33 protein-coding genes and 3 pseudogenes are annotated in these 47,814 nt (G+C 71.2%); 18 read left to right on the top strand and 18 right to left on the bottom strand.

Annotated features, from left to right (window positions below; all coding sequences use genetic code 11):
• Positions 1-382: 382 nt before the first annotated feature.
• A pseudogene (locus IG54_RS0128640) lies at positions 383-736 on the bottom strand (transposase); the annotation flags it as partial.
• 144 nt (positions 737-880) lie between these two features.
• Here IG54_RS0128640 and IG54_RS0128635 point away from each other — a divergent pair.
• A complete protein-coding gene (locus tag IG54_RS0128635) occupies positions 881-1,627 on the top strand; it encodes a phosphotransferase family protein (RefSeq protein ID WP_030790755.1) in 747 nt (248 codons plus the stop codon).
• Positions 1,628-1,739: 112 nt separating this feature from the next.
• Here IG54_RS0128635 and IG54_RS0128630 read toward each other — a convergent pair whose 3' ends face one another.
• A complete protein-coding gene (locus tag IG54_RS0128630; protein ID WP_234336378.1) occupies positions 1,740-2,528 on the bottom strand; it encodes a GlxA family transcriptional regulator in 789 nt (262 codons plus the stop codon).
• Between IG54_RS0128630 and IG54_RS0128625 the strand changes: the two are divergent.
• The 5 genes and pseudogenes from IG54_RS0128625 to IG54_RS0128605 all read left to right on the top strand — a co-directional run.
• Positions 2,457-3,173, top strand: a pseudogene (locus tag IG54_RS0128625) (NADP-dependent oxidoreductase); the annotation flags it as partial. The gene IG54_RS0128630 and the pseudogene IG54_RS0128625 sit on opposite strands and share 72 nt — an antisense overlap.
• A 204-nt stretch (positions 3,174-3,377) precedes the next feature.
• Positions 3,378-4,328, top strand: a complete 951-nt coding sequence (locus IG54_RS0128620) for a MerR family transcriptional regulator (RefSeq protein WP_030790746.1) — start codon at positions 3,378-3,380, stop codon at positions 4,326-4,328.
• Entirely contained in the window at positions 4,325-5,578 is a 1,254-nt protein-coding gene (locus IG54_RS0128615) for an MFS transporter (protein ID WP_234336377.1), read from the top strand. The genes IG54_RS0128620 and IG54_RS0128615 overlap by 4 nt, the downstream gene beginning before the upstream one ends.
• Positions 5,579-5,866: 288 nt before the next feature.
• The gene (locus tag IG54_RS0128610) at positions 5,867-7,189 is read left to right on the top strand and encodes a S41 family peptidase (RefSeq protein ID WP_234336376.1); all 1,323 of its coding nucleotides are present in this window, start codon (positions 5,867-5,869) and stop codon (positions 7,187-7,189) included.
• 457 nt (positions 7,190-7,646) lie between these two features.
• Positions 7,647-8,312, top strand: coding sequence for an MSMEG_1061 family FMN-dependent PPOX-type flavoprotein (locus IG54_RS0128605; RefSeq protein WP_030790737.1), 666 nt, complete (start codon positions 7,647-7,649; stop codon positions 8,310-8,312).
• Positions 8,313-8,412: 100 nt separating this feature from the next.
• Here the strand turns inward: IG54_RS0128605 and IG54_RS0128600 are convergent, their stop codons facing one another.
• Together IG54_RS0128600 and IG54_RS0128595 are read right to left on the bottom strand one after the other, a co-directional pair.
• Positions 8,413-9,690 carry an MFS transporter gene (locus tag IG54_RS0128600; protein ID WP_078594609.1) on the bottom strand — a complete coding sequence of 426 codons (1,278 nt, stop codon included), beginning with the start codon at positions 9,688-9,690 and terminating at the stop codon, positions 8,413-8,415.
• Between the two features lie 46 nt (positions 9,691-9,736).
• Positions 9,737-11,587 (bottom strand): RiPP maturation radical SAM C-methyltransferase, encoded by a 1,851-nt coding sequence (locus tag IG54_RS0128595; protein ID WP_051820094.1) that lies wholly within the window; start codon positions 11,585-11,587, stop codon positions 9,737-9,739.
• Positions 11,588-11,889: 302 nt separating this feature from the next.
• On the opposite strand from IG54_RS0128595, the gene IG54_RS0128590 reads away from it, so the two are divergent.
• The 4 genes from IG54_RS0128590 to IG54_RS0128575 all read left to right on the top strand — a co-directional run bounded on the left by IG54_RS0128590 (position 11,890) and on the right by IG54_RS0128575 (position 21,032).
• A complete protein-coding gene (locus IG54_RS0128590) occupies positions 11,890-12,171 on the top strand; it encodes a phosphopantetheine-binding protein (RefSeq protein WP_158708938.1) in 282 nt (93 codons plus the stop codon).
• Between the two features lie 76 nt (positions 12,172-12,247).
• Positions 12,248-19,411, top strand: a complete 7,164-nt coding sequence (locus IG54_RS0128585; protein WP_051820092.1) for an amino acid adenylation domain-containing protein — start codon at positions 12,248-12,250, stop codon at positions 19,409-19,411.
• 56 nt (positions 19,412-19,467) lie between these two features.
• Positions 19,468-20,280 carry a thioesterase II family protein gene (locus IG54_RS0128580; protein WP_051820090.1) on the top strand — a complete coding sequence of 271 codons (813 nt, stop codon included), beginning with the start codon at positions 19,468-19,470 and terminating at the stop codon, positions 20,278-20,280.
• Positions 20,277-21,032 carry an SDR family NAD(P)-dependent oxidoreductase gene (locus tag IG54_RS0128575; protein ID WP_030790717.1) on the top strand — a complete coding sequence of 252 codons (756 nt, stop codon included), beginning with the start codon at positions 20,277-20,279 and terminating at the stop codon, positions 21,030-21,032. The genes IG54_RS0128580 and IG54_RS0128575 overlap by 4 nt, the downstream gene beginning before the upstream one ends.
• Here the strand turns inward: IG54_RS0128575 and IG54_RS0128570 are convergent.
• The gene (locus IG54_RS0128570) at positions 21,010-24,234 is read right to left on the bottom strand and encodes a non-ribosomal peptide synthetase (RefSeq protein WP_078594605.1); all 3,225 of its coding nucleotides are present in this window, start codon (positions 24,232-24,234) and stop codon (positions 21,010-21,012) included. The two genes, IG54_RS0128575 and IG54_RS0128570, sit on opposite strands and share 23 nt — an antisense overlap.
• 122 nt (positions 24,235-24,356) lie before the next feature.
• On the opposite strand from IG54_RS0128570, the gene IG54_RS0128565 reads away from it, so the two are divergent.
• Both IG54_RS0128565 and IG54_RS0128560 read left to right on the top strand, forming a co-directional pair.
• Positions 24,357-25,529 (top strand): acyl-CoA dehydrogenase family protein, encoded by a 1,173-nt coding sequence (locus IG54_RS0128565; RefSeq protein WP_051820088.1) that lies wholly within the window; start codon positions 24,357-24,359, stop codon positions 25,527-25,529.
• Position 25,530: 1 nt separating this feature from the next.
• Entirely contained in the window at positions 25,531-26,592 is a 1,062-nt protein-coding gene (locus IG54_RS0128560; RefSeq protein ID WP_030790707.1) for an acyl-CoA dehydrogenase family protein, read from the top strand.
• Here IG54_RS0128560 and IG54_RS0128555 read toward each other — a convergent pair.
• Genes IG54_RS0128555 through IG54_RS0128520 form a run of 8 tightly spaced genes read right to left on the bottom strand, consistent with a single transcriptional unit; the run spans position 26,584 to position 33,966 of the window.
• Positions 26,584-27,522, bottom strand: a complete 939-nt coding sequence (locus tag IG54_RS0128555) for a [LysW]-aminoadipate kinase (RefSeq protein WP_051820087.1) — start codon at positions 27,520-27,522, stop codon at positions 26,584-26,586. The two genes, IG54_RS0128560 and IG54_RS0128555, sit on opposite strands and share 9 nt — an antisense overlap.
• Positions 27,519-28,544: an N-acetyl-gamma-glutamyl-phosphate reductase gene (argC, locus tag IG54_RS0128550; RefSeq protein ID WP_030790701.1), complete on the bottom strand. Its 1,026-nt coding sequence runs from the start codon at positions 28,542-28,544 to the stop codon at positions 27,519-27,521. The genes IG54_RS0128555 and argC overlap by 4 nt, the downstream gene beginning before the upstream one ends.
• 10 nt (positions 28,545-28,554) lie before the next feature.
• Complete coding sequence (locus IG54_RS0128545) at positions 28,555-28,725, bottom strand: lysine biosynthesis protein LysW (RefSeq protein ID WP_030790698.1); 171 nt, start codon at positions 28,723-28,725, stop codon at positions 28,555-28,557.
• Between the two features lies 1 nt (position 28,726).
• A complete protein-coding gene (locus IG54_RS0128540) occupies positions 28,727-29,782 on the bottom strand; it encodes a transketolase family protein (RefSeq protein ID WP_063756274.1) in 1,056 nt (351 codons plus the stop codon).
• A complete protein-coding gene (locus tag IG54_RS0128535; protein ID WP_030790691.1) occupies positions 29,779-30,621 on the bottom strand; it encodes a transketolase in 843 nt (280 codons plus the stop codon). The genes IG54_RS0128540 and IG54_RS0128535 overlap by 4 nt, the downstream gene beginning before the upstream one ends.
• Positions 30,618-31,931, bottom strand: coding sequence for a DegT/DnrJ/EryC1/StrS family aminotransferase (locus IG54_RS0128530; protein ID WP_037897894.1), 1,314 nt, complete (start codon positions 31,929-31,931; stop codon positions 30,618-30,620). Before IG54_RS0128530 ends, IG54_RS0128535 begins: the two co-directional genes overlap by 4 nt.
• Complete coding sequence (locus IG54_RS0128525; RefSeq protein WP_234336375.1) at positions 31,931-32,860, bottom strand: RimK family alpha-L-glutamate ligase; 930 nt, start codon at positions 32,858-32,860, stop codon at positions 31,931-31,933. The genes IG54_RS0128530 and IG54_RS0128525 overlap by 1 nt, the downstream gene beginning before the upstream one ends.
• Entirely contained in the window at positions 32,857-33,966 is a 1,110-nt protein-coding gene (locus tag IG54_RS0128520; protein ID WP_051820086.1) for a M20/M25/M40 family metallo-hydrolase, read from the bottom strand. The genes IG54_RS0128525 and IG54_RS0128520 overlap by 4 nt, the downstream gene beginning before the upstream one ends.
• 293 nt (positions 33,967-34,259) lie before the next feature.
• Between IG54_RS0128520 and IG54_RS0128515 the strand changes: the two genes are divergently transcribed.
• Positions 34,260-34,889, top strand: a complete 630-nt coding sequence (locus tag IG54_RS0128515; protein ID WP_030790679.1) for a TIGR04222 domain-containing membrane protein — start codon at positions 34,260-34,262, stop codon at positions 34,887-34,889.
• 94 nt (positions 34,890-34,983) lie between these two features.
• Here the strand turns inward: IG54_RS0128515 and IG54_RS0128510 are convergent, their stop codons facing one another.
• From IG54_RS0128510 to IG54_RS0128495, 4 genes are all read right to left on the bottom strand, one after another.
• Positions 34,984-35,628, bottom strand: a complete 645-nt coding sequence (locus IG54_RS0128510; RefSeq protein WP_030790676.1) for a LysE family translocator — start codon at positions 35,626-35,628, stop codon at positions 34,984-34,986.
• A gap of 286 nt (positions 35,629-35,914) precedes the next feature.
• Entirely contained in the window at positions 35,915-36,718 is an 804-nt protein-coding gene (locus tag IG54_RS0128505) for a phosphatidate cytidylyltransferase (protein ID WP_030790673.1), read from the bottom strand.
• Positions 36,715-38,496 (bottom strand): pyridoxal phosphate-dependent aminotransferase, encoded by a 1,782-nt coding sequence (locus IG54_RS0128500; RefSeq protein WP_030790670.1) that lies wholly within the window; start codon positions 38,494-38,496, stop codon positions 36,715-36,717. The genes IG54_RS0128505 and IG54_RS0128500 overlap by 4 nt, the downstream gene beginning before the upstream one ends.
• Positions 38,497-38,693: 197 nt before the next feature.
• Positions 38,694-39,623: a LysR family transcriptional regulator gene (locus IG54_RS0128495; protein ID WP_030790667.1), complete on the bottom strand. Its 930-nt coding sequence runs from the start codon at positions 39,621-39,623 to the stop codon at positions 38,694-38,696.
• Positions 39,624-39,712: 89 nt separating this feature from the next.
• Between IG54_RS0128495 and IG54_RS0128490 the strand changes: the two genes are divergently transcribed.
• From IG54_RS0128490 to IG54_RS41515, 5 genes and pseudogenes are all read left to right on the top strand, one after another.
• Positions 39,713-40,633, top strand: a complete 921-nt coding sequence (locus IG54_RS0128490) for a zinc-binding dehydrogenase (protein WP_030790664.1) — start codon at positions 39,713-39,715, stop codon at positions 40,631-40,633.
• A complete protein-coding gene (locus IG54_RS0128485) occupies positions 40,630-41,622 on the top strand; it encodes an alpha/beta hydrolase family protein (protein WP_030790662.1) in 993 nt (330 codons plus the stop codon). The genes IG54_RS0128490 and IG54_RS0128485 overlap by 4 nt, the downstream gene beginning before the upstream one ends.
• A gap of 56 nt (positions 41,623-41,678) precedes the next feature.
• Positions 41,679-42,425, top strand: coding sequence for a glucose 1-dehydrogenase (locus IG54_RS0128480; RefSeq protein WP_030790660.1), 747 nt, complete (start codon positions 41,679-41,681; stop codon positions 42,423-42,425).
• Between the two features lie 227 nt (positions 42,426-42,652).
• Positions 42,653-42,997, top strand: coding sequence for a hypothetical protein (locus IG54_RS0128475; protein WP_030790658.1), 345 nt, complete (start codon positions 42,653-42,655; stop codon positions 42,995-42,997).
• Between the two features lie 58 nt (positions 42,998-43,055).
• A pseudogene (locus tag IG54_RS41515) lies at positions 43,056-43,163 on the top strand (IS5/IS1182 family transposase); the annotation flags it as partial.
• 15 nt (positions 43,164-43,178) lie between these two features.
• Here the strand turns inward: IG54_RS41515 and IG54_RS0128470 are convergent.
• Entirely contained in the window at positions 43,179-47,054 is a 3,876-nt protein-coding gene (locus IG54_RS0128470; protein WP_030790656.1) for a hypothetical protein, read from the bottom strand.
• Positions 47,055-47,814: the final 760 nt, after the last annotated feature.

Genomic DNA, 47,814 nt, shown 5'->3' with positions numbered 1-47,814 from the left:
GGTCCTTGACGACTACCACTCACCGCGCGCGCGGCAGCACCACCGCACACCAGCTACGCGGCACACACCCGCCCCCCGACACGCGGGACCACACACACCGAAACGGGGACATAGAAAACCCAACCACCGGGGGCCGCTCACAACACTCCAGCCCTCCCGAGCGGCGGATCACAACTACGGGCAGGCTGTCAGATCGTCAAGTCGGCCGTACATAGGACTTAAGACCCATCGACGGCGGTCGCCATGCCTCCACGGCTGCCGACAACCCATAAGACGTCATTTCATTTGGCGAGCGTGCGGTGGCATATGTGGGTGGTGGCGAAAGGAGAGCCAGCGCCGCAGGTGGGAGCGGTCGTAGCCCAGTCGGTCCCCGTCAACCGTCCCCCTTGAGGGCGCGGATACAGACCGACTCGATCGCGCACCGCGACCACTCGTCCAGTTCGCCGCGCCGGCCGGGCTCGTCGAGCACCAGGCGGTGGAGCTCGGCCCACACCCTGGCCTCGGTCCACTCGGTGAACCGGCGGAAGGCGGTCACCCCCGAGAGGCCGAAGCCCGGCGGCAGTTGATTCCACGTGCACCCCGAGGTGGCGACGAAGATGATGGCGGCCAGCACCTGCCGGTCCCCGTGCCGTCGCCGACCGCCGCCTTGCGGGCGCCCCGGTGCCGGCGGGACCACCCGCTCGAACACCCCCCACAGGTCATCCGGCGCCATCCGCTTCACAAGCGAAGAAGTCACCGGTCCAGACTGCCGCAAGATCACACCAAACGAAATGGCGACGGGTTGCGAGCCACGGGCAGCCGACCGCTCGCAGGAAATATTCCCGGCGATGTCGACGATCGTCCGGGATGCTGGTCGCCATGGATGAGGATGCCGGTCGTCATGGATGAGGTCGAGGTGGTCGTCGCCCATCGCGAGCGCGTGACCCTGCGCGTAGGCGACGTGTTCCTGAAGGTGGACGCCGACCAGGCGCGCATCGACGTCGAGGTCGAGGCGATGGCCCTGGCGCCGGTCCCGACCCCGGAGATCCTGTGGCGCAAGCCGCCCGTGCTCGCGATCGCCGCTGTGCCGGGGACGGCGCTCGGCCGCCTCGGCGAGTCGTCGACCGCCTCGCCTGCGGCGTGGGCCGCGGCGGGCGCCGCCATCCGACAGTTGCATGACGCCCCGTCGCCGCCCCGCCCCGGCAGGGCCGGCCGGAGCGTCGACGCGTTGACGGCGGAACTCGACGGTGAGTGCGAGTGGCTCGTGACGCACGGCGTCCTGCCGGCCGACCTGGTCACCCGCAACCGCCAGGTCGCCGAGGCCGCGCTCCGGCCGTTCCCTTCGGTGTTCACGCACGGCGACCTACAGATCGCTCACGTATTCGCGGTCGGCGACGAGATCACGGGCATCATCGACTGGTCCGAGGCGGGCCGGGGCGATGCCCTGTACGACCTCGCCACCTTGACGCTCGGACACCCAGAGCACCTCGGAGACGTCGTCGTCGGCTATGGCACCGACGTCGACCTAGACGTGATGCGCGCGTGGTGGTCGTTGCGCAGCCTCCTGGGGGTCCGCTGGCTGATCGAGCACGGCTTCGACCCGTCCGCACCGGGCTGCGAGGTCGACGTACTGAAATCACAGATGTAAGGCCAGACCAGTGCGGCAGCGCGCTCGCTTCTTCTCCCCGCCCGGCGGGCGGCGCTGCGGCCGCCCGGGATCTTGAGCGCATGGGCTCAGCGGGCCGTCAGCCCGGGGGAGTTCAGCGGTCGCCCGCGCTCTGGAAGGTGCGGCGGTAGGCCTGGGGGGAGACGCCGATCGCGGTGCGCAGGTGCTGGCGCAGGGACGCGGACGTGGCGAATCCGACCCGGGCGGCGATCTGCTCGACGGACAGATCGCTGGTCTCCAGCAACTCCCGCGCCCGGGCGACCCGCTGCTGGGTCAGCCACCGTCCCGGGCTCGTCCCCACCTCGTCCCCGAACCGTCGGATGAACGTCCGCAGACTCATCCGGGCCTGGTCGGCGAGGTCGGCCAGCGTCAGCGGCTCCTCCAGCCGCCTCAGGGCCCACTCCCGCGTCGCCGCCGTGCCGGCCACGGACGGCTCGGGCACCGGCTGTTCGATGTACTGGGCCTGACCGCCCTCCCGCCACGGCGGCACCACGCACCGGCGCGCGACGCGGTTCGCCACCTCGCTGCCGTGGTCCTTGCGGACGAGGTGCAGGCACATGTCCACGCCGGAGGCGGCACCGGCCGAGGTGAGGATGTTGCCGTCGTCGACGAACAGTACGTCCGCGTCCAGGGCCACCGTGGGGAACAACTCCCGGAACCGGTCCGCCAGTTTCCAATGCGTCGTGGCCACACGCCCCTCCAGCAGTCCGGCCGCGGCGAGCGTGAAGGCGCCGGTGCAGATGGACACGATGCGCGCATCGGCGGGGATCAGGGCGAGCGCGTCCGCTACCGCAGCCGGGAGCCGCGCCGAGGCCTCGCCCTCTTCGCTCCGGGCGACGAGGTCTTCGGCATGCTGCCGTACCCGTACGGGGCGGGCACGCACGCCGAATACGTCACCGGTCCCGCCCGCGCCTTCGCCCCGAAACCGGCCGCCATCGACCACGTGCAGGCCGGCGCCCTGCCGCTCGCCGCCCTCACCGCCTGGCAGGCCCTGGTCGACACCGCCCGCCTCGAAGCCGGCCAGCGGGTACTGATCCACGCGGCGGCGGGCGGCGTCGGTCACCTCGCCGTACAGATCGCCAAGGCCCGACAAGCACACGTGATCGGAACCGCGAGCGCCCCGAAGCACGACTTCGTACGCGCCTTGGGGGCCGACGAGGTCCTCGACTACCGCACCACGGACATCACCGAGGCCGTCCGTGACGCCGACGTCGTCCTGGACTCCCAAGGCAGCGACCACGCCATCCGCTCCCTGCGCAGCCTGCGTCCCGGCGGCATCCTGGTCTCCCTCCGACTCGACGACGGCAACCCCGCGCTCATCCAGCAGGCGGCCCGGCTCGGTGTCCGGGCGCAGGTCATGCTGGTGGAGGACGACCACGCCGGGATGCAGGCGATCGCCCACCTCGCGGCCGACGGCAGACTGCGCGCCGAGATCGCCGGTACGTTCGAACTGGCGGACGCGGCGAAGGCGCACGAACGTGGCGGCACGGGCCGCACCGCGGGAAAGCTGGTGCTGACCGTGCGGTGAAGGGCAGCCGGTCAGAGGGGCGTCGCGCCCGCGGTGCCCCCTGTCACACTGCGGGCAGAACCTTCTTCGAGCCCCCTCATGAGATTGCCGTACCAGGCGGCTCGCTCTTATCGCCTCTGAGCCCGTTCACGGCTTTGCTGGGTAGGGCACCGTGGTGGTCGTGAGGCTTGAGTCTCCCGTAGGGGGAGACCTGAGGGTGGGGGCATGAACGGTGAGACGCTCTACTCGATCGGTGATCTGGCTCGGCGGACGGGTTTGACGGTGAAGGCCATCCGGTTCTACGCAGACACCGGGATCGTGCCGCCGACCGACCGCACCCCTGCCGGGTACCGCCGGTACGGTGCCGATGCCATCGCGCGCATCGAACTCGTACGCACCCGGCGCGAGTTGGGACTCGATCTGGCCACGATCCGCAAGGTCATGGACCGGGAGGCCTCGCTGACAGACGTCGCGGCGACGCATGCCGAGGCCCTGGATGTGCAGATCCGCGTCCTGCGGCAGCGCCGCGCCGTGCTGACGGCGGTGGCCCGGCGCGGCTCGACTCCCCAGGAACTGGGCCTCATGCACAAGCTGGCGTGTCTCTCGGAAGCCGAACGGCAGTGTCTGGTCGACGACTTCCTCGGCGCCGTGTTCGACGGCCTGCATGATCACCCCGCGTTCGCGGCGGTCACCCGCTCGCTGACACCCGAACTGCCCGACGACCCCCAACCCGAGCAGATCGAGGCGTGGGTGGAGCTGGCCGAGCTGTCCCAGAACGAAGAATTCCGCTCCACGTTGCACGGCATGGCCCAGGATCTGGCGGCCGACCGGGCCACGGACGACGTCACGGGCCTGCCCCGGATCCTCGCCGAAGCTGTCCGGGCTCAGGTGACACCGGCCCTGGAGGCCGGTGTCGAACCGCACTCGGCCGAGGCGGAGCCGATCGTGACCGCACTCGTGGCCCACTACGCACGCATCCTTGGCAGCCCGGCCTCGCACGACCCCCACGCGATCTACCGGCGCCTTGCCGCCCGGCTGGAGCAGATGAACGACCCGCGCCGGGACCGGTACCTGTGCTTGCTCGCCGTCATCAACAACTGGCCCGCCCCCGGGAGTCTGGAGCCCGCGCTCACCTGGACCGCCCAGGCACTCCGTACCCGGATACCGCAGCGGTGAGCCGACGACACACCACGCCCACCGCCACAAGACCGGGCCACCCGGCTCCGCATCGGTTCTTCGCCGAATACCGGACCTTGATGCGCGTGCCCGGCTTCTGGCGGCTGGCCACCATCGGCACGACATCGAAGCTGGCCGCGAGCATGACCAGCCTGAGCCTGCTGCTCCTGGCCAGCAGCGCCTATTCATACGGGGTCGCCGGACTGGCGGTGAGCTGCTCCACCCTCGGCCAGGGTCTGACCGCGCCGTTACGCGGACGGCTCATCGACCGCTGTCCGGTCCGCCCGGTCCTGCGCGGCTGCCTTGCCGCCCATCTCACCGCCACCGTCGCCGTGATCCTGACGGTGCGCAGCGGCGGTAACGCCACGTTGATGTGCCTACTGGCCGCAGCCGTCGGCGCGACTGCTCCACCCGTCGCCGTCATGATGCGTTCCGCCTGGCGCAGCGTCACCACCAGCACAACCCTGAACACGGCCATGGCGCTCGACGCTTCCATGATGGGGGCCGCGCTGATCATCGGTCCGGTGTTCGCCGCCTGGCTCAGCTTGTCGCTCTCGCCGCTCCTGCCGTATGCGGTCATCACGGCGATGACGGTCACCACCGTCGCACTGGTGGTGATCAAGTCCCCTGCGGCTCTCGCGCCTTCGACCACGGCCGGCCATTGGCTGGGCCCTTTGACGTCGTCGCCGTTACGGCGATTGCTGGCTGCCGATGCGCTCTTCGTCATGGCGGTGACGGCCGTGGACGTGGTGCTTGCGGTCTACGCGCGCCAGGAGCACGCGGCCGAACTGACTGGCTGGTATCTGGGCAGTCTTGCGGTCGGCAGCGTTGTGGGGAGCTTTGCTCTGGGCACGGCCACGAAGTGGCTTCCGCGCAGGCTCCTACTTCCGGCCCTGCTTGGCCTGTTCGCCCTCGGATGTGCCGCTCTGGCTGTGGCCGCACGGCTCTCGCCGATGGCGGTCCTCATGGTGTGCCCGGTCGCCGGCCTCGTCATCGGGTCTCTCTTTGCCGTCCTGCGCACCACGGGAGGCGATCTGGCCCCGGCTGGACAGGTCACCGAGACCATGTCCTGGCTCAGTACCCTCGACATGGTGGGCGGTGCGGCAGGGGCAGCCTTGTTCGCCTACCTCGCCGATACGCAAGGAAGCCCGACGGCGCTTGTGCTCGTCCCCGTGCTGATCGTGACGGCTGCTGCGGCCAGCTGGCGGATTCAGGCCCGTGTTCCGGCGGGTTGCGCCAAGCCCACCTGATCGCATGCTTGTCAGGAAACCTCGCCGCCGTAGTGGCGCCGCTCCTGCTGGTGGCCGTCACAGCCCGGGCGTTCCAGCAGAGAGGCAGGTGGGATGGACATGCCGTCCTACCGTTCGCCGCAGTGCCGGCCCCTTGCCGACATGGGGATATCCCCCCTCTTGATCAACCAGCCCGCCGGATGGTTCGAGGGCGGTCGGTCCGGGATCGTCGGTCCTCTGACGCAAGTCGCGTACAGAGAGAGGAAGACGGTGCGACACAGGAGCTCGAAGGCCGCGACGGTAGCCGTGGTGTTGGCCCTTTCGGGAGGCGCGATCGCGCCCGCCGCAGCGACTCAAGGGACTCGCGGGGCCGAGCAGCCGACGTCCGTCGACGGCGTATGGCGTGTGGAGGGCTACGGCACCGTCCTTTCCATCGCGGACGGCCGCTTGCAGGAGTACCAGACGACCGATATCAGCTGTCTGAAGGGCGACTCCGCGCAGCAGACGGCACCGGGCGAGTACCGCGCTGCGGATGGGACTGTCCTGACCGTCCTGCCAACGGGTTCCCTGCATGTGGCCGGTTCGGCGGGTGACCGGGAGCTGCGGCGCGTCGCGGAACTTCCCGAAACCTGCCGCCGCGACCGCCCGATGCCCAAGGATCCGGTGACGGCATTCGATGTCTTCTGGCAGTCCTTCGAGGAGAACTACCCCTTCTTCGCCGCCAAGGGAATCGACTGGCACGCCGTACGGGACACGTACCGGCCCAAGGTGCACGCCGACACGTCGAGGGACGAACTCTTCGCCCTCTTCAGCAAGATGGTGAAGCCGCTGTACGACGCGCATGTCGCCGTCATTGACGGCGAGCGCAGGTTCTACCAGATCCGCCCTGGGACGACCGTGCCCAGTAAGGAGCTGGACACCAAAGTCAAGAACCACATCGTCCGGCGCGACCTCAAGGGCAAGAAGCCGCAGGAATTCGCCAACGATCGCATCAGTTATGCGGATCTGCCGGGCAGGCAGGGCTATCTGCGCATCTCCGGGTTCGCCGCCTACAACACGAAGGACCGTTCGTACGCCGCTCAGCTCGCCGAACTCGACAACGCCCTGGACACCGTCCTCACCCCTGAGCGCACGGCCTCCCTCAAGGGGCTGATCATCGACCTGCGGATCAACGGCGGCGGTTCCGACGCCCTCGGCCTGCACATCGCCGAGCGCCTGACCGGCTCTCCGTACCTCGCCTACCGCAAGCGCACCCAGTACACCCGCCCGCAGCCCATCACCGTACGGCCCGCCAAGGGCACCCCCCGCTACACCGGCCCGGTCGCCGTGCTGACGGGCGGCACGACGGTGAGCGCGGGCGAGACGTTCACCCAGGCCCTGATGGACCGGCCGGGCAGGACGATCCGCATAGGGGAGCCCACTCAGGGCGTCTTCTCGGACGTACTCGACCGCAAACTCCCCAACGGTATGGCGTTCCGGCTCCCGAACGAGGAATTCCTGACCCGCTCGGGCCGGACCTTTGACGGCGCCGGGATACCGCCGCACCTGCGTACGCCGGTCTTCACCAAGGAGGAGTTCGCGAAGAACCGCGACTCGGCCTTCGACAAGGCGGTGGCGGTGCTCCGGGACTAGGCGGGTTCGAGCACAGCTGGGGGCGCCACCCTGCCTGCCCAGGCCGACGCGGACCGGCATGGCCTAGGGCATCTCGGGGGGACTCCACACTTGTGCGCGCTCACCAGCACGCGGCCGGGGCCCACACCAAAGGCCCCGGTCTGCGAGCCGGCTGACTATGCCATCGGGCGCAGCCGCGGCGGACTGACGACGGTACGCAGACTCATCTCGCGGCCGAAGGCCAGTGCCGGCCGGTCACTGGCGTTCCCCCAGGGCTCCCGCTCACGGCGACCGCTGACAGTTCCCCACGCTCGGCGTAGTAGCCGACGGGCCATGCCAGGAAGGAACGGGAATGACCTTCTCCGCGCCGCCTGTCGAATCGCCCGGAAGGGCCAGCGCGTGAGGCTCGTCCCGGTTCACGCGGGCGGGATCACCCATTGACCCCCGCACTGCTCGGCAAGCTTCTAGGGTCATCCACATGATGATCGACACTGGGGTATCCGGCTCGCTCTTCGAATCCCTCCAGGCGGACGCCCTCACCAGACCCGACCAGCTGCGCGAGTTCTACCCGCAGCCGAACCCGCACGCGCTCCGCAAGGAGATCGACCACCTGACCGAGGAGGCCCGGGCTCTGATCGGCTGTTCCTCGCTGATGTTCATCGGTAGTGCGGACGCCGAGGGGCGGGCGGACGTGACGCCGCGTGGCGGCCCGGCCGGGTTCGTCTCGGTGCTCGACGAGCGGACCTTGGCCATACCCGACGCGACCGGGAACAAGCGGCTCGACACCCTGCACAACGTGTTGCAGACCGGACGCGTCGGACTGCTCTTCCTCATTCCCGGCCGCCCGACCACGTTGCGTGTCAATGGCCGCGCCTGCGTCTCGGCGCGCCCGGAGCTGCTCGACCAACTCACGGCCGTCGGAAAGCCGCCGGTCACGGCGATTGTGGTGCATGTCGAGGAGGTCTACCCCCACTGCCCCAAGTCGCTGATGCGCGGCAACGCCTGGCAACCGGAGCGGTGGGTGCCTGCTGAGGCCCAGCCGTCCAGCGCCGAGGTGACGCTGGCCCAACTAAACCTGCCCGGCCTCACCGTCGACCAGATCGAGGAAGCCGAACGGGAGTCACTTCGCCTGCGTTACGAGTGAAGTCGGCAGACCCGTCGGATTGAGCCCTCTCAAGGCCCTCAAGTCCCTCGAGACCCTCAAGGCCAGGGCCCCTGGGTGGCCGCACACCGCCGGTCCCGGCTCACCGGACGGCTTGCGCGGCGCCCAGCCGCAGTAGGGGCCTCGCGCTGATCGCGGTCAGCGCGAGGATTCCGACGCCGGAGACCAGCATCGGAACGTTGATCTCCGTGAACTGGGCGACGACACCCGCGGTGATCGCGCCGAACGGCGACACGCACACCGACAGGAGGCGGAACACGCCGTTCACGCGCCCCAGAATGTCCTGCGGAATGGTCGCCTGGCGGAACGCCGTGATCAGCGTCTGCCAGGTCGCGATGCCGAAGCCGACCGCCCCGAAGGAGATCGCGGCGACCGCCGGTGTTCGGGTTCCGCCGAGCAGCAGACAGGCGACGCCCATGACGGCGAGTGCCGTCAGGGCCCCGGGCAGTACGCCGATCCTGCGCCGCACCCAGTCGCTGCTGAGCCCGCCGACCACACCGCCGAGCGCGTTCGCGGCGAGGAAGAAGCCGTACGCGCTCTCCGGGAGGTCCAGCCACTGGACGACGTAGAGGACCATCAGCACACCGAGGCTCATGGTGAAGAAGTTCAGCGTGCCGAGGATCACCGCCAGCCGGATCAGCAGCCTGTCCTCCCGCAGGTAGCGCATGCCCTCGCGGATCATCTGCCACCAGCTGGTCCGCGGCCCGGCCGGATCGGTCCGCGCCGTGCGCAGCACCGGGAACAGCAGCAGCAGGACGCCGAGCAGGAACGAGACGCCGTCGAGGATGAAGGGCGCCGCCGCGGCGAACGCGAACAGCACACCGCCCAGCGGCTGGCCGACGCTGTCCCGGAGCACCACCTGCACCGCGTGCAGTCGGCCGTTGGACGTGGTCAGCCGGTCAGGGGTGACGACCTTGGGCAGAAAGGCCTGGGCGGTGACGAGGAAGACGGACTCGCCCATGCCGAGCACCGCCGCGGCGATGTAGACGAAGAGCAGGTTGAGCGAGTCGGTCACCACACCGACGGCGATCAGCGCGACGACGACGAACCGCGCCAGGTCGATGGCGATCAGCAGGACCCGCCGGTCGAAGATGTCGGCCCACACCCCGCCGATCGGCGCCATCATCATCCCCAACGCGGTGACGATGGTGGTCAGGGACAGCAGCACCGGGTTGTCGGTGAAGGAGAGGGCGAGCAGGGGAAGCGCGGTGTTGCGTACGCCGTCGCCGAGAGCGGATACGGCGCTCGCCAGCCAGAGGCGGCCGAAGTGCGGCCAGGCCACGCCCGGTGCCGAGGCGGAGGGTGCCGGGGCCTCCTTCTGCGGGGTTCGTTCCGGCCCGCCCGTGCTGCTCGCTTCCATCACCCTCGCCTCGTCGCCGCGTCACGCCTGTGGTCCACCGGCTCCTCTAGTCGATGGCGTCGACGCCCGTGACCAGGCTGAGCAGGCGTCCCTCCTCCTCGAACAGGATGCGGTGGTCGTGGAACAGCTCCAGCGTCCGGGTGAGGTCGGCCTCACTCATGCCCTCCGGAGCGCTCAACTGGTCCCGGCGCCGGGGCGAGTTGAGCGTACGGAGCAGACGCGGCGTACGCGCGTCGACCGGGATCCTCCGCGGCTCGCCGAACCGGGTGTCCTCGATGTGGTACGCCTCGCCGTCCCGGATCAGCTCCAGGCGGGGTCGCTCGGCACCGTCCTTCCATTGGGTCTGCCATGCGGCCACCACCCTCTGAAGGGTGGGGTACCACTTCAGCGCGGGCAGGGCGTACGGCGCCGCCCCATGGTCGGTGAAGAAGTAGGCCAGCTGGTCAAGCTGCTGCGGTTCGAAGGGGAAGACCAGCGGATAGAAGTCCATCGGGCGCAGGTCGAGGCCGTACTTGACCCGTTCGTTGAAGTAGGGGCTGAACCGGTCGAAGCGGATGAAGAAGGCGCCGGTCGGAGGGGTGAGATGGGCCAGGAGCGGAAAGTCACGCTCGTACTTGGCGTACATCTCCTCGGGCTCGCGGGGGGCGCCGACCAGGAGGTTCCACTCCGGGTGGATGCCGTACTGGAGGCAGAGCTTCATGAACTGAAGGCTCTGGAAGGCCGTGGTGCCCTTGCCGAGCAGCTTGAGCATCTCGCTGTTGACGGCCTCGATCCCGGCCTGGACGCGGTTGACCCGGGCCTTGGCGAGCGCCTGCACGTGGGGCACGCTCAGCGGGAGTTTGATCTCGTAGAAGATGGACGCGTCGTCGGGGGCGTCCACCCTCGGGAACACCTCCGCCGGGTAGTTCCTCGGGAGGATGTAGTCGGTGCACATGTAGTTCTTGAACTGCGGGTGGAAGCCGAAGAGCCACTCGAACTGCCGGACCGCCAGGTCGGGGTCCATCTGCCGGAACCCGATGGTCTCGTCGTTGAGCCCGCAGAACGAGCAGTGGCTGCGCGCCCCCCACCAGCAACCGCGCGAGGTCTCGAAGAACAGGGTCGGTTCGAGCTTGCCCTCCGCGATGGTCTCCTCGGCGTCGCGCATGGCGGTGGCGAAGCCGTCGTAGTCGAGCGGCACGTAGTCGTTGATGTCCCGGTCCCGGCCCACGCTCAGCCGGACCTGCGGAGACATGCAGTTGTCGCGGCTGATGACGCCCCGGATACCGGAGATCTCGTCTCTCGTGCCGGCCAGCATGTGATCGAGGAAGGCCGCGAAGCTGACCAGGCTCGGCCCGGAGAACACGTAGTCCAGATAGGGCACTTCGGAGGCGAGGACGGCCCCCATCGAGGTCTCGCAGTTCGACCCGCCGAGGAGGATCACGGCTTCGGGGTTGCGGTCCTTGACCATCTTGGCGAGGGCGAGGGCCGGCACCGTCTGCGCGAACATCGAGGTGAGTCCGACGACGTCCGCGGACGCGAGGTCGTAGCGGTCGATGAGATCGGCCAGAAACTCCTCGACGCCGTCGCGGTAACGCAACAGGTCCTCTCTGAACGCCTCTTGCGCCGGCTCGCGGTAGTAGCGGCTGAAGTACGTGTCGGCGTTGTCCGGTTCATCGGGGAAGGCGATGTGCCGGAAGAGCCATTCCCCCACCCCGCTGTAGAGGTGGGTCATGTCGCCCGAGATCTCCTCGTACGTGGCGACACCGAAGTACTTCGTGAAGTCGACGTTGGGGTAGTGGACCTCGGCGGTGACCCGGTCCGCGTACTCCTGGCCGACCAGGCCCGCGAGTTGGCTGAGGGCGAACGACGGGCGATTCCAGTCGGCGAAAGGCATGTTGACCAGGGCAACGCGAAGCACAGGGAAACCTCTCGGAAGGGGGCGGCTCTCGAGGGACGCTCCACGTGAGGCGCCGAAGGGTGCGACGCCGGCCGGTGCCGACAGTTGACCCTGATATCCCCCCGTGCAGCCGAGTCGGCTGCTTGAGGCTATGCACGGCGCATCCAGCGGGTCAAGGTTCTTATGGACAGGGAAAGTTGAGCTGCCAAGGTTCTCTGAATGATCTCCACGTCGTACGGCTTCGTGACGTACGATGCCTCCGGTACCCGGATGGCGCCGCAGGGCCGCCGGGCCGGACTGGCCAACTCATGGGGGAGAGCTTCGTGTTGAACGCCGAGAGCGATGAGCCGACACCGACCGAAGCGCGTGTGACGGCCATCTGGGCCGAGGTGCTGCAACACGACGCGTTCGGCCCCGACGACAACTTCTTCGCCGTCGGCGGGCACTCCATGACCGCCACACTGGTGACGTATCAGCTGCGGGACGAATGGGGCGTCGAGTTCCCCCTCACGCTCATCTTCGAGCACTCCACGGTCCGGGAACTCGCGTCGATGATCGACCGCGCCAAGGCCGAGGCCGTCGACTCCGACGCCGTGACCGGCTGACCCCTGGAAGGCGCCTCGTCGGGTTCGTGCCGTCGGCGCGGACCCGCGCTGATCCCTGCGCGAAGGAAGTGGCCCGATGCACCCGGAGCTGACCCTCGAACACCGGCGCGCGCGATTCCTGGAACGGATCCGTCTCGCCGCCGCCGGGTCGGGCCGGCCCGCGGAGCCGCCCCGGCCGGCCCCCGCGCCGCAGGCTCTTCCCACGGCGTTGCCCCGGGCCGTAGCCACCGGACCGGCCGCCCCGCCCGACCGCCGCACCATCGTCCGCCCCCTCGGCGAGGCAGCCGTCAAAGCCCTGCACGACTGCGCCGCGCAGGGCCGCGTGGCCACCGAATCCGTCCTGTCGGCCGCGTTGCTCGCCTCCGTGGCGCTGTACTGCGCGGAGTCGGACCTGCTCGTCGCCGTCGACGACGGCGAGAGGGGCCCGCGACAACTTGCCCTGCCCGTCGACGCGGCCGGACCACTGTCCCGCCTCGCCCTCAGCACTGATCGCGCGCTCGGCGCGGCGCTGGCCACCGGCGCGCGGCCACCGGCCGGTACGGTGCCGCCTCTGATGCTGCGCATCCTGCGCGGCGGCCACCCCGGTAACGGCGACGGGCCGGGCGGCGGCACCGGCTCCAGGCCCGACTCCTCCAGCGCCGCGACCGGCACCGGCACCGGCTCCAGCGTGGGAGACGTCCACCTGACGCTCGCCACCACCGGTACCCTGACCGCCACATACGACCCCGACCGCCATGAGACGGAGCTGATCGAGGGGGTCCTGCGGAGTACGGAGATCATCCTCGAAGCCTCCCTCAGCGCCCCGGACGCCCCGCTGTCCGCGCTGCGCCCCCTGTCCGACGACGAACTGCGCAAGGTCACCGAGGAGCCCAACCGCACCGCGCGCCCACGCCGCCCCGGTACCCTCACCGACGCCTTCGACGACGCTCGGCGGCAGTTCGCCGACCGGACCGCGCTGGTGGACGCGGCGGGCACCCTCACCTACCGCAGGGCCGCCGAGGAGGCCGCGCGGATCGGACACCGGCTGCGCGCCGCCGGGGCAGGGCCCGAGGACCTCGTCGCCGTCCTGGTCTCCCGCGACGACAAGCGCTGGGTCCTGGCCTGCCTCGGCGCGCTGCACGCGGGCGCCGCCTGGCTGCCGATCGACCCGGCCGTGCCGCCCGCCCGGCTAAAGACGCTGCTGCGCGGCGCCGGCGTCACGGCGGTCGTCACCGACGCCACACTGCGCCGACGGGTGCCCTCCGGCGCGTGGGCCCTGATCGACCTGGACGACGAGGATCGTGACGGCGTCCCCGCCGACGAGGCGATGTGGGCCCCCGCACCCACGGACCCGCGCCGACTCGCGTACGCGATGTACACCTCGGGCAGTACCGGTACGCCCCGCGCGGTGCTCGTGGAGCACGACAGCACGCTCAACTTCGTCGCGTCCCTACAGCGGCTCTTCGAACTGACCCCGGACGACCGTATGTTGCAGTACGCCTCGCCCGGATTCGACGTATCGGTCTTCGAGATCTTCTGCGCGCTGCTCAGCGGCTCCTCGCTGCACATGATCGGCGACGACGACCGGCGTTCGGTCGAGGGGCTGACCCGCGCGCTCACCGAGGGCGGCATCACGGTGGCCGAACTACCTCCCGCGCTCCTGGAGTTGATGGATCCGGAACGCGTTCCGCGGCTGCGGCTCGTCTCGGTGGGCGGTGAACCCTTCTCCGGTGGACTCACCACCCGCTGGTCCAAGGGCCGCCGGTTCGTCAACGGCTACGGGACGACCGAGACCACCATCGGCGTCATCTACAAGGAATGCACCGGCCAGTGGCGGTCCGCGCCGCCCATCGGCGTCCCCGTCGACAACCACCAGGCCTACATCCTCGACGACGAGCTGCGGCCCGTACCCCCGTGCGCGGTGGGCGAGTTGTTCGTCGGCGGCGCCGGTGTGGCCCGCGGATACCTGGGCCAGGCCGCGCGTACCGCGGAACGTTTCCTGCCCGACCCGTTCCGGCCCGGCGGCCGCCTCTACCGCACCGGCGATCTCGCCCGCTGGTCGGCGGACGGCGACATCGTCTTCCTCGGCCGCCGGGACCGGCAGGTCAAGGTCCGCGGACAGCGCGTCGAACTGGGGGAGATCGAGGCCGCGCTCACCGGGCTGCCCGAAGTCTCCGCCGCCGTGGTCGCCGACCTCGACGCCACGCTCGTGGGCTTCGTCGTCCCCGCTCCCGGCCGGCGCCCCGACCTCGACGAGATCCGCCGACACCTCGCGGGCACGCTGCCCTCGTACATGGTTCCGGCGCTGCTGACCACCGTGGCGCAGATACCGATCACCGCTTCCGGCAAGGTCGACCTGGCCGCGCTGGCGGCACTGCGCCCCGCCTCCCCGGCCCGGGCCGACGACCCTGCGCCAGCAGGCGGACGCGACGGTTCCGGCGAGGGCGAGGGCGAGGGCGAGGACGGGGGCGCGGCGGAGTCACCGCGGGCCCGCCTCGTACGACGTATCGCCGAGGAGGGCTGCGCCACCCTGCTGCCCGGCGCGCGCGTCACCGCCGACACCAACTTCTTCGCCACCGGCGGCGACAGCATCCGCGCGATCCGGCTGCTGTCCTGGGTGCGCGAGGTCTTCGGGGCGGAGATACCGATGAGCCGGTTCTTCCGGAACCCCACCCCCGGCGCCCTCGCGGAGGCGATCGAGCGACACCGGGCCGACCCCGGCGGCACGGCCACGGGCTCCTCCCGGGCGCCTGCCCCCGTCGTGGCCGCTGGCGACGAGGGGGAGGCCCCGCTGTCCTCCTCGCAGCAACGGCTGTGGTTCCTCGACCAGTTGCGGCCCGGCGACCCCTCGTACAACGTCCTCGAAGTGTTCCTGCTGCGCGGGGAACTGGACGACGGCGCGCTGGACAGCGCCCTGCACGAACTGTCCGTCCGCCACGAGATGCTGCGCACCCGCTATGTGGCGACCGGCGGCGTGCCCCATCAGGTGGTCGACCCGGAGCCGACGGCGCGGCTCGCCCGCGTGGATCTGTGCGGGGCGCCCGCGGCGGACCTCGACGCGCTGCTCGCCGCGGAGGCCGCGCAGCCGTTCGACCTGGCCGCCGGTCCCCTCGTCCGGGTCACGCTCGTGCGCCGGGGCCCGCGCGAACACGTCCTCGCCTGGGTCATCCACCACATGGTCGCCGACGGGCGCTCGACCGAGGTGCTCTTCGGCGAACTCAGCTCGCTGTACGGCTCGTTCCGCCGCGGTCTGTCACCCGACCTGCCTCCGGTGACGCTGACCTTCCGGGACTACGCGCGGCGGCAGCGTGCCTCGCTGGGGGGCGACACCCATCGCGAGGGCCTCGCCTACTGGCGTCGGCAGCTCGCCGGAGCGCCCGCCCAGGTGGAGCTGCCCACCGACCGATCGCGCCCGGCTGAGCCCACCACCAAGGGAGGCACCCTCTACTTCGACATGCCGCCCGGGACGGGGGACCGGCTCGCCGCCTTCGCGGGCCGTGCGGGCGTCACACCGTTCATGACGCTCCTCACGGCCTTCTTCGCGCAGCTCTCCCGGTACGGGCGCGACAAGGACCTCGTCGTCGGCACGCCGTTCGCCAACCGCAACCGGCGCGATGTCGAGGACCTGGTCGGTTTCCTGGTCAACACCGTGCCGCTGCGCGCCGACTGCTCGGGCGACCCGTCCTTCACGGCCCTGCTCCAGCAGGTGACCGGGATGACGCTGGCCGCGGGCGACCACTCCGAGGTGCCGTTCGAGGATCTGGTGAGCGGCCTCGGCGTGCGGCGCGACCTCGGCGTCAATCCGCTGGTCCAGGTGATGTTCCAGGTGATCGACGCCCCGGAGGACCAGCTGTGCCTGGACGGCGTCGAGACCAGCAAGATCCCTGTCGAGGAGCGGGCCGCCGCCTTCGACCTCGTCCTGGAGCTGCGGACCGGGCGGGACGGACGCCTCACCGGACGCCTCAACTACAGCACCGACCTCTTCGACCGCGAGACGGCGGCCCGCATGGCCGGGCACTACCGGCAGATCCTTGGCTCGGCGCTCGCCGACCCGCGGCGGCGCCTGTCCCGGCTCGACCTCCTCGACCCCGAGGAGCGGCGCCGACTGCTCGGCACCTTCGAGGAGGCCGTCACAACGCCGGTGGACACCATCACCGCGCTCGTCGAACGGCAGGCCGCGCGGCGCGGGGACGCCGTGGCCGTGACGGAAGGCGATGGGCAGCTCAGTTACCGGGAGCTGAACACCGCCGCCAACCGGCTCGCCCACCATCTGAAGGGCCTCGGCGTCGGCCCCGACGTCCTCGTCGCGCTCTGTCTGCCGCCGAGCGCCGACCTGATCACCGCCATGCTCGGGGTGCTGAAAGCCGGCGGGGCATACCTCCCGATCGACCCCGGCCACCCCGCCGAACGCGTCCGTCTGCTGCTCGCCGACTGCGGCGTCGGCGTCGCGGTGAGCCGCGGGGACGTACGGGACAGACTGCCGGAGGGCCTGGCCCACCGCGTCGATCTGGACGACGACCGCGCCCGCCTCGACACCTGCCCGACCGAGAACCCGCCGGGACCCGATCCGCGCGACCTCGCGTACGTCATCCACACCTCGGGCTCGACCGGCCGGCCCAAGGGCGTCGCCGTCCCTCATCAGGCGCTCGCCCGGCTCGTGCTGGGCTGCGACCAGTCCCCGGTCGGTCCGGACGACACCTTCCTCATGGTGCATCCGCCGAGCTTCGACGCGTCGAACCTGGAGATCTGGCTGCCCCTGGCGCACGGCGCGTCCACCGTCGTTCCGCCCGAGCGGCTGGTCGACCCGGTGGAGCTGGGGGACGTCATCCGCCGCCACGGTGTGACCGTGCTGTGGCTGTCCGCCCCGCTGGCGCAGATGACCGTCGACACGGACGCCCGACTCCTCGGGGGCGTACGGCAGTTGGGCATCGGTGGGCAGGCGCCGTCCGTACCGCATGTGCGCCGGCTCATGCGCGAGCTGCCCGGGCTGCGGGTCCTGAACTGCTACGGCCCCACCGAGTCCGCGACCAACACCACCCTGCACCACCTCGCCCACGAACCGGCCGAGGACGTCACCTCCATACCGATGGGCCGCCCGATCGGCGACACCCGGGTGTACGTGGTGGGCGTGCACGGGGAGCCGGTGCCCGTCGGCGTGCCGGGCGAACTGTGGATCGGCGGGCGCGGTCTGGCCCGCGGCTACCTCGGCGCGCCCGCCCTGACCGCCGAGCGTTTCGTCCCGGACCCCTTCGGGCCCGTCGGTCAGCGCGTCTACCGCACGGGCGACATCGTCCGGCGGCTGCCGGACGGCACCCTGGACTTCCTCGGCCGCGACGACGACCAGGTGAAGATCCGCGGGCACCGCATCGAGCTGGGCGAGGTCGCCACGGTCGTCCGCGGGCACGCCGGCGTACGGGACGCGCATGTGCGGCGCCACGGTACGGCCGGAGCGGCGGAACTGGCCGCGTACGTCGTCCCCGACACGCCCGGCCTCGACACCGAGGACCTCTTCCGCCATCTGCGGCAGCGCCTGCCCGACTACATGGTCCCCGCGACCGTCACCGAGCTGGCCGAGCTTCCGGTGTCGTCCAACGGCAAGGTGGATCCGGCACGGCTGCCCGAGCCACGGCGTCCACGGCAGGGAGCCGACGGCGGCCGGGCGCCGCGCGGCGGCGTCGAGAAGGCCGTCCACGCGGTGTGGGCGGACGTTCTCGGCCGCGACTCCTTCGGCGTCGACGACGACTTCTTCGTGATCGGCGGCAATTCCTACCAGGCGGCTCAGGTCGTCGCACGGCTGCGCGCGGAGCTGGGCGCCCACCTCTCGCTCCGTACGCTCTTCGAGCACCGGCGCGTCGCGGAGCTGGCGGCCGCCGTGGCAGCGGCGGCTCCCGGCCCGGCCGACACCGGCACCCCGGTGCGCCGGGGGCCGGACGATGCCCCCGCTCCGCTCTCCGTCGAGCAGCAGCGCCTGTGGTTCCTCGACCAGCTGCACCCGGGCGGCGCCGACTACAACGTGCCCGTGAACCTGTGGCTGCGGGGCGAACTCGACACCGCCGCCCTGCGCGCGGCACTGCGCGAGGTGGTGGCGCGGCACGAGGTGCTGCGCTCCCGGTTCACGCTGGGCACGGACCGCCTGCCCGTGCAGACGGTGCGGCCCGCCGACGTCTTCGACCTGACCGTGACCGATCTGTCGCGGCAGCCCGTCCCGCAGGCGCGGTCCGCGGCCGAGAGGGCGGCGGCCGAGGCGGCACGGCTGCCGTTCCGGCTCGACCAGGGGCCGCTGATCCGCGCCCAGGTGCTGCGCGTCACGGCCGACGAGCACCTGCTGTCGCTCGTGGCACACCACGCGGCCGTCGACGCCGAGTCGTTCCGGCTGCTGCTCGCCGAGACGGGGCGCCTGTACGGGGCGTACGTGGACGGCCGGGCGGAGCGTCTGGACGCGCTGCCCGTTCAGTACGCCGACTACGCGCGCCGACAGCGGCAGCGGATGCCCGAGGTCGAGGACGCCGACCTCGGATACTGGCGGGACCAGCTGCGGGACCTGCCCGCCCTGGAACTGCCCACCGACAGGCCCCGGCCGCGGATACGCGGCACGGCGGGCGGCAGGCACCGGGCCGGTCTCCTCGGCCCCGCGGACACGGCGCGCCTCGGCGAGGTGGCACGGGCGCACGGCGCCACCGACTTCATGGTGCTCCTCGCCGCGGCGCAAACCACGCTCGGCCGGCTCAGCGGGCAGCGGGACTTCGGCATCGGCACGCCGGTGTCGCAGCGCTCGCGGCCCGAACTGGCCCCGCTGGTCGGATTCTTCGTCAATACGCTGGTCCTGCGGGCCGATCTGTCGGGTGACCCCTCCTTCACCGAGCTGCTCGCCCGGACGCGCGAGACCGCCCTGGCCGGATACATCCACCAGGAGCTGCCGTTCGACCGGATCGTGGAGGAACTCCTGCCGTCCCGCACGCTCGGCCGCACCCCGCTCTTCGACGTGGTCTTCCATGTGGACGACACGACGAGCGCGCTGCCGGACATCCCGGGGCTCGTGACAGAAGTGATTGACGTCGACACCGGAACGGCCAAGTTCGACCTGGACATCGCGGTCACCCGGCAGGGCGACGCGCTGGCCTGCACGGTCGAGTTCAACACGGACCTCTTCACCGCTTCGTCCGCGGGACGCCTGGTGGACGCCTTCCGGCAGACACTGCGGGCGACCCTGGCCGACCCACGGCGCCGCCTGTCGGAACTGGGCGACGGCGGCCCGCCCTGACGCGGCGGACTCGTACCGAACACGGAAGTGCAGGGATGGATCACGGAGGTAGTGGAATGAGAGCCGACGTCGAACCGGACGTCTCCTTCGGCGACGTGGAACGCTGGTTCCTGGGCGGCCTCGAACGGCCCTGGCGCGACACGCAGTTGCTGTGCCTGCCGCACAGCGGCGGCAACGCGTCGAGCTACCGGGCGTGGCTCGCGGCGCTCGACGCGGCCGGTGTCGATGTGGTCCCCGTGCAGCTGCCGGGCCGGGAGACCCGTTTGACGGAGCCGCCGTACACCGACCACGCGATGCTGGTCGGCGATCTCGCCCGGGTGGTCGAGAGGGCGGGTCTCCCGCGCGTCGCCCTCTTCGGGCACAGCATGGGCGCGGTGCTCTCGGTCAACCTCTGCCGCGCGCTGGAGGAGATCGGCGTACCGGTGGCCCATGTGTTCGTCTCCGGGCACGGCGGGCCTTCCCAGCGGCCGACGTCCACGTTCCCCACGGACGCGTCCGACGAGACCATCCTGGACGCGCTCGGCGCGACCGGCGCGCCCAACTACGAGGGGCTGTTGCGCTACCCGGAGCTGCGGGACATGGTGCTGCGGGTGATCAGGGCGGACCTCGGGGTGGTCCTGACCGGCATGGTCGCCGGGCCGCCGGTCCAGGCACCGATCACCGTGCTGAACGGCGAGGACGACCCCACGCCCGCGGGTTCGGAGGATCTCGCCGAATGGGCCGAGGTCACCAAGGGCGCCTGGTCCTCCCACCGGCTGCCCGGGGGCCACTTCTACCTGGTCGAGCAGGGCGAGGCGGTGGCCGGCATCATCCGCGCGGCCCTGGCCGCCGAGCCCGCGCACCGCCGGACGGAGTCGAGGAACGCATGACGACACCCCACACAGCGGTGGTCACCGGCGCCGGTCGTGGCATCGGCGCCGCCACCGCGCTGCGCCTGGCCGCCGACGGAGCGGCGGTCGGCGTCCTCGACATCGACGGCGAGGCCGCCGCTCGGACCGTGGAGCGGATCCGCGCGGCCGGGGGCACCGCGCACGCCGTCGTCGCCGATGTCGGCGACCCGGACCAGGCCAAGGGGTCGCTGGCGGCCGTCGCGGCCGAGCTGGGGCCGCCCGACATCCTGGTCAACAACGCGGGCGTCATCAGGGACCGGCCGATGCAGGACCTGTCGCTCGACGACTGGGACAGCGTCGTGGACGTGAACCTGCGCGGCCCGTTCCTGATGTGCCAGGCCGTCCGCCCCTACCTGCTGGAGCACGGCTGGGGGCGCATCGTCAACTTCTCCAGCTCCTCGGCGCTCGGCAACCGCGACCAGGCCAACTACGCGGCGGCCAAGGCCGGGATCGACGGCCTCACGCGCACCCTCGCGATCGAGCTGGGCCCGTACGGGGTGACCGTGAACGCGGTGGCCCCGGGCTACATCGCCACCGACATGACGGCAGGGACCGCCAAGCGGATGGGCATGGACTTCGGCAAGCTCCAGCAGATGGTGGCGGCACAGACGCCGGTGCGGCGGGTGGGGCAGCCCGAGGACGTGGCGCACGCCGTGGCGTTCCTCGTCGGCGAGGGCGCCGGTTTCGTCTCGGGACACCTGCTGTACGTCACCGGCGGTCCGATGCGCTGACGTCGGCCGAGGCCAGCGCGTCGGCCAGTTCGGCCACGGTCCGCAGCCGCAGCAGTGTCGGCAGTGGCACGGTGGTGCCGTGGCGCTCCGCGAACTCGGCGGCCACCCGCAGCAGATCGAGGGATGTGCCGCCGAGTGCGAAGAAGTCCTCGCCGACGTGGGCGGGCGCCCGGCCGAGGACGGTGGTCCAGATGCCGCCGATGGTCTTCTCCCACGGCGATTCCAGGGCTCGGCCGCCCGGGGCGCGCCGCGGGGGCAGTGGGTCGGGCAGCGCGCGGCGGTCCACCTTGCCGTTGGCGGTCAGCGGCAGTTCGCCGAGCGGTACGAACCGCGCGGGGATCAGTGGTTCGGGCAGCCGCAGGCGCAGATACGCCCGCAGCGCGGCGGGGTCCGCGTCTCCCATGCCCTCGCCGCACTCGGCCACCACGTACGCGACCAACTGGGCCGCGAGGCCGCTGCCGCTCACGGTGACGAAGGCATCGCGCACGGCCGGGTGGGCCGCCAGCGCCGCCCGGACCTCGCCCGGTTCGATGCGGAAGCCGCGCAGCTTGACCTGGTCGTCGATGCGGCCCGCGAACTCTATGACGCCGTCGCCGCGCCGGCGGGCCAGGTCTCCGGTGCGGTACAGCCTGCCTCCGGGCGGTCCGAACGGGTCGGGCACGAACCGTTCGGCGGTCAGGGCGGGGCGCCCCAGATAGCCCCTGGCGACGCCGTCACCCCCGACCAGCAGTTCCCCGTGGACGCCCACCGGCACGGGCTGGCCGGTGTCGTCGACGATGTAGCAGCGGGTGCCGCCGAGGGGGCGGCCGATCGGTACGCCGGTGGCCTCGTCGAGCCGGTCGGCGGCCACCGGGTGGGTCGTGGCGAACGTGGTGGTCTCGGTCGGGCCGTAGCCGTTGACGATGCGCAGGCCGGGGGCGGCGCGCAGCAAGGTGCGCAGGTGCGGCACCGACAGCGCCTCACCACCGACGACGAGGGTGCGCAGGGAGACCAGCGCCGTAGGGGACGCGTCCGCCACCAGGTTCGCGAGCTGCGCGGTGAGCCACAGCACCGTCACCTTCAACCGGCGGAGTTCCGCGCCCAGTTCGCGCGGTCCGACGGGCCCGGGGGGATGGATGGCGAGGCGCGCTCCCTTGCACAGCGCTCCCCACACCTCGAATGTCGACGCGTCGAAGGCGGTGGGCGCGAGCATCAGCAGCGTGTCTGAAGGGCGTACGTCGACGGTGTCGAGGCCGCACACCAGGCGTACGACGCAGCGATGTGTGACCGCCACTCCCTTCGGTACTCCGGTGGAACCGGACGTGTAGATGATGTAGGCGAGGTTGTCCGGGGACACCGCGACGCCGGGCCGGGGAAGGTGGCCAGCCGGCCCGGGTGGCGGCTCGGACAGCGGCTCGGGCGGCGGTTCGTCGACGTAGAGCCGCTCGATGCCCTCGGGGGCGGTTGTGGAGAGCCCGCGGGTGGTCAGCAGCAGCCGTGCCCCGCTGTCGCGCAGGACGAACTCGATCCGCTCCCGAGGGTGAGCGGAGTCCAGCGGGACGTACGCGCCGCCCGCCTTGAGGACGGCGAGCATCGCGATCACCTGCTCCGGGCCGCGCGGCAGCAGGAGCGCGACCCGGTCGTCCAGCCGGATGCCGAACTCGACTAGGCGGTCGGCCAACACCTGGGCCACCGTGTCGAGTTCGGCGTAGGTGTGCTGCCGGGGCGGGCTCCACAGCGCGGTGTGCGCGCCGACGGTCGCGACTTGGCGGTCGAACAGGTCGAGCACCGTCGCCACAGGGGTGGGGGCGGTTCGGTTGGGCGTGACGACGGTGGCGTCGTACTCCTCCCGGCCGAGCAGATCGAGGCGGGACAGCGGCCGGTCGGGGTGTGCGAGCCCGTCGGTGAGGAGGCGCCGGAAGTGCCCGGCCATGCGGTCCGCCGCGTCGGCGCCGAACAGGCCCGCATTGCAGCTGAATGCGATGGTGTACGTGTACGGGTACGCGTCCCCGGACCCGGATCTGGACCCGGACCCGGTGACGGCCACGGTGACGGCCACGTCGAACGGGGACCGTGACGGTGCGACGAGCCGGGGCCTCAGGTCCCCCGCCGGACGGGCTCCGCCGTCCGACCGGGAGTGTGCCAGGGTTTCCCCCTCGGGTAGCACCGGCCGTGCCTCCAGGGCCACTTGGGCCAGCGGGTGGCGGCTCGCCCCACGTTCCGGGGCCAGCTCCGCGACCAGCGCCTGGAAGGGGACGTGCGCCTGCTCGCTCGCGCTCCTCGCGGCCTCGCCCACCCGGCCGATGAGGTCACGCAGCGACGGGTCGTCGGAGGCGTCGACGCGCAGGGGCAGCAGCGGCGACAGGCAGCCCACGACGCCACGGTCCTCCGGCGCTCTCGCGGCGGGTGTCTCCGTGGCGAACACGATGTCGCGCGAACGGGAGTACCGGGCGAGCAGGGCGGTAAGGGCGGCGCCGAACACGGCGAACACCGCCTCCTGCACGCCCCCTTGGCCGACCAGCCGACGCACGGCGTCACCGGGTACGTCCACGAAGACGGTCCGGCATCGCTGGGTATGGACGGGCGGCCGCGGCAGATCGACCGGCAGCTCGGCGCCCGACGGCAAGTCGGCCAACCTGGCACGCCAGTAGGCGAGTCCGGCATCCGCACGCCCGCGTCGTGGCGCCGCTCCAGTCGTGGAACGGGGCGGGGCCTGCGGGCTCGGCAGCGGCTCATCGGCGAGCACCGCCCGGTACAGGGCGGGGAGTTCGGCCGACAGGAGTCCGGCGGAGTGGTGGTCGCAGACGATGCGAGGCACAGCCACCGACAACTCCGTGTCGTCGCCCTGCCCGCAGACGACGACCCGCACGAGCGGACCACGCACCAGGTCGAAGGGCCGCGCCGTCGCCGCTGCGACGGCTTCCTCCGGTTCCGTGCACGGCAGTTGAGGGAGGACCGTCAGCTCGAAGTCCGTGGCGTCGGACACGGACTGCGTGGGTATGGCCTCGTGCGCGCTCATGCGAGTGCGCAGGGCCGGATACCGTGCGACAAGTGCGGCCACCGCCGCGCGCAGTGCCGTCAGGTCCAGGGGGCCGTCCACATGCCAGCCGAGCACCACGTGGTCCGGAGGGTCGAGGAGAGTCCGGTCGGCCACCAACTGCCGCTGCTGGGCGCTCGAAAGAGGCATCGCGCCGCCGTGGACCGTGCTGTCAGGTCTCGACATCGGGTCACCGTACCACCGTGATCGAACCGAGCGACGGGAGCCGATCACGTGCACTAGGCTCTGCGGCGCGGCGCATGCCACGGCTCCAACGCACCCCGCGCGGTGCGCATACGGGGGGACACATGGACTTTGGTCACACCGCCGACGAGACGCGCTTTCGCGACCGGGTCCGGGCGGAACTCCAATCGCCGGACGTCGTGGCCGCGTTGCGGGAGCTGCACGCCGCCGAGGAGCGTGAGCCCGACGAGCGCGGCCTGTACCGGCAGCTCGGCGAGCACGGTCTGCTAGGCGTCGACTGGCCCCGCCGCTACGGCGGGCAGGGCCGCACCGCCGCCCACGCGGCCGTCGCCGTGGAGGAGATGATGCGGGCGGGCGTCCCGGACACCCTGTTCGTCAACGGCGTCCAGACCGTCGGGAAGCTTCTGCTCCTCGCCGGCAGCGAGGAGCAGAAGCGGCGGGTGCTGCCGGGCCTGGCAGCCGGCCGGTGCTTCGCGAGCGTGCTGTACACCGAGCCCGGGGTCGGCTCCGATCTGAGCGCCCTGACGACCCGTGCCGTCGCGGTGGAGGGCGGTCACCGCATCGACGGCGTGAAGGTGTTCAACCTCAAGAGCGGCATCACGGACATCGGCCTGTGCGCGGCCCGCACCTCGTCCGAGGGCTCGCGGTACGAGGGCCTCACGCTGTTCCTCGTCGACATGCGCGTCCCGGGCGTACGCGTACAGCGCCTGGACACGATGGCCGACGAGCAGTTCCACCGGGTCGGCCTCGAAGGCGTTCTCGTCACCGACGCCGATGTCGTCGGCACCGTCGGGGACGGCTGGGCGCTGCTCGCCGAGGCCCTGCCACTGGAACGCACGGGTTTCGACTTCGCGCTGCGCGCCGAGCGGTGGTACGAGGCGGGCTGCGCCGGACTCACCTCGGCGGACGGCGGCCCGGACGGTCCGGCGGCCGCACCCTGGCTGGCCGACGTGGGCCGGCACGGCGCGGCCACCGCGGCGGCCCGCCTGCTGGCCTGGCGCTGCGTCGGCTCGGCCGGCGCCGAAGGGCTCGACGAACTGCGGACGTCCACCGCCAAGTGGTACGCGAGCGAGCAGGCCGCCGCCGTGGCCCGCTGGGCCGCCACCCGCCACGGCCCGGACGCCCCACCGGAACTGGCCGCGCTGCTGGACAGCGCCTACCGGGAGGCCCCGGGCCTGACGCTCTCCGGCGGCACGTCGGAGATGATGCTCCAGACGATGTCCGGCTTCCTGCTCGCCGCCGAGTCGGCGGACCCGAACGCCGCGGAGGTGGAGTGACATGCGGCTCGAAAGCGACGACGTACAGCGCGACCTGGCGTCGGCCGTACGCGCGGGCCTGGCCCCCGCGGCAGGCCCGGACGGCGCGCTCGATCCGGCCGAGGTCCACGCCTGCCTCACCGACCTGGACCTGTACGCGCTCGAACTGCCCGACTCGGCAGCGGGATTGGCCTATGGGCTGAGCCACGCGGTGCCGGTGTGCGAGGAGTTGGGCCGCTGGGCCGCCCCCGACTCCTACCGCGCCGCCACCCTGCTCGCCGACCTGATCCAGTCGGCCGACCCGACCGGCGACGGTCATCCGACGCCCGGCGACGCGGAGTTGCTTACCGGCATCGCGGCGGGCAAGGTCACGGTGGGGCTGGCGTCCGGGGACCGGGTCACGGCCACAGGAGGCCCCGGCGGCCTGCGGATCAGCGGTGACTGCACCCTGCCGCAACCACCGCCCGACGCCTCCTTCCACGTCGTACCGGCACGCCACGCCCAGGGGACCGTGTTCGCCGCGGTGGCCGTCGACTCTCCCGGCGTAACGTGCGCGGCCACCCGGCGCGAAGGGATCCTGCGGCTGAGCCTGAAGGACGTCGCACCCCTCGCGCTCTCCGCGCCCGCGCACGACACCGGCGGTGTCCCCTCACCGCTGCTCGTACGCGCCCGCGTCCGGCAGGCGGCCCATCTGCTCGGCCTTGCGGCGGGCGCGCACCGGCTCGCCGTCGGGCGGGCCGCCCGACGGCGGCAGTTCGGCCGCAGCATCGGCGAGAACCAGGCCGTCGCGTTCCCCCTGGCCGAGCAGTTCGCCCATCTGGAAGCTGGGCGCCTCCTGATCGGCGAGGCCGCCTGGGACGCCGACGGGGGGCGCCCGGCGGCCGTCGGCGCCACTCAGTCGCTCGCCTACGCGGCGGAACTGGCGCTGCGGGTCACCGCGTACGCGGTGCACGTCCACGGCGCGGCCGGGATCACGGGGGAGTACGCGGTCCAGCGCTACTACCGGGCCGCCGCCGTGGAGGCGACCCGGTGGGGCGCCCCGACCGCGCTGTGGCAGGAGGCGGGAAGGCTGCGCCTACCGTGAGGGCCGTTGCGCCTCCGGTGTCGGCCGCTCTGCCTCCGGTGTCGGCCCCTGCGCCTCCGGGGCCGGCCGCTCCGACCGCGGTCCTGGCAGGGTGACCCTGGTGCCCGGCCCCTCGCCGGTCACCGCCTTCAACGGGTGCGCCGCCCCTCCATCGGAGATCCATACGCTGGGCACCCCGGCGAGCAGGGCCTCGCGGGCCGCGACCAGCTTGATGGTCATGCCGCCTCGCACCCAGGAAGGGGCCGGTTCACCCGGCTGCGGCAGCTGATAGGCGGCCAGCGCGCTGGCCGGGTCAGTGGGGTCGGTGAGCACCCCGGGGGCCCCGGTGAGGAAGAGCAGGCTGTCGGCCCGCAGCGCCGCCGCGACAGCCGCCGCGGCACGGTCGGCGTTGACGTTGACCGGCTCGCCGTCCTCGGCCAGCGCCGGGGGCGACACCACCGGCACCACGCCCGCGGCGAGCAAGTCGTGCAGCAGGCCGGCGTCGACGCCGACGATCCGGCCACTACGGTCGTCCCGTACGACAGTGACGCGCCCTTCCACGACCGCTCGTACGGCCTTCTTGCGGCGGGCCCGCAGCAGACCGGAGTCGAGACCGGTCAGCCCCACGGCGCGGACGCCGTGCCGGTCGAGGGCGCGGAGCAGCGTGGGCTTGACGCGGCCGGCCAGGGCCAGGGTGAGGACGTCGAGGGTGGCCGCGTCGGTGTAGCGGGTGACGACGCCGTCGGGCGCGGTCAGATACCGCAGTTCCACGCCGAGCTGCTCCGCGAGGCGGCTCATCTCGGCGGAACCGCCGTGGACGAGGACCACCCGCCGCCCGGCCGCCCTCAGTACGGCGACGTCCTCGCAGAGCCGGTCGACGTCGAGGGCTCCGCTGCCGCCGCACTTGACGACCACCGTCTCCGGAGGGCCGTCGACCCGGTCCCCGCTCACAGCGGGTGCAGCCCGGGGAATTCGAGCCCCAGGCGCTCCGGCCAACCGTGCCTGATATTGACGCACTGCACGGCGTTGCCCGCCGCCCCCTTCACCAGGTTGTCGAGCGCCGCGACGGCGACGACCTGGCCGCGGTCCGCGTCGAGGGCGAAGCCCACGTCGCAGAAGTTGGACCCGCTGAGGATCTTCGGCTCGGGCAGCCGGTACAGGCCGCGCCGCTGCGCCACCACGCGGACGAACGGCTCGGCGCCGTAGCAGTCGCGGTAGACCCGGCGCAGTTCCGGCTCGCGCAGCTCGGCCGTGAGGGTGGCCCGGCACAGCACCTGGGCTCCCCGTACGGCCTCGACGCCGGTGGCGCTCATGCTGACGGTCAGCCCGGTGGCCTGCGCCACCTCCGCCTCGTGCCGGTGGCCCGTCGGCGCGAACACCCGCATGGCGCCGCTGCGTTCGGCGTGCAGGTTCATCGGCCCGGCCCCCGACCCCGAGCCGCTGGACCCGATCCGGCCGTCCACCGATACCCCGTCCTCGACCAGACCGGCGGCGGCCAGCGGGTACAGGGCCAGGATGGCGGCGGTCGCCATGCAGCCGGGCACGCTGATCCGGTCGGCGCCCGTCAGGTCCTTGCGGTACCGCTCGGGCCAGCCGGTGACGAACTCCGGCAGCAGCTCCGGGGCCGTGTGCGCGGTGCCGTAGTACCGCTCGTACACCTCGGGGTCAGTCAGCCGGAAATCGGCGCTGAGGTCGACCAGGCAACCGGCGCGGCCGGCCCATCGCGGGACCATCGCCATGGTCTCGCGGTGCGGTGTGGCCAGGAACAGCACGTCGCAGTCGGGCGCGTCGTCCGGTCCGACGAAGGCGAGGTCGGTCAGGGCCCGGAGGTTGGGGTGCACCCCGTCGAGGCGTCTGCCCGCCATGCCGCGCGAGACCGGCGCGACCAGCTCCAGGCGGGGGTGGCCGAGCAGGATGCGGCACAGCTCCCCGCCGATGTAACCGCTCGCCCCGACGATGCCCGCCCGTATCACCCCCCGGGTCTCACTCACCCCAGTCCTCTTCGACCTCGGGCGCGAGCGCCAGCAGAACGGGGTCGAGCCCGAGGATCTCCAGTTCGCTGAGGCACCCCGGACACTCGACGATCTCGTTCTGCCGGGGCGTGGCGTCGAGCTTGACATCGCTCTCGCAGCTCGGGCACACGGCTGTAGACATGTCACCTTCTCCTTGTGTTGTGCTGGTCCGTGCGTGGTTCGTACGCGCCGGGCCGCGCGCTGTACGCGTCGGTCGGCGTGGGTTTGAGCAGGGTCAGCGCCTCCGTCACGACGCGGTCCACCGTCACGCCGCCGTCCTCCAGCAGATCGCGTTCGTCCCCGACGGTGTCGAGGTAGCGGTCCGCGACGCCCACCCGCCGTACCCGGCAGGGGTGTTCGGAGGTCACCACCTCGCTCACGGCACCGCCGAGCCCGCCCACCACGAGGTGGTCCTCGACGGTGACGATGCCCGCCGTCTCCCGCGCCGCGCGCAGCAGCGGGGCGTGGTCGAGCGGCTTGATGGTGTGCATGTTCACGACCCGCGCCGACACCCCCCGCTCGGCGAGCACGTCGCGCGCGGTGAGCGCGTAGTGGACCGGCAGCGCCCCGGTCGCGACCACCAACAAGTCGTCCCCGTCGGCGAGTTCGACGCTGGCGCCGATGGTGAAGTCGTACGGCTCCTGGTAGACGCGGGGCGTCGCGTTGCGGCCGAGACGGATGTACACCGGGCCGGGGTGGCGGGCGGCGGCCCGTACCGCGAGGGCCGTCTCACCGGCGTCGGCCGGCACCAGGACGGTCAGATGCGGCAGGGTCCGGACGATGGCCAGGTCCTGGAGGGCGTGGTGCGAGGGGCCGTAGTGGCCCGCTGAGAGACCGCCGTGGGTGGCGACCACCTTGACCGGCAGGTTGTTCCCGGCCACGTCCAGCTTGAGCTGCTCACAGGCGCGCGTGGTGGCGAACGTACTCATCGTGTGGGCGAACGGGATGAGCCCCGAGGCCGCGAGCCCGGCGGACATGCCGAACAGGTTGGCCTCCGCGATCCCGACGTTCGCGTACTGGGCCGGGAGTTCGGCCGCGAACCCGTCCTCGAAGCCGCCCGTGTCGGAGTCGACGCAGAAGATCCGGTCGTCGGCCCTGGCCAGCTCAAGGAGCGTACGCCGGTGGGCGTCCCTGGCCGAGCCCGTGTACAGCGCCGCCCAGTCGTTCCCGCCGGGGACGCTCTCTTGCGTCGCCGTCATGTCTGGTTCCTCCGCCGTGCGCGCAGGCCGGCCGTCGCCCGCTCGTGCAGGCGGGGCGTGAGCCGGACGTAGTGGCTCTTCTTGCGGTCCTCGAAGAGGGGCACGCCCCGGCCTTTCACGGTCTTGGCGATGACGACGGTGGGGCGGCCCGGCGTGCGGGGCAGCGCGCCGAACAGCTCCCGCAGTGCCGCCAGGTCGTGGCCGTCGACTTCGGCCACCGACCAGCCGAAGCTGCGCCAGCGGTCGGTGAGCGGCTCCAGGCCCACGGATTCCTCCGTGCGGCCGCTGATCTGCCAGCCGTTGCGGTCGACCACGGCGGTCAGGTTGCCGAGGCCGAGGTGGGCCGCCGACATGATCGCCTCCCAGTTGGAGCCCTCCTGTAGTTCACCGTCGCCGAGCAGGACGAACGCCCGGTTGTCGCGGCCGGTGCGGGACGCGGCCAGCGCCACACCACCGGCGAGGGACAGCCCGTGCCCGAGGGAACCGGTCGGGAACTCCACGCCGGGCAGACGGCGCAGCGGGTGCCCGGCCAGCCGACTGTGCCGCTGCCCATAGGTGCGGCACTCCTGTGGCGGGAAGTAGCCGTGCTCGGCGAGGACGGCGTAGAGCGCCGCGGCGGCGTGCCCCTTGCTGAGCACGAACCAGTCGCGGCCCGGCCACCGCGGTTCGTCGGGCCGCACGCGCAGTACGGATCCGTAGAGCACGGTGAGGATGTCGACGGCGGACAGGCTGCCGCCGACGTGGGTGCCGTGCTCGGTGGCGCCCATCGCGAGGATGTGCTCGCGGGCCCGGTACGCGCGCTCGGCCAGCTCTTCGATGCTGACGTCCTCGCGCGTCATGCGGGTGCCGCCGTCGTGCCGGCCTCGTGCCACTTCGGCCGGTACGTCATCGACCGGGCGGCGGGCACCAGCGTGTCCAGCTGCTCCCACACCTTCTCGAAGGCGTCCGCGCAGCGCGCAAGGACCGGGCCCGCGGCGGGGTTGAGGTGCCAGCGCTGCATCGTCAGGGAGTCCTCGATCACGGCGAGGGTGGTGGGGTGGTCCTGCGGGCGGTAGGGCTGGTCGGGGAAGGCGTCGCGCAGCGCGGGCTGGGCGGGCAGCGGCAGCGACTGGTAGGGCCGGACCGGCACGCCCTCGGCGCGCAGCGCCCGCTGGAGCACGGTGCGCAGGGCACCGGGGGTGACCTCCGGGCAACCGGCCTCGCGGGGGTCGAAGCGCAGACGTAGCTGGAACCAGGCGTGGGTGCGGTCCTCGGGGCAGTGCGGCGTCACGATCCCGTCGAGTGCCGCGAGTCGCCCGAGGAAGCGGCGTACATTCCGGTCGCGCTGCTCGTGCCGCTCGGCGAGCCGGGCGAGCTGGCAGCGGGTGAAGGCGGCCTGGACGCTGCTGAGCTTGGCGTTGCCCGCGATCACCTGCGAGAGGTAGCCGCGCTCGCCGCGCCCGGTCAGGTCCTCGCCGAACTGCCTGCGCAGTACGACGCGTTCGTGGATCGCCGGGTCGTCGGTGGTGAGGAGCCCGCCCTCGCCACTCGTGGGCAGGTTCTTGGAGGCGTTGAGGCTGAACGCCGCCACGTCACCGAGCGCGCCCGCTTGCCGGCCGCGGTAGGTCGCGCCGTGCGCCTGCGCCGCGTCCTCGACGAGTACGAGGCCGTGGCGATCGGCGAGGGTACGCAGCGCGTCCATGTCGCACGGCAGGCCGTGCAGGTGAACGGCGAGGATTGCCTGCGTGCGCGGGGTGATCGCGGCAGCGGCGGCAGCCGGGTCGATGGTGTAGGTGAGCGGGTCGATGTCCACGAACACCGGGACGAGCCCGCGCATGACGGGCGCCGACGCGGTGGCGATGAAGGAGAGGGCGGGTACGAGGATTTCGGCGCCCGGTTCCAGTCCGGTCGCGGCCAGCGCCAACTCGATGGCCGCGGTCCCCGAGGAGAGGGCCGCGCAGTGGCCTACCCCGGTGTAGCGCGCCCATTCCTCTTCCAGGAGTTGCACCTCGCCGCGCTCCACGGAGGTGAAGCGGCCGCTGTCGAGGACGGCGAGCACCGCCTCGCGCTCGGCGTCCGTGACGATCGGCCAGGCGGTGGCGGGAGAGGTGCCCGCGTCGGCGTCCACCGTGCGGGCGCCGCCGAACATGGCCAGCCGTGATATGCCCATCAGTTCCTCACCAGTTGCTGTGCCAGATAGTCCACGTAGCGGCCGGGCAGATCCACGTCTAGCGCTTCCGAGGCGCCGCGGAACTGGGGCGTGTGATTGACCTCGTTGACCAGGAGCCGCCCCTCGGCGTCCTCCAGGAGGTCGATTCCATAGACACCGGGGCCGATCGCGGCGGCCGTGGCCGTCAGGAGGCCCTCCAGCTCCGCGGTGAGCGGGCAGGGCAGGGTGCGTGCGTCACGTGCGGTGTTGGTGCGCCAGGACGTGGAGGTGCGGTACACCGCGCCCACCACTTCGGTGCCGAACACCAGCCCTCTGATGTCCCGCCCGGGTTTGTCGACGTACTCCTGGATGTAGGTGACGCGCTGCTGCGGGTCGGGCAGGGCCGCACGCAGTTCGAGGACGGCCTCGGCCGCGTCCCGGTCGGCGAGCCGGGCGACCTGGCGCCCCCAGGAGCCGGTCAGGGGCTTGACGACCGCCGGGTATCCGAAGCCGTCCAGGGCGTCGAGTGCCGCCGCGGGTGTCGGTGTGACCATGCAGCGCGGTACGGGCAGTCCGGCCGCCCGCAGCGCCAGCGTGGTGAGCAGTTTGTCGCCGCACAGCGCGATCGCCGCGGCGCTGTTGACCACGGTCACACCAGCGTGTTCGAGGACGCGTGCCGTGGTCAGGTTCCTGTGGTGGGACACCTCGCGGGCGACCGCCGTGGACCAGGGCGCCGTCAGGTCATCGAGCCGGAAGACCGCGCTCCGCGGATCGAGTACGTGGTACGGGATCCGGCGGTGGTCCAGCTCGTCCAGGATGCGCTTCTCCTCGTAGGCGATGCGCGACGCGATCACGGCGAGCCTCGGCGGCAGGTCGGGCGGCAGGTCGGGCGGCAGGTCGGATGGCAGGCCAGGTGGCAGGTCCGACGCGCCGTCCCTGGGCAGGCTCACGGGGTCGTCCCCGGCTCGGCCCCTGCGGCTGCCCCGCGGGTGCGCCCCCCGGTGGCGGCCAGGGCCGCGGCCAGCTCCTCGACGGCGGTCGTCAGGACGTCGATCGCCGTGAGGTACTCGGAGAGGTCCACGTGCTCCTCGTCCGTGTGGTCCAGGCGGGAATCCCCCGGGCCGTACGCGGCGATCGGCACGCCCCAGTGCGGGCCGACGACATTCATGTCGGCAGTGCCGAGCTTGACCTTGGCGGTCGGTGCCCCGACATGCCGTCGGATTCCCTCGCGCAGGGCGGCCACGACGGGATCGGTACGGGGCGAGCGTACCGCCGGCAGGCTCTCGGCCACGGTGAGCGGGTCGGGCCCGGCCAACTCGCGCAGCCAGCCCAGGAATCCGTCGCGGTCGAAGTCGACCGGGATGCGGCAGGAGATCTCGACCCTGGCGCGCCGCACGTCGCCGTGGAGCGCGACCAGCGCGGGGATGGCCCGGTCGAAGGCGGGACGTGACGCGTCGACCTCGGCGAGTCGGCGGCGCACCGCCTGCCAGTGGTCCGCCGCGACCTCCACGGCCTTGGGCGCGGGTGAGCTGGTGTGCGCGCCGGGACGGGAGATGTCGATGGCGAAGCGGATGATGCCCTTGTATCCCAGCACCACATTGCCCACGCCGCTCGGCTCGCCGATGACGACCGCGTCCGGCCGCACGACACCGCGCAGATGGCGTGCGCCGGGCGAGGACCCCTCCTCGCCGACGGCTCCGACCACCATCAGGTGGGCGTCGCAGCGGGCCGAGGCCCTCAGCGCCGCCCACACCATCGTGGCGAGCGGTCCCTTGGCGTCGACCGCGCCACGGCCATACAGCTTGCCGCCGTCCTCGTACACCTTCAGGTCGCCGGGGACCGTGTCGATGTGGCCCAGGAGCAGGATGAGCGGCGCGCCGGGCGTGCCCAGCTCACCGACCGCGTTGCCGACGGTGTCCCGGTGGGCCCGGAAGCCCAACGCGCGCATGGCATCCACCAGTTGGGCGACGAGCGCGCCCTCTTCGCCGGTGACCGACGGAGTCTCCACCATGAGTCGGAGCAGCTCTGTCTCGTCGAGATCGTCGAGTACGCCCACGGCTCAGCTCCGAACCGCGTACGCGCACCGACCCGGATGGTCGCCCATTCGATTATTCCCCCGTGTCGTCCGCGCCCGGAACCCGCGATACCCCTACCCCCAGGACTCCACTGTCTGCCGCGACGCTAGATGCGTACCACCGAATCGGTCAAGACATGATCGCTTCCGGTCTCGGTCAACTACCTTTCTGCGCAGGCCAGAAGAGCCGTCGGCGACCAGGGCACTCGCGGGCCCCGCGGCTCAGGACAGCTGAGAAGCTGGATGAAGTGGGCTGAAACGGGGGCGGATCTGGTATGCGGTGGGTGTTCCGGTGGATCGTGAGAGGCTCGGGCGAGACGCGGGCCCTGGATGTGTACGACGTCGCGTTCCTGGCGGGCGGGGCCCAGCGGGTGGTGGACAGCGCGGTCATCGCGCTCAACCGGCGCGGACTGCTCGTGGTGCACGCCTCGCAGGTGCGCACGGTGGTGGGGGAGCAACCCGGGCATGCGGTCGAGCGCGCGGTGGTCGCCTTCTGCGCGCGTACCAAGAGCATCGACACCGTACGCGCCGGCCTGCGACGCTCCCCGGAGGTTGAAGAGATCGGCCGCGGGCTTGCTACATGGGGCCTGGTGGCGGGCGCGGGCCGTCAGGTGACCCGTACGGGCCGACGACACCTCCAGCAGGCCGTACGCGACCCGAACATGCCTGAATACGTCCTGGGCGGGGCCGCCGGCCTCCTGGACGAGCCGGTGCGACGCCCGCTCGGCCGCGCGCAGGCGGTGCCGCCCCGTCACGGCCCTACTCCGAGACGCAGCGGCCAGGGCCCGACGTCGGAGCGCAGGTTCTCGTGCGTGGACGCCGACTACGGAACACACTTCGACGGAGGCGGAGGCGGAGGCGGAGGCGGAGGAGGAGGCGGAGGAGGAGACGGCGGGGGTGAATGAGTGCTCACGGGCCAGTTCACAAGGGGTTGGATCGCTCAAGCCCCTCGACCACCCACCCGCACGTCGATATGCAGCCGGTTCTTACGCCCATGACTCAGGCCGGGCCAGGCGCACGGGACAGGGCTGTGCGCACCGCGAAGACACCGAGCAGCCCGCCTGCCGCGAACCGCTGACCGGTCATCACGCGTGGCCGGGCGGCCAGATACCCCGACACCCGTGCCGCGCCCAGCACGATCAGAGCGTTCACGGCGAGCGCCACGATGATCTGCACGCCGCCTAGTTGCAGCAGTTGCGCCCAGGTCGGCCCCGCCTGTGGGTCCATGAACTGGGGCAGAAGAGAGGCGTACATGAGAGCGATCTTGGGGTTGAGCAGGTTGGTCAGGAGCCCCATCGAGAAGAGGCGGGTGTTGGAGATGGGAGGCAGGTCCTGGGCCGGAGCGAAGGGGGAGCGGCCCCCGGGCTTGAGCATGTCCCAGGCCAGATACGCCAGGTAGGCGGCGCCGACGAGCTTGACCACGGTGAACGCCAGTGGCACGGCGGCGAACAAGGCCGACAGCCCGGCGGCCGCGGCCAGCAGATAGCACAGGAATCCCACGGCGGTCCCGCCCAGGCTCACCAGCCCCGCCCTGCGGCCTTGGGTGATCGAACGGGAGGCGAGGTGGATCATGTTCGGTCCCGGAGTCAGGGCCATGCCCAATTCGATCAGGGCCACTCCTCCCACTGCGGCCAGACTGATCACTTGGCAACTCCCCGATCGTCAGCCGGGTATCCGATACCCGGCGTGGGCGGCGTCCGCCGACGACGGACGGCGGCGACGCAGCGGCAGCGCCTGCCTCGCATGCCTCGCCTGCCTCAGGATACGACCCTGCCTTTCGGCGTCTCCATGCACCCTGTCGCTCCAGCGGAGCGACGACCTCAACATGCGCCTCATGAGCGCGCCGACGGTCTCCGGGCGACACAGGCTGCCATCCGACGCTGAGCGGGCGTAACCAAATGACCTGCCGGTGTGGGGGAGTGAGGGACAGTCAGCGCAGGAGGAGAAGGACGGCCAGGGCGAGGAGGAGTGAGTCGATGCGGTCGAGCAGGCCCCCGGAGCCGGCCAGCCAGTGAGCGGAGTCCTTCGCCCGCGTTCCTCGCTTGACCATGGATTCCAAGAGGTCCCCCGCCGGGGCGCCGACCGCCACCGCGACCGCCATCGGCGGGCTCAGCGCGGACAGCGCGGCGAGCACACCGAGGGCAGCCGCGGCTCCGGAGAGGGTTCCGCTCCACCGCTTGGCCGGGGAGAGTGGTGACAGCCGTGGCCCGCCCAGCCGTTGACCGGCGAAGTACGCGACGATGTCACCGACCGAGACAGCGGCGAAAAGGACGAGCGCGGTCGCGCCGAGCGGCACCAGGGCGGCGAGCACGCTCAGCCAGACCAGCCCGAGCAGACCGGCCATGAGCCGGCGCAGGCCGTGGGCGCAGTCACCGGCCAGCAGCGGGACCGCCGCGATGGCCAGCGCGCCGACCGCCACCGCCCGCACCTCATGACCGGGGGCCAGCCAGGAGGTCAGCACCACGCCGGAGACGGCCGCGGCCAGTACCGCCCGGTCCATCCGGGACAGACCCATCAGCCCGCCGAACTCCATCGCCGCGACCACCCCGACCACGAGCGCGAGGGCCGTCACCCCCGGACCGCCCCACCAGAACGCTCCGACGACCAGGGGTACTCCGACCGCCCAGCAGCACCAACGGACCAGCAGTTCGCGGCGCCCGGAGAGTGCCGCGGCGATCCCGCCGAGTGCCAGGGCCCCGCCGAGGAAGGGCGCGAGGGAGGCGACGCCGATCACCGGGCGTGACCGACGGTGACATCGCCCGGGGACACCGCGGACCGCCGCGAGAGCGCCCCGGGGCGCAGCGCCTCCAGCGCGGTTCCGTACGCCGCCACGATGCGCGCGTTCTCTGCCACATCCCTGACCGCGACGCGTACGGTACGCCCCTCGTACTGCGGCGAGAGGGGCGACAGGTCGCGCAGGTAGACATCGTGTCGGCGGCACTCCCGCACCAGGCGGGCGGCGCTCGGTCCGCCGGGCGGCAGGGTGATGGTGAGGAAGTTCGCCACGCCCTCCTCGACCACGGCCGTGTCGGACACCCGGGCGAGATCGGTGGCCAGTTGGCGGCGCAGGGTGTGGGTGCGCGACCAGCAGGAGCGGTAGTGCACCGGGTCCCGCAGGGCGCCCACGGCGGCGAGTTGTGCGGGAAGGCTCACCGCCCAGGGCGGCGTCCACCGGCGCAGCAGTGCCGCGCTGGCGGGTTCGGCCACCAGGAAGGCCGCCCGCACCCCGGACAGCGCGTACATCTTGGACAGCGAGGTGCAGACCACGATCCGCGGGTCCACCGCGGCCAGTGGGGCGAGCGACTCCGCCAGGTCCACGTAGCCGAGGTAGGCCTCATCGATCCACCAGCGGGTCTCGGCCGGGGCGGCCGCGATCAGGGTGCGCAGTTCGGCGGCGGATGCGTGGCGTCCGGTCGGATTGTTCGGGTTGACCACGACCACCAGGTCATAACGGCCCGCCCCGACGACAGACGCCAGCCGCGCGAAGTCGATCCGCCACCCCTCGTCGCGGTGCAACCGGAAGCGGTCCACCCGACATCCGATCACCCGCTCGGTGACGTGGGCGTACTCGCCGTAGCCCGGGTCCAGCAGAAGCACCCTGCTCCGCGGGGTCAGCCACCGGCCGAACGCTCTGAAGATCAGGTCCGACGAGCCGGCCCCGGCCACGAGCGTCTCCACCGGCAGTGCCCGGACCTTCGCGAGTTCCGTCAGCAGGCCCTCGGCGCCGGTGGGAGGCGAGGTTCTGGCGGACCAGGCCGGGTCCTCCATGAGCGCCGCAGACACCCCGGGAGCGGGCGGGAACCAGGCGTCCAGCACGTCCGCGGCGACGACCTCATGACGCCGGTGCAAGGTACGAAAGTCCGTTCCGATAGCGGTGAACGAGGCGCCGCCATGTTCACACCCGTCCGGCCCGGCCGCCCATTCCATGTCCAACTGCCAGTCGACCTCGGCGCCGAACCGCTCCAGGACGCTGCGATACCGGGTGGCCGCCACCTGCGTCAGCTCGGCCACCTCGCCCGTCAGCACCTCGAAGGTCACCGCGCCGCTGCGGACGGTGCGCCCGAGGGGCCGCAGGCCGACCGCCACGTACATGTCGAGCAGTTCGGTACGGCCCATCGCCACCACCGTGCGGCCTCCCCGGGAGGAGATCCAGCGCAGGGCCGCGTACATGAGAAGCGGCGCCACCGCCGTACCACGCCAGCGCGGCTCCACAGTGAGGATGCGTACTTCGAAGAGTCCCCCCTCACCCAACAACGGCAGCTCGTCGCGAGTCAGGTACTTGTCCAGGCCGTAGCGGCCCAGCCACGGCGGCGTCAGGCTGACGAAGCCGATGCGGACCGGCCCCCGGGCCGCGACGAGGTAGACGTTGTCGCCGTCCAACGCGTCGTACAACCGCCCTTCCGGCCGCGGCGTGTGCTGACCGAGTTCGTGGGCGTACACGCGGTGCCGCAACTCGTGGATCCACGCCAGGTCCTCGGGCGTGGCGGCTCGTATGCGCAGGTCGCGACTCATGCATGTCTCTTTCGGCACAGGGGAGTTCCCCGGGGGGCTACGGAGGCCGACTGGCCCAGGCGCTCTGCCGCGGAGGTGGGCATGTGCCGTCTCCGTACTGGAGGTTCGCGCCATGGGCACATCTTTGGGGGTGCCCGGCGGCCGCACATGAGTACGCGTACGTGAGTACGTAAGGAGGGGCTGGGACGGGGCGCGCGTCAGGAACGGTCCGTGGGCGGCTCGGGCAACCAATCGCGGGTCGGGTCGTACTCAAGCCATCGGCTTCGCCCTGCTTCCTCGGCGCAGGCGGCGGCGAGCCCGTTCAGCCCCGGGTGCCCGCTGCCGGCACGCCACAGCAGTGACCAGGCGTACAGAGGTGTGGGATCGACCAGGGGAACGGAGCGCAGCCCAGGGACCTCCGGCAGGGGTACATCGGCAGGCACCAACGAGAATCGCCGCGGCTCCTCCGCCACCTCGGCGAGGAAGTGGGCGAGCCCCAGGTTGACACTGGCGGCCGTGTTCCGGATGCCGAATCGATCGGCGAACCGGTGGAGGAAGTCGAGCCGGTCCAGCGCGCCGGGTGCCCACAGAGTGCTGTCGCGCAACTGGTCCGGCCGCAAAGCCGGTTCGGCTGCGAGCGGATGGTCCACGCTCAGTACGGCGTCCACCGGTTCGAGACGGACGAGGCGGTGCGCAAGCCCGGTGGGCAGCGGAGGGTGGACACGGCCGAAGGCAGCGTCGACGTCGCCGTGCAGCAGCGCTGTCGTCACCGCCGGCAGATCACGGCCGTGTCCCAACGCCAGTTCCCCGGCCCGTCCGGCAACCTGGGCCAGCGTGCGCATCGGCGCGTAGAGGTGCCCCCAGACGTCCACGCGCAGCGGACGTTCCTTCCCGATTGCCGCCGCGACTGCGGCGTCGGCGGCGGCCACGGTCTGCCGGGCCGGTAGCAGGAAACGCTGCCCGGCCTCGGTGAGGCGTACCCCGTTGCCGCCGCGCTGGAACAGCTCGGTGCCGAGCAGGGATTCCAGCCGCGCGATCCTCTTGGACAGCGCCTGCTGGGAGATGCCGAGCGTCCCGGCCGCCCGCCCGAAGTGCAGTTCCTCGGCGGTGCGCACAAAGGCACGTACCTGCGCCACGTCGAGATCCATGGCTCCCACCATAGGTGACAACCGATGGTTGTCGCCTGTGCTTGTCCGTTGTTGGATCACGGGGCGGCCGCAGGGGTTGCATCTTCGCCATGCAAAGACTGATTCCCACGGGAGACATGGCGCGTCCGGTCGCCTTCGCCGAGGTCGCCCAGCCCGCGCCGGGACCCGATGAGGCACTGGTCAAGGTCGAGGCGTTCGCCCCGAACCGGGGCGAGACATTCCTTCTCGAAAAGCCCCGGCCGGAGCTGCTGCCCGGCAAGGACATCGCGGGGCTCGTCGTGCAGGCGGCAGCCGACGGTTCCGGCCCCGGCATCGGCATCCGCGTGGTCGGGCATCCGGCGCAGGGCGGCTGGGCCGAGTACGCCGCCGTGCCCGTGCACTCGCTCGCGGTACTTCCGGACAGCATCGACAGCGCGCGAGCCGCCGCTCTGCCCCTGGCCGGGATCACTGCTCTGCGGCTGCTGCGGACAGCCGGTTCTCTGGCCGGCCGACGGGTACTGCTGACCGGCGCCTCAGGCGGTGTCGGCCACTACGTTACCGAGCTTGCGGTGGGGGCAGGAGCCGAGCTGACCGTGGTGACGTCCACGCCGGTGCGCGGCGAGCGGCTCGCGGAACTGGGCGCACACGTGGTGCACGAGGTCGCGGCGGCCCAAGGGCCGTTCGACGTCGTACTGGAGTCCACGGGCGGGCCGGACCTGGCACTCGCCCTGTCGAAGGCGCGCCCGGGCGGTCTGCTCGTGTGGTTCGGCCAGGCGAGCCGCACCCCCGTTTCTCTCGACTTCTTCCAACTCCTCGGCGGGCCGGAGCGCGTGACGATCCAGCACTTCCACTACGCCGGTGCGCCGTACGACTCCGATCTCGCAGCACTGGTGCGCCTCGTCGAACAGGGACGGCTGCACCCGGAGATCGGCCGCATCACCGACTGGGCACAGACTGCCGAAACCCTGGTCGACCTGCGCGAGCGCCGGATACGCGGCAAGGCTGTCCTGCTGACCGGAGGAGCACGATGAGCGTCACCGAATTCGCCGCCGCCCAGTGGACCCGTGCCACCGGTGCGGGCGTGGACCCGCACGAGTACCAGCGCGTCACCGACGGCCTCACCTCCGTCACCGACTGGGGGCCGGCCTTCCTGCGCACCGGACACAGCTACCTTCGGCGCGCGAAGGACGCCGATTCCTCCCGCTCAACGGGTGAGTACCTGCTGATGGCGGCCCGGTGGTTCCACCTGGCCACCCTGGCGCCGTACGAGGAAGCGCCTCGTGCCGCCGCCGAGGCGGATCACGCCCTGAGCCGGGCGTTGACCGTGCTGGAGCCCGGTGCGCGGCGGGTGAGCGGTGAGGGATTCACCGGCTGGCTGCGTGGCCCCTCCGACGCGCCGGGGACCGTGCTAGTCGTCCCCGGTCTGGACTCGGCCAAGGAGGAGTTCCTCGATCTGGTGTCCGCGCTGCTGGACAGAGGGCTGGCGGTGTTCGCGCTGGACGGCCCCGGACAGGGCGTGCTCGCGGCCACCACGACCTTCGCGCCGGACTACGAGCGGGTCGTGGGCCGGGCCATCGATGTACTCGGCGTCGCACGCGTCGGACTCGTCGGCCTGAGTCTGGGCGGCTATTTCGCGGCCCGGGCCGCGGCGCTCGAACCGCGCGTGGCGGCCGTCGCCACCGTCAGCGGCCCCTTCCGTCTCGACTGGGATGAACTACCCCCGCCTGTACGGGACATCATCGTCAAGCGCGCGGGAGGCACCGACGCCGCCCAGGAGTTTGTGCGCCAGGTGGACCTCACCGCCCTGGCACCCCGCATCGCGGCCCCGCTGCTGGTCGTGGACGGTGACCAGGACGTCATCCCCGGCGTGACGAATGGCAGGTCCCTGGCCCGACTGGCGCCGCACGGCACCTACCTGTCCGTCCCTCACGGAGACCACCTCCTTGGCAACGCGCGGTCCGACTGGCTGCCCCGCCTCAGCGACCACATCGCGCACACCTTGACGGGAACCCCGGCATGAACCGCTTCACCGATCCTCAGCGACCACATCACGCACACCTTGACGGGAACCCAGGCATGAACCGCTTCACCGACCAGACCGTCCTCATCACCGGAGGCACCAGCGGCATGGGTCTTGCGACCGCGCACCGCTTTGTCGCCGAGGGTGCCCACGTCATCGTCACCGGCCGCACCCGCGCGCGGCTGGACGCCGCAGTCGAAGAACTCGGTCCCCGCGCCTCGGGGATCGTGGCCGACGCTGCCGACTCGGGCGCGATGGACGCGCTGATGGAGACCATCCGGGACCGTCACGGCCAACTGGACAGCCTCTTCGCGAACGCGGGCACCGGCACATTCCTGCCGTTCGAGAAGATCACCGAGCCGGACTTCGACCACGGCGTCGACATCAACTTCAAGGGGGTCTTCTTCACCCTCCAAAAGGCACTGCCGCTACTGGCGGACGGAGGCTCGATCGTCATCAACGCCTCCTGGACCCTCCACCGGGGCAACAGCGTCCTGACCCTCTACTCGCCGACCAAAGCCGCCGTACACAACCTGGCCCGAACCCTCGCCGCGTCACTCGCCCCGCGCGCCATCCGCGTCAACTCCGTCAGCCCCGGCTACATCGACACCCCGATGTACCCCGCCGCCGCACTCACGACGTCGGAAGCAGAGGCGGTCACCGGCCAGATCGTCGCCGGCCGCTTCGGACGCCCGGAAGAGGTGGCCTCGGCAGTGGCGTTCCTCGCCTCGGCCGACGCCTCCTACATCAACGGCCAGGATCTCGTCATCGACGGCGGCCTGGTAGGTGCGGTACCTGCGTAGGAACAGGTCAGCAGCTTTCGTCGGTGCATTGGAGAGGGGCGGGGCCGGGCCCACTGGTGGACGGGCTCACGTGGTGCGTGGGCGGAGAGCAACGACGTTGTCGGGAGTGACTGCGGGCTGTGTGCCGACCGCGACGACGTGCGGACCGCTTACCAGGTCCCGAGTGTCACCGCCGACAGCTGCTAGCGACTAACTTCGGATACCCGTAGACGCGGTGAGAGGTGTATATGACGGCTCACACGCCCGCTGAGTTCGCCCTGGCTCGCTCATACATCTCCGATGATGGCGCGATCAGGTTCAATGTCACCGACCTGTTGGTAGATCACCAAGCGGACCGCAGCGTCACGTTGACCTATCGGCTCATCGTCGAGCGGAAGGGGTACGTCGACGAGTGCTGGGTGGTCACGCTGCCATGGGGTGACAGATCCTTTGTGGACGTGTTCACCTCGTCTGCCCCTGATCCTGAGCGTCTTCGCCAACTGGTGCAGCTGGTGCATGGCCTTTTGGAGGAGTGGTGGGACACCAAGGGGCACAACCGCCAGTCCGCGAAGATGGGACGCCGGTGTCCCTGAAGGGTTAGCGCCTGAGGGTTGTCGGGAGTGCATGTGCCTCATGGGGTTCGCGGTAGGCAAGGTCCGCAACGTTGTCGAACGCTGCTTCAACGGGCTCAAGCAATTCCGCGCTACAGCGACCCGCTTCGACAAACTGGCCGTCCGCTACCGGGCAGACAGGTCCTAGCTAGCCGCCCGGGCATCAGGTGGTGGCGCGGAGGGTGTCGCGGAGGCTGGTGGCGGAGTCGGCGAGGGCTTGGAGTTCGAGGGTGCGGGGGTCCGGAGGGGCGGGGGCCCCGAAGAGGAGGAGGCCGATGAGGCGGTCAAGGAGGGCGGCGGCGCGGGTGCGGTCTGCCGGAGGGCCGGTGGGGAGGGTGTCGGCGAGGCCGAGGATCAGCGCGGTGGCTTCGGCCGCGGCATCTCGTTGGCGGGTGCGTTCCGCGGCCGGATCGGGAGCGCCGGGGACGACCGAGGTCTCGTGGTGGCGCTGGGACAGGCTGGTGAGGGCCTCGGCGAGGTCGAGACCGTGGTCGCCCGGCAGGGCGGCGTAGACGCGGCGGAGCAGGTCGGCGGCGTGGACGCTGGGGCCGGAATCCGGTGAGCCGAAGGAGGCCACCCCGATCAGGCGGGACAGGAGGGGAGCCATGCGCCTCAGGTCCGATGTGGCTGGCGCGGCCTGGACCAGAGGGCCGAGGAGTGCGAGGGCTTCGGCGGCGGCCTCGCGCTGGCGGGCGAGTTCGGCGGGTGGGTCAGGGTGGCCCGGACGGAAGGCCGCCGAGTGGTGGATGAGTGCCTCGTCGGTCAAGACGGCGGCGATGTCAAGGCGGTGGTCGCCGGGAAGGCGGGCGTACAAGTCCCGGGCTACGGCCCCTGCCGCGACGGCGTCGGCGCTGTCGGCGGCTCCGAAGGCCAGGTAGCCCGGCAGGCCGGCGATGCGGGAGGCGAGGTCGGGTGCGGGGGGCTGTTCCGCGGCCAGGAACTGGTAGAGCTGCCAGGCGTTCTGGGCTGCGGCCAGTTGGAGCGGGATGTCGGCGGGGTGGGCGGCGCGGGCGATGTCGTGGAATCTTCCGGCGGCGGCGATGAGCCCGGCGCTGTCCAGTTCGGGGGTGTCGAAACGAGCCTGGCGGAATTGGTCCAGGATCTCGTGGGTGAGGGACAGGGCGGCGGCGGTCTGCCCCATGCGGAGGCGGTCGCTGGCCAGGTCCGTATAAGCGGGCCACAGCCGGTCGTACCAGGCGGAACAAGCCGGTTTGCCGGTCCGCTTGGGGTCGAGCGGGTTCCGGTAGTCGAGGACGAGGGGGGCGTCACAGCCCGGGGTGTGGATCTCCAGCATGCCCGTATGGCCGTCCGAGCGCAGGAACTCGCCGCTGACCAGGGGCAGGGTGTCCAAGTCCGGGACGTCGCCGCGTTCGTCTTCGATGCGGGCGCGGTACTTGCTGTCCTGGTGGCTGAACCAGATGCGGAAGCTGGTGCCGTCCGGGGCATGGAACACGTGGGTCGAGCCGTGCGCCAGAACGCTCGGCAGGTGGTTGTTGGCCAGCACGATCCGGTTGCGGAAGTCGTCGAAGGTACGGGCCGACGCCTCGGCGGCGTAGACGAATCCCAGATTGTCGATGGGGGGCAGGCGAGGCTGGTCGGGCAGGGGCGGTGGCGGGAGCGGCGCGGCAGGACAACGGTAGACGGCCAGGTGGATGCCGAGGTGGGACAGATCGGTGAAGATCCACGGGCCGGGGGCGCCGAAGGAGCCGTCACGCGAGATCCGCAGGTTGAGCAGGTCGGCGCCCTCACCCTTCCACGCAAGATAGAGCAGACCAGCCGCGGAGCCGAGGGCGGGCGGTTCGGTGCTGATGTCCGGAAGGATGACCTTGGACGTGAGCCCGTCGATGCCGAAGTCGCCGGCGGTGCTGCCGTACAGGACGACGCGGGCGACGTTCAGGTCCTCGTTCCCGGATCCGCGCCAGCCGAGGTAGAGCAGGTCGTCGTGGGTGGTGAGGGCCGGGCCGCGGTCGCTGTACTCGCCGAAAATGTGCTTGCCGTGGAACGTCAGACCGTCGTCATCCGAGAAAGCGAGGTTGAGGTCCTCGTTGCCGGATCCGCGCCAGCCGAGGAAGAGCCGCCCCAGGCAGGAGACGAGCGCGGGTGCGCCGTCGCTGGTGTCGCCGAGGACGGCCTTCCGCTCGATGCCCTCGATGTCGTACGTACCCGCGGTGCTGCCGATCAGCACGACCCGGGCCACGTTCAGTTGCTGTTCGCCCTCGCCCGTCCAGGCGAGGTACACGCGGCCGTTGTGGGAGGCCAGGGCGGGCGCCATGCCGGAGCTGTCGCCGAGCGTGGTGGCGGAGGAGAAGGTGCGCCCGTCGTCGGCGGAGACGGCGAGGTTGAGCTGATTGTTCCCGGCGCCCTTCCATGCCAGGTAGAGCAGGTCGTCCTGGGACGCGATGGCCGGAGCGGCCTCGGTCGTGAACTCGTGGGTGACGATGTCCTGGAGTCCTTCGATGCCGTCGATGCCCATCAGCGTGGTGGTTTGCGCCCTCGAGATGTTGATGTTCTCGTTGCCCGAGCCCTTCCACGCCACGTACATACGGTCCTTGTGCGTGCACACCGCCGGCCCGTGGGAGCTGGTCTGCCCGATGATCTGCTTCTCCGCCGGACGCAGGTTCGCGCCCGCCATGATGCCGCGGTGGACCCCGATATTGACCGCGGACATCTTCTCGGCGTACGGGTCCTCGTCGGGGTCGTATCGATTGACGACATACGGGTCGAGCTGTGGATCCGGCCAGGACTCGAACCTGAGCAGGTCGGCGTAGGCAACGTCGGCGCCGGTCGGGATGAGCGTGCTGGCCTGGGCTCTGGCGGTCTGCTCCCAGCTGTTGACGCCGATGTCGAACTCATCGTGTCCGTAGCCGCTGTTGAGAAAATTTCCTCCGGCCGTCAGGAGGAAGGACGGCGAGCGGTAGTAGATCTCCAGGCCGCCGTCGGCGTCGTCGGGTGAGGCGGTGAGGCGAGGACGGCTGCCGTGGAAGAAGCGGTGCAACGAGGGCGGCGTCGTGCGGTCCATCGCGATGAGGTAGGCCGCGGCCGGCGGACGGTAGGAACTCGTCGCCGCGATCAGCGCGGTGTCGGTGAGCGAGGCGGGGAAGCGGGCTGGGTTTCCGGCGGTGTCGACGTACCCGGTATAAGCGGCGAACATCCCCGTGACCTGGTCGCCGGAGGCGGCGAACAGGTCGTTGCGCTCGTTGGCGGCGTGATTGATCCGGTGCTGCACACGCCGGAAGGGGCTCACGCGGCGCCCTCGGTTGCTGGAGACCGCGTATTTGACCATGGTGTAGTCGAGCAACACCTGCGCGGCTGTGCGAATCTGTGCGTCTCGCGCGAACTCGTACAGGTTGAACAACGAGTGCAGCGCGAGACGGGCGTAGGGCCTGGAATTGAATTCCAGGAAGTCGTGCTTGGCGACGCGCTGTAGATATCCCAGGAGCCAGTCGCGCAGCCCGTTCTTTACGTTGTCGTACGCAGGGTAGGGATTCCTGTCGTGCAAGAGCTGGTTGTTGAGGTACCGGCAGCTCTCGATCATGAGCAGGTGGTTCTCGGTCTCGGGGACGTCGATGTTGAGGAACGTCACCTCGTAGTACTCGATCGACGGGCGGTGGCCGCTCGTCATATGGTTGGGGATCAGCGTGTCGAGGATGAAGTCGTGGTCCTCGGGACCGAACAGGCCGGGGTAGCGGCAGACGGCCGTCATCAGACCCTTGAGCGCGATGTCGTAATCGCGTTTCGTGCCGACCTCGCCGTCTCCGGCATTCCAGTGATGCAGCACCTTGGGGATGAGGGTGCGACTGGCCTCGGCTCCGGGGGCGGCAAACGTCGGGTCCGCAGCCGCGGCGTGGAGGTGCGCGATGAGCGCGGTGGCGGCGTCCTCGCTGAACTTCCTGCCGCCCGGGTCGTCGAACTCGCCGAGAGGATGCGTGTAGGCGTAGTGGCGAGCGATCCCCAGAGCACGTTCCTCATGGCTGGCGTAGGCCGCTTCCGGCGTTCCGTTCAGCGCCGGGGCGTCGAGGTAGGAGTCGGGGATGGGCATGGTCGCGTCACCTCGGCGGCATGAGTCCGACTTTCTGCTCTTTGCTGTGACTCAACACCAGTGCGGCATTTTCCGTCAAGGAGGGGAATTTCGAACGTGTTGACGGTATTTCGAAGGGCGCAAGCTGAGCGAGTTCGCCGAGATGCCCTGGTGCGAAGGGGTCTTCGGTCACCCGAGCGGCACGGGTGATGGCAGACGGTCCGGACAGCGGAGCCTCCGGTCTTCGAGAACGGCTTGTCTTGGTCGACAGCCAGTTCTACCGGGTGCTCTGCTCAGGCGGCGCACTGAACCAGTACGGCGGGGCTCTGATTCGAGTTCCATCGCTCCGCTGGTAGACCAGCCGTGCGACCGCGCCTTCTCGGTCATCCACGGTTTGGGTGGTGACTTCGACAAGCCCAATCCCCAGCGTTTCCTTTCGAAGGTGGCCCCTTGTTGATCTCCAAGTAGGGATCGGCCGTCACTCGATTCGGCAATTTACCTACTCCAACACGCCGAACTCCGTCCGTCGCCGCGCCTCGGAAGGGCGTGGCACCGCGGCGTAGGAGCACCCGAAAGCTCTCCGCGAAACCCGCTGCCGGGCCACTGCGTACGGAGAGCCCGGCGCTTGAGGTGCCTTCCGCCGTGTCGCGCGTAAGAGATCAACAGGGGTTCAAAGACAGGCTCTGAGCTTGTCGTTTAACGTTCGTCTGCTTCGGCATCAGAGGCCATCGATGTCCGGAGGAAGCGTATCCATCGTTGGCAGACCTCGTGGGTGACGGGT

The sequence above is a fragment of the Streptomyces sp. NRRL S-920 genome, from assembly GCF_000717945.1.
Classification (GTDB): Bacteria; Actinomycetota; Actinomycetes; order Streptomycetales; family Streptomycetaceae; genus Streptomyces; species Streptomyces alboniger.
The sequence above is the reverse complement of the archived record's forward strand: the minus strand, read 5'-3'. Positions and strand labels throughout refer to the sequence as shown.

What these genes read in the sequence shown, in the direction of transcription:
- IG54_RS0128495 (WP_030790667.1), bottom strand. Translation starts at nt 39,623, where the DNA reads ATGGATCTCGACGTGGCGCAGGTACGTGCCTTTGTGCGCACCGCCGAG.
- IG54_RS0128620 (WP_030790746.1), top strand. Translation starts at nt 3,378, where the DNA reads ATGAACGGTGAGACGCTCTACTCGATCGGTGATCTGGCTCGGCGGACG.
- IG54_RS0128605 (WP_030790737.1), top strand. Translation starts at nt 7,647, where the DNA reads ATGATGATCGACACTGGGGTATCCGGCTCGCTCTTCGAATCCCTCCAG.
- IG54_RS0128470 (WP_030790656.1), bottom strand. Translation starts at nt 47,054, where the DNA reads ATGCCCATCCCCGACTCCTACCTCGACGCCCCGGCGCTGAACGGAACG.
- IG54_RS0128600 (WP_078594609.1), bottom strand. Translation starts at nt 9,690, where the DNA reads ATGGAAGCGAGCAGCACGGGCGGGCCGGAACGAACCCCGCAGAAGGAG.
- IG54_RS0128475 (WP_030790658.1), top strand. Translation starts at nt 42,653, where the DNA reads ATGACGGCTCACACGCCCGCTGAGTTCGCCCTGGCTCGCTCATACATC.
- IG54_RS0128485 (WP_030790662.1), top strand. Translation starts at nt 40,630, where the DNA reads ATGAGCGTCACCGAATTCGCCGCCGCCCAGTGGACCCGTGCCACCGGT.
- IG54_RS0128490 (WP_030790664.1), top strand. Translation starts at nt 39,713, where the DNA reads ATGCAAAGACTGATTCCCACGGGAGACATGGCGCGTCCGGTCGCCTTC.
- IG54_RS0128530 (WP_037897894.1), bottom strand. Translation starts at nt 31,931, where the DNA reads ATGGGCATATCACGGCTGGCCATGTTCGGCGGCGCCCGCACGGTGGAC.
- IG54_RS0128535 (WP_030790691.1), bottom strand. Translation starts at nt 30,621, where the DNA reads ATGACGCGCGAGGACGTCAGCATCGAAGAGCTGGCCGAGCGCGCGTAC.
- IG54_RS0128570 (WP_078594605.1), bottom strand. Translation starts at nt 24,234, where the DNA reads ATGTCGAGACCTGACAGCACGGTCCACGGCGGCGCGATGCCTCTTTCG.
- IG54_RS0128540 (WP_063756274.1), bottom strand. Translation starts at nt 29,782, where the DNA reads ATGACGGCGACGCAAGAGAGCGTCCCCGGCGGGAACGACTGGGCGGCG.
- IG54_RS0128565 (WP_051820088.1), top strand. Translation starts at nt 24,357, where the DNA reads ATGGACTTTGGTCACACCGCCGACGAGACGCGCTTTCGCGACCGGGTC.
- IG54_RS0128585 (WP_051820092.1), top strand. Translation starts at nt 12,248, where the DNA reads ATGCACCCGGAGCTGACCCTCGAACACCGGCGCGCGCGATTCCTGGAA.
- IG54_RS0128480 (WP_030790660.1), top strand. Translation starts at nt 41,679, where the DNA reads ATGAACCGCTTCACCGACCAGACCGTCCTCATCACCGGAGGCACCAGC.
- IG54_RS0128545 (WP_030790698.1), bottom strand. Translation starts at nt 28,725, where the DNA reads ATGTCTACAGCCGTGTGCCCGAGCTGCGAGAGCGATGTCAAGCTCGAC.
- IG54_RS0128560 (WP_030790707.1), top strand. Translation starts at nt 25,531, where the DNA reads ATGCGGCTCGAAAGCGACGACGTACAGCGCGACCTGGCGTCGGCCGTA.
- IG54_RS0128515 (WP_030790679.1), top strand. Translation starts at nt 34,260, where the DNA reads ATGCGGTGGGTGTTCCGGTGGATCGTGAGAGGCTCGGGCGAGACGCGG.
- IG54_RS0128575 (WP_030790717.1), top strand. Translation starts at nt 20,277, where the DNA reads ATGACGACACCCCACACAGCGGTGGTCACCGGCGCCGGTCGTGGCATC.
- IG54_RS0128580 (WP_051820090.1), top strand. Translation starts at nt 19,468, where the DNA reads ATGAGAGCCGACGTCGAACCGGACGTCTCCTTCGGCGACGTGGAACGC.
- IG54_RS0128500 (WP_030790670.1), bottom strand. Translation starts at nt 38,496, where the DNA reads ATGAGTCGCGACCTGCGCATACGAGCCGCCACGCCCGAGGACCTGGCG.
- IG54_RS0128635 (WP_030790755.1), top strand. Translation starts at nt 881, where the DNA reads ATGGATGAGGTCGAGGTGGTCGTCGCCCATCGCGAGCGCGTGACCCTG.